This is a genomic window from Halosimplex salinum, from assembly GCF_003730195.1.
GTDB lineage: Archaea > Halobacteriota > Halobacteria > Halobacteriales > Haloarculaceae > Halosimplex > Halosimplex salinum.
In genome coordinates this window covers 56,810-113,226 of record NZ_QWGG01000011.1, presented here as the reverse complement: position 1 = coordinate 113,226, position 56,417 = coordinate 56,810, and the positions used below count along the sequence as shown (strand labels likewise).

Below are 56,417 nucleotides of genomic sequence, written 5' to 3'. Positions count from 1 at the left end.
ACAGCTGCCCCCGTTGCGAGCACAATGGGATCTACTACTACACCGATCTCGCCCTCTACGACGACGAGCGCGACCCTGGTGAGGACAGCATCCTCCCTGAGGACGCTCCCGCCGTCCCCGGCAGCGCGATTGACGCCGACGCCAACGTTATCGTCTGCCCGAACGAGTCGTGCGGACTCGTGCAGTTCCGCCATATCGCGTTCGAACTCCTTCCCCCGACGGCGGTGCGCGCACGTCGCTCGACGTCGACGGACGACGAGACAAGTGCACTCGTTGAGGCTACTCCGTAGTCGGCCTCCAGAACATCTCGCTCCGCTCGTCGAGGCATCGTCATCCGAAGAACCATCACTGATCTCCGGCATCCCCGCACGGCATTTCTCTCCCTCCACTGGAGGTGAAGGACGTTATGACGAAGGAGTCACCACCGTCAGAGTCGAACGTATCGCGTGCCGGCTCGAAGAGTCGCTCCAAGCCGAGCACCGACGCGGCAGTCTCCCAGCACGTAGAGCTCAAAACAGGGACACGCGCCTTCGATGGATCAGCCGGCGAACGCCCCTCGATCCACGATACTGTCGACTGGCTTGCCGAGAACGAGGCCACCGTCGGTGGAACCCTCGTGAACCACCGCGTGATGACTGGACGGTCAGCGCAGACTACGGATGTCCCTCTGCGCCCGGAGCTCTCCGAGGCGATCCGCAAGAAGGGCATCGATCAAGTCTACGACCATCAGGCGGAAGCGATTCGGCACGCTCGACTCCGCAAACACGTCACCCTCGCGACCCCGACCGGGTCGGGGAAATCACTCCCGTATTCGATTCTGGCGGCCGAGCGCGCCCTCGTCGACGACGCCCGTACTCTCTATATCGCACCGACGCGCGCTCTCATCAACAACCAAGCCGACGATCTCTACGACTTCTTCCAGAACGTCGACTCCAGTCTTGACGCAGGGCGCTACACGGGCGGACTCTCTCGACACCAGAAACGTCGCGTCCGCGAGCGGCAACCGCACGTTCTCGCGACGACGCCTGATATGATCAACTACTCCATCCTCCCGTTCGCCCACAAACTCTGGGGCTGGTTCCTCTCCAACTTGGACCTGATCGTCATCGACGAACAGCATCAGTACCGTGGCGTCTTTGGTAGTCACGTCGGCGTCGTCCTTCGACGACTCCGCCGGCTTGCGAAAACCTTCGACGCTGACCCGACAATCGTCGCCTGCTCAGCCACCATCGACAACCCCCGACAGCACACTGTCCAGCTGACTGGCGTCGACCCGGCCGACGTTCACGTCGTCGACCAGGACACAAGTGCCGGCGGCTCAACGCACTGGCTCTTCTGGCAACCACCCCGCGGCCAGCAGGGGCAAGCTCGATCGACACACCGGACGACCGCACGTCTCGCAGCGGCGCTCGTCGAACGCGGTCTCCAGACCATCGTCTTCACCCGAAGTCGACAAGCGGCCGAACAGTACGCTCAGGCCACCGCTCGCCGCCTCCAGCGTGACGGTTATCCCAGCCTCGCCGCCGACGTGGCCGCATATCAGGGCGCACTCTCGGACGAGCGGCGAGAAGAACTTGAAGCCGGGCTGCATTCCGGCGACATCCGCGTCGTCTGGAGTACGAACGCCCTTGAGGTCGGGGTCAACATCGGGAACCTCGACGCTGTCCTCGTCGACGGCTATCCGGGAACACGGATGGAACTCTTCCAGCAAGCCGGCCGCGCCGGCCGGGGGACCGACCCGAGCATTGTCGGCCTCGTGGGCGGCGCAGATCCCCTCGACCAATACGCACTCGACCATCCGGACGATCTCCTTGACGGCAGCGTCGAATCCGTCGAATGCAACCCCCAGAACCCACGTGTCCTTACCGAACACCTCCCGGCAGCCGCCGCCGAAGCCCCCCTCTCCACCGACGACAACACTTGGTTTGGCGACGACCTCCCGAAGTACGTCTCAGCACTCACCGATGCCGGCGTCCTCGACCGCTCGCTCACATCGACAGATCTCACGTGGACGTACGTCCCCGACGGGGGACCGCCGCCGAGCCAGCACGTTTCCCTCCGGTCGATCAACTCGCGCTCGCTCCGTATCGTTGTGACACCGGACGACCAGTCCTCTCCGGATATCCCCGCGAGTAACGAGCTCGACGTTCTCGGTGAACTTCCACTCGCCTCCGGTCTTCGTGATGCCCACCCCGGCGCGATCTACTTCCATCAAGGCCAGCGATACCGCGTCATCGACGTCGATCTCGATCCGGAAACCTCGCCGGGAGCATCCGGTTCTGCCTCGCCAATCGCGTGGGTCGAGCCTACAAACGCGACCTACACGACTAGCGCAGTCACAGACCGCACGCTCACGCTCCAAGACGCCGACGAGTCACGCGGCCTTCCCGGCACAGCCGACCCTGAGGTTGCGACTGACGGCGGTGACGCAAGCGCCGACACAGCACCTCCCGCCGTTCAGCTCACCGAGTTGACCGTCAGCGAAACCGTCGTTAGCTACTACACCCACCAGTCCGGGAGTTCGAATGGACCTGTTCCCATTGAGACCGACCTTCCGGAAACCGAACTCGCCTCGGATGGTCTCGTCATCAGCATCCCGCCCACCATTCGGGATGCCTTCACCGAGGAGCATCCCAACGCCGATGACACTGACGCGCCATCGCCGTCCTTCGAGGGGAGCCTCTACGCCCTCACGAACGCACTGCTGGGCGTCCTTCCAGCAACCGTCCTCTGCGACCGCAGTGATATGCGCGGGCTCGCAATCTCGCGTCTCGACACAACCGGCCACCCTACGATTGTCCTCTACGACGACCATCCTGGTGGCGTCGGCCTCGCTCGTAGCGTCTTCCAGCATCTCGAGGATGCCCTCGAATTCGCACGGACTCGCGTTGCCGACTGCGAATGTGATGAGGGGTGCCCGGCCTGTATCCACCACCCTCACGACGCCTCGAGCAACCAGACGCTCGACAAGGTCGGCGCGCGCCTCCTTGCGGAACTCCTCCTCGACGATACGCAGGCAGCCTGACCATTACATCATCCTTTTCGCGATACCCTCCCATGGACTAAAGTCAGAGAACTGCATATATTCTGGTGAGTTGACTGCTCATGGCGAGCGATCTCCCCGCCCCACCGACCGAGTCAGGCGTCTATCCCGAGGACCGTATGGAAGTCTCACGGTGGCTGACTTGGAAACAAGCCGACGACGGCCGCAAGATTCCCCGCGCACCCTATCACAACTCGAATCAGCCAGATCGGTACGTCTCCGCGCAGGACCCAACCATCTGGGCGGACTTCGAGACCGCAGCAGAGTGGGCGGATAAACTCCCCCATCACCAACCTGCGTACGTCATTCCCGACCGCAACGACTTCGAGACCGACCTCGTCGTCATCGACTACGACGACGTCCGCGATCCCGACACGGGTGAAATCCACCCCCTCGTCCACGATCATCTTGCTGACGCCGAATCCTACGCCGATGTCTCTCCGTCTGGAACCGGCGTTCACATCCTCTGCCGCGGTCAGCTCCCCGAGCGCGTCAAGACCATCTCTGACGACCTCTCCGAACACCAGGCCTTTCCCGAGGCGTCGATCGAGGTCTATGAATCCGCGCGTTTCATCACGATGACCGGCAGACACATCGCCGGTACACCCACCGAGACGCGCGACTGCCGGACCTTCCTTGATGGGCTCGTCGAGGACTATGCGACTGTCTCCGCAGCGACCCCCGATGAAGTCGCCTTTGAACCGGATACCACTCGCGAGGACATCGAAGACGTCGAGACCACGAGCGACATTCAGGATGTCTTCGACGCCATCCAGCACGTCCGACCGAGAGACATCAGCCTCCGCTCGACTGTCACTGAGGAGCGCGCTGACGGTACGCAGTCACTGGATCCATCTTGGGCGAACTCTTCGTCTGGCACGCGCCTCGCTCAGCTCGATGAAGGCTGGGTGTACCGCGATGGTCTCATCGGCCTCGACGCTCTCCAAGTCGTCGCCCTCGAGGAAGGCATCATTACCGACGAACGAGATTATCCCTCTGGGGAGGACTTCTGGGAGGCCGTCGACGAGCTTCGTGCTCGCGGCGCGCACATCCCCGAGTACGAGGAGGACAAGTCGGAGGCCGCCCCATCGGCAAGCGACTGGTCGCCTGCTCCCGACTCTGCCCCCGACTACACCCCTGACCGCGACGCCGACGTCCAGGCGACGGGCAGTTCATCACCGTCCGACCCGGGGTCATCCCACAGCAGCGGTCGGACGCGTGGCCGCGATTCTCCCCGACGCGGCGAGGGCGCAGAATCACTCTACAAGGCAGAAATCGACCGCCTTGAAGCCGAACTCGAAGCTCGACAGGAGCGGATAGACGAACTCGAAGCCGAACTCGATGAGCGAACAAAGAAACTTCGGCGTATCCACGTCCGTAACTCCCAACTCGAAGACGCCCTCAAGAACGACGCCGAAGTCCAAGTTCGTGCCCTCGACACTGACACGCTCGTCGACCTCCTGGATGAACAAACGCTCGTCGCGATCGTTGAATATGTCGCCGACACCCACGCTGACGACGATGGCAATCTCGAGCACTCCACAGCCGACGACTCAGGTGGACGTCTCGCTCGTCTCAAGTCCTTCCTTCGCTCGGACTCCTCGTCCTCAACTTCCCGCTGAGCACCTGGTGATTTTCACTCGGTACCAGGGGTGTACACCCTATCCTAAAGCCATATCCACCGTCTTACCTCTCGGTTCCTGTTTTTCGCCCCCGACGTGAGGTGGCGGGAGTCATCACCGATCCCTCTCCGTCCCTCACTATGACCGAGAACGATTCATCTACTCCCGATAGCAACCGGATTCGGACTCGCAAGATACCCGACTCGGAGCGTACGACTGGACCATCCGAGACCACTGACGCCGCCGTCGCTGCTAGGACCGCTACGTGTCCCGAGTGCGACGGAGATCTTCACGTCGACCACGTTCATGGAGAAACCCGGTGTGCTGACTGTGGACTCGTCGTCACGGAGAATGCTATCGACCGCGGCCCCGACTGGCAGGCCTTCTCTGCGGACGAACGCGAACAGAAGTCCCACACAGGGAGCCCACTCACGCCAACCCAGCACGACTTTGGCCTCAGCACCGAGATCGACTGGCGCAACAAGGATGCCCACGGGAACACCATCTCCTCACAACGGCGAGCGCAGCTGACCCGACTTCGCACGTGGCAACAACGGTCCCGGACCGGGAACTCGAAGGAACGCGGCCTCAAGGCGATGCTTTCAGAAATTCAGCGTATGGCCGCCGCTCTCGATCTCCCCGACGATGACTACGACATCGCCGCCGTCATCTGCCGCCGGGCCAGTAATCAGGACCTCCTCCCCGGTCGGAGTTACGAAGGCGTCGCGACTGCAGCCGTCTACGCCGCTATCCGGCAGGCCGGTCTCCCACAGGATCTCGAAGCCCTCACGCAGGTCAGTCGAATCGACGATACAATCCGCATCAAGCGCACCTACCGGTATCTCGTCCGTGAACTCGAACTCGAAGTCCCGCCACCCGATCCACGGGACTATCTCTCCCGTCTCTGTTCGGAACTCGATCTCAGCCAGGAGACCAAGCGGTTTACGACAGAACTCCTCAAGGACGTTATGGAGGCAGGCATCCATTCCGGGAAACATCCCGTCGGGATCGCCGCCGCTGCCCTCTACGTCGCCACGCACCACTCAGATTCGCCTTCCAGTGACTCGTGTACGCAATCCGAGCTTGCGGAGGCCGCGAACGTGAGTGTGGTCACGATTCGCAACCGCTACCACGACATCCAGGATACGTGTTTCCCGATGGTCGAAGCCTGACCTCTCGAACGTGAGCGACCACATTTTGACGACTGGTAAGCTCAACCAAGGAACATTGCATTACGCACCAATCTTTATGAAGGCTGTTTCTGAATTTCAGCTATGCCGACAGTTGAGGTGTGGTCACTGTGGTTGTACATTGCTGCAGGCATAGTCGCTCTGTTCGCTGGCCTCGGTGCACTCGTGACCAAAAAGGGAGGATGGAGACATCGACAAGTCGGGAAGGTCTTTCTCGTATCGATGGGCGTTGTCGTTGCGACAGTCTTCGTTCTAGTAGCTATCGACCCTGTGGCGTTCCGCATCATCCTCACGCTCGTCGCGATCTTTAGTGGATACCTTGCGTTCTCGGGATACCGTGCACTCTCTCGGAAACGGCCGACCAGCACTGCCCATATGGTCGACTGGGGAGCTGCTGGGAGCGTCGTTCTTGCGTGTGTGGGACTTGGTCTGTGGGGCATCAACTGGTTTCTTGATGGGAATTCTTTCGGGGTCGTAATGATCGTCTTCGGTGGAATCGGAATTGCGTTCGGAACACTGGATATTCGTTCCTTCTATGGTGAGAACTCCGGAGAATGGATGGTCAACCACCTCCAACGGATGATTGGCGCGTTTATTGCTACGGTTAGTGCCGTTTCAGCTGTCAACCTCACGTCCGAACTGGGGATTATCGCGTGGTTATGGCCAACCCTCCTCGGCGTTCCCCTCATCGCATACTGGTCAAATAAGTTCAGTTCTCCCTGAATATGGATGCTTCTGAATCTAATTTCAAGCCGACCACATCGACTCCGAACAATCAAGAGATTTGATCATTTCAAAATATACAGCCGTAGGCTAATCCACACGACTGTCGACGTATTGATTTTCTCCTCTAAGCCACCGCGTTAGGGGGTCCGACGGCGACCTCTGAATTGTTACCCCTGTACCCTCGTCGATTCCTCTACTAATTTCTCCCGCGCGACCGGAATAGACGCGCAGATAACATCGTCACCTCCCCTCGTCATATCCCACTATGCCATTCACGAGTCCCCCAACCCCCGCGTTTGAGACGGCCACTTATCCAGCAGACTGTCGTGACCACGACCAGTGGTTGACCTGGAAGCCAACCGACAACGCCAGAAAGATCCCACGAGCGCCCTACGCCTATCCGGACTGGCCCAAGCGGTACGTCAATGCTCAGAACCCGGCGGTTTGGACGGACTTCGACACCGCCCAAGACTGGGTCGAGAAACTCTCCGCCGGCTTCGCGCTTGCGTACGTCATCCGCAACCGTGACAAGTACCCCGACGAAAACCTCGTCGTCGTCGACTACGACGATGCTCGTGATCCGGGAACTGGCGCTATCCACCCCGTCGTCCACGAACATTTGCATACTGCAGATTCGTACGCCGATGTCTCCCCCTCTGGAACCGGCGTTCACATCCTCTGCCGTGGTCAGCTCCCCGATGACGTCACGACTGTTACCGACGATCTTCCCACCTATGACACCTTTCCGAACCCCTCTATCGAAGTCTACGACTCCGCCCGTTTCGTCGCGATGTCCGGCCAACATCTCGTCGGGACGCCTACCGAAACGCAGCCAGCGCAGGCATTCATCGACGACGTTGTCGATGCGTTCACGGCCCCGCAGCCACAGGCAGATACCTCATCTGAGGTCTCAGAGCCGCCCACGGACGCGTTGTCTGAGGCCCCCTCGCCGTCTCCATCTCAACGGTCACCGCCAACATTCACGACCAATATCGAAGATGTCTACCGGGCGGTCGAGACGACGCGACCGTCCGAAATCCGCCTTGCCTCGCCAATTACGGAAACTCGTAGTGACGGCACGAAATCACGGAACCCCTGTTGGACGAATTCGGACTCCGGGACCCGCCTCGCCGAGATGGATGACGGCTGGATCTATCGGGACGGACTCATCGTTCTCGACGCCCTCCAGGTCGTCGCTCTCGAGGAAGACATCATCACGACCGCCGGCGAGTATCCATCCGGGAAGGATTTCTGGGAGGCCGTCGACGAACTCCGCGCTCGTGGCGCGGACATCCCCGAGTACGAAGCCGACTCCGACCACGAGGAGGTGTCCGACCAACCTGCCCCCTCCCCATCCCCGACATCCGGCCGGTCGCTGCGGGACCTCCACCGCGAACTCAGAGAGAAAACCATCGAGCGAAACCAGCACAGAGACGAACTCGTCACTCTTCGTCGAGAACTTGCCGCTCGAATCCGTGACGTCCGTTCGTGACTCGGCGGGCCCCGTGTGTGGCTCCGAGAGCGAACCCGACGACAAGAATTTTCCATCATTCCGTCGGATTTCTCTCCGGCCATTACAGGTGACCCGCGAGATAACTCAGTATGACCAACACCAGACCACGGGCCTTCACAGTACTGACAGAGCACCCGCTCCCACTCGACGAAAACGAGGTCGCGGCGTTCGCCGAAAACCATCCCCAGCTTGACCCGGACATCCACGCCGATGCACTCCACGAGGACTACATCACTCTGCTCGCGAAAACTTCCGAATGGCGTGTCTTCACCATCGATCTCTACGGCTTTGATGGTCGCATCTACCTCTGGCACGGTTCTCTCGGCGAAGGCCTCGCCGTCCCAACGGACGAGTGGAGAGCAGGGAACCTCGCTGAAGCCTTCACTCTCTACCGGCAGGCCATCGCCGACAACGTCAGTCGTGACGACCTTCCCAGCACGCCCGATGACGACGCTGAGTGCCCCTACTGCGGGGGTGAAATCTCATCCTCGTCGAGGCCAGCAGGTTCGGTTGCCCAACGCTGTACGAGCTGCGGCGAGCATCGAAGCATCGGGTGACTGGCTTGCCATCTTGACTACAAAACACCGAACCGCCTACTGACTAATCTCGACGCTTCCCTCCGGTTTTCTTTCCCCCCACGAGAGGTGAGGCGTATTCAAAAATGTACTATAGAGTCCGATTTTCCGACGTCGGCGCAGGCGCGACGCGGCTTGCGTGCTTTATCGAAGGCGAGAGCGAAGCCGCGGTCCGCGAGCTGGCAGCCGACCACCCGCACTTCCGAGGCTGGGACGCTTCAAAGGGAGGTGTCCGGAAGACGAACCTCGCGAACCGGAAGTCACTCGAGAACCGAATTATGGACGTCACCAACCCGAACGCGGCCGTCCTCGAAGACGGCACCGTGCTTCGTCGGTCTCTGGAGCGCGACGAGGTCGTCGAGCACCACCCCGAACGGACGTAGGCGCTCCACGACCGACCGAACCCCCACCGCCCCGCCCCCTGCACAGCACCGCACGACGTAGGCAGTTTTCTTCCCCCCGATCGGGTGGCAGAGGGCGGTGCAAACGCCCGTCCACACACAGGCGGGCAGCCACCACCCCACGCAGACCCTAATCCAGGAGGTCATCCATGATGTCAGCTGAAACTCACCCCAGCTCAGAGCACCGCGAGACGCCACGGAGCGACCGTGACTTCGCAGTCGACGAGAGCATCGACGTCCGATCACTCATCGCGAAGGAGCAGACACTACCCTTCCTCGGGCTCACCCCCGCGGACGCGACAACAGCCGACTATCCGGACGGTATCGAGCCCACTGGTCGCCGCTTTCTCAACACGGACGCAAGCGAGTCCCGCTCCCTGAAGGTCGTCATCAAGGCGCTCCCGCAGGCCAGCAGCGGAGAACTCCACGCGGTCAACGAATTCGTTGATCCAGCGGACGAGACGGTCGACCCCGAAGAGATTCGTGATGTCGACGGACTCAACGCTGACCTCCTCGAAGCTGCGACCGGCCAGTCCATCGAGGAGCTCGCCGCGAACGCGCCAAGTGACCGTCTCCTTGACGTCACCGATCACCAGGACATTATCGACCGCCGTCGCCTCGCCCTCGCAGCACTCGGCTACCCCGTCAAGTTCCGCTGGCAGATCGCGACCTCCACGTACTCGATCGTCAACCCCGAGGAGGCCTACCTCCCACTGATGGGGGCGCTCCAGAAACACGGCGCTGACGAGGCGTTCGGATGGGCGGATATGCGGGACTGGGGTGGCGTCGCGAAACTCACCGTCATCGTCCCGGGCTTCCGCCGCGAACTCGATATGAGCCAGTCGGATGGCTCGACGAAGGCCGCTATTCGCGAACACGATGCGCTTGCCGATGTCGACCCCGCGATGAGCGATGGTAGCGACGAGGACGACGAGACGGCGACCGTGACGGTCTACGGCGGCATCCAGACCGGATACGACTTCCGTGGCTCCCAGACGATGTGGGCGAAGCCCCTCCTCTTCTTCCCGGGGTCGGGCACGGTTATGTACGGTGTCGGCCAGCGGTACTCGCGGAGACACGTCGGCGATGTCACGAACGCTGCGCACGAACGCGCTCATGACCGCGTCCCCATTATGGAGTGGTGGGGAAACATCTACGACGATCTCGACGAGCGAACGACCACCGTCGACGATGTCCTCGTTCGTGCCCGCTCGGTTGCGATCGACTTCGAGGAACTCCCCTTCGATGTCGACGACTTCTACGTCTACCTCGGAATCCCCAGCACGTACGCTGAGAGTGCGAGTACTCGAGCTACGCGCATCGCGATGCCTGACTCCTGTCCCACACTCTGGAATCTCCAGTTGTCGCTCCTCGTTGCCCTCGGTGAATTCGAGGGCGCCCGAGCCTCCGACACCTTCCAGGCTTACAATGAGGTTGCCCGCGACATTCTCTTTTCACCCGGCAAATCCATCCAGCTTGCCGCCCGCGAGCACGACCTGCAGGCCGATGACGACGAACCGAGCATCGCGCCTGACCAGCAGACGCTCAGTGATGCTCTCGGTGAGGCATTCGCTATTCCCGGCGTCGAAGTCGCCTCTGAGCGCGACCTCTCAGATACTGACGCCCAGCGCGTCCAGAACACCATCCAAGAATCCCTGAACCAGTAGTCTGAGAGATGCGTTCCCGTCACCCTCCATCACCTCTCAAGACTGACCGCGTCGCCTACTACAGAGATTATCCCCCACGAGATCCTATCTCCCACTTCGACTAACCAGCGCGCCAACTGCGACCACCATCCTGTTACGGTCTCACAGTCGAACATTTTTCCCGCACTTCGCTCCGTGAACGCGATTGACCAGTTATGTCACAAGTAGCCCCACAGTCCATGAGTACCGACGACCAGCAACGGTTCCTCAGCCACCTCGCTGCCGGCCTCATCAAAGAAACCGGCGGAGATCTCCCAATCGAGACACTTCACCTCCGCGCCAGCGATTATCTCGACCTCGATGGCGACACCGTCACCCGGCTCGTCGAGGACGGGGCTAGCAACGGAATCTACACGCTCGACCGTGACAGCGACGGCGGTCAGCGCATCACGAGCGTTACCCCAGAAGGCGACTGCCCGACTGAACTCGCCGCACACGTCGACGCTCTCACTGCCTCTGCCGACAGTATTGATTTCACCATCCTGGACGGCGTCGGCGACAGCGTCGAGCAGAACCTCATCGACGCGGGGTACACCACGTTCGGCGAACTCCACCGTGCAGACCCTGAGAACCTCACAGATATCCCAACCCTCACAGGGAGCAAAGCCCAGCTCATCGTTCAACAGGCCGGTCAGCACGTCCAGGTCGAGACAAAGATCGCCGAAGACGCCCTCACTCGGTACCGTGAACGCCTCGGCGATGACACCTCCGGTTCGGCGACCGTCTACTCCATCACTGACGTCGATCAGGACGTCGGCGACCCGCTCGCAGTTGTCGACTCCTCGATGCCGGTCGAAGAGGCAACCTTCTACGGACTCCCCATTCTCGAGGACAACGACCACCCACACATCGTCCGGAAGCGCGATATGCCTACGCGGGCCGATGAGGTAATCGTACCGAAGACGACGACGATGGAGGATGTCCAGCTCGACACGCTTGAAGCGACTGCGATGAAGCTCGCCCGCGGCAACCGCGGCCTCCGACTGGTCGGCCCTCACGGCGCCGGGAAGAACTACCTCCTCAAATACCTCCACTACAAGACAAATCGCGTCCTCGTCAGCGTCGACGCCGACGCCTCGATGCTCGCCCAGGACCTCCTCGGAATCTCTACGGTCAACGAGGACCGCATCGTCGTCTTCCGCGACGGCATTCTCACGAAAGCGATGAAGCACGGCTACACGATCGTCATCAACGAGGTGAACGCCGCGCCGGCGGGTGTGATGATGGCGCTCCAGAAGGTTCTCAATCAGAACGTCCTGACGGTCAAGGAATCCGGCGAGGAGATCATCCCGCACCCGGCCGCTCGGATTGTCGTCACGATGAACCCACCAACGCGCGAATACCGAGGGAGCGAACCGATGAACGCCGCGACTCGTGACCGCTTCCAAACCATCTTCTTCGACTATATGGACCCCCAGGACGAGATCGACTTTCTCGATCAGAAGTACAACACAAGTCGCCAGCGCATCGACCGAGACAGCCTCCGTCGGATGGTCGAGTTCGCGAACGCCACCCGCGACAACGAAACGTGGCCGACGCTCTCCACCCGGAAGCTCGAAGATGCCATCGACTGGTACGATATGGGGGCGAGCGTTCGCGGTGCCCTCAAGCACGTCGTGAAGGCGAGCGCCGAACCCCACCAGAACCCCGACGATACCTACGACAAACTCGAAGACACCTGACTCCCCGGCCTGCCGTCGCCAGCAAGGGGTTTCTCTCGCGCGACGGCACGTAGCCGCGTCCAACCGTCTTCATCAGAGGTGATTCCAGTTATGCCATCACTCACAGCCGCGTCGAGCGGCGCCGACACCGCACGGTCCGTTCTCCCCGACCGTCCAGCGCAAGCCCGCCGCTCCCAACAGCGAACCCGACGGTTGACCGAGTACATCCAGGCTCACACCGGCGAAAACATCGAAGTCGTCCTCACATCACACGTCCAGACTGCGTGCGTTCTCCCGACAGACGCCGATCGCCTAATCGACGCCGATGCGACCGACTTCGACCAGCAGGCCGCCCAGCAGCTCGTCGATGCCGTCGACGGCGACTACCTCGTCCTCATCTCCACGAATCCGGCGAATCTCGATAACCTCCCGCTCGACGACCAGCTCACGGCCGACCGCGCCCAGCAGTTCGGTCTCTCACTACACGAACTCGGCCACATCCGTTACACGAACATCTCGGTCGTCGCCGACCATCTCAACGAGCGCGTCGACGAGGAGTACCAGGAGTTCGTTCATGGCCTCATCAACTACGCCGAGGACGCCGCAATCGAACACCAACTCCGAGCGGCACAAAGTCAGCTCGCCGCCGACCGCCTCGAGCTCGTCAACCGGAGTCTCACTCAGATGGCGAGCGATCTCCCCGACACCGCTACTATCACCTTCACCTACCGGGACGCGATCCAGTCCTACCTCTACGACCACGGCATCTACGACTCTGGGAAGAGTGACGTCCTCCTTGACCCGGCCGACCTCCGGATCACCTTCCAGTCCCAGGATGACGCGGCGGCCTTCGCGCAGACACAGGACGCGCTCGATGACCTCCTCGCGACCGTCCTCAGAGAACCCGACTCCGTGAAGCGTGGGGATGCCGTGCTCGACTGCTGGGAACAGACTATCAAGCCGCTCCTCAACCAGATGGACGAGGACAACCACCAGCAGGGTCAAGAAGACGAAAACACCGCCGCAACGGGTGGCAGTAGTCCGAACACGCCCCCGTCGCCCTCTCAGTCCGACTCCTCGACGCCAGACGAGTGCGAACAGGGCGAGTCGATCGAACCGTCCGCTGACCCCGACACGGACGCAGAGGCAATCGATGAGTCGCCGGAGGATGCACCCAGTGGGGACGGCGCCGCAGACGCCGACCCGAGTGACGTCTCGGAGTCGCCAACCGGCGGCAGTCCGGAGACGTCCGGAGATACTCCTAACGGCGAGCAGGGTGAGTCGCCCGCTGACCGCGACCCCTCGGAGGCATCGGGTGATGACGCTTCCGCGGAGCCGCCGGCGGACTTCGACCCAGAGAACGTCTCCCTCGAGCAAACTCAGGATGGCCCCTCCGCAGACGTCCTCGCCTACCCGGATATCGGGACGGCAGACACCGCTGACGAGCTCGCGCCCGACGACGCCGGGGCCTCTGCACACGACGACGGAGCCTCGTCCGAGTCCGATGTGGAGTCCGATGCCGAGCCTAACCCCCAGGCCGAGTCGATGGACACCTCCCCGGACGAGGGCGAGAGCGACGATCCGTCGGACGAGTCGGGGACGGATGCTAGCGGTGCAGACTCCGTGGACGGAGAACGTGACAGTGGTGTTGGAGCGTCCAGCGCCAAAGATCTTGAATCCACGTCCGACGAGATCGGAGGGTCGGCGGCCGAAGAGAGCGGCATTGAGGAGCAGGGAGACGGAGGGCCCACCGAGGGCGCCGCAGACAGTAGCGGAGCGTCCGATGCGTCGAGTGGCCCGTCGAACGGGCAGGCGTCGATTTCGGACTTCCTCGGCGGTGACAGCGCCGGGCGCGACAGCGGTGAGGCCGCGAGTACCGACGAGGAGGCGACCTCAGACGGCTCAGATACCTCAGATACGTCCGACACGACCGGTGGAAACACGGATGGCGCAGGAGCGCCCGACGATCGCGCTGACGGCGTTCCATCTGAAGACGATGGCGAGGCCAGAGACGCGACTGGCGGCACGGACGGGGGCGACACGGACGACACGGGGGACGGAAGCACCGGCACGGCAGGTAAGGATGGAGAGGACGCCGACTCAAACACGCTCGACGACCCCGCCGCTGACGGCACTACAGAAGACGGCGAGACGGACAACACCGGCAAGCCGGCCGAGGAAGCCGCAGCGCCGCTCGCCGAGCCAGCGTACGATGATTCCCTTGACGAACGAGCCGACGCGCTCAGCGCGGACCACGCCGCCGCTCACGAGGAAGCCGACCGCGCCACTCCCGAGCAGGACGCGCTCGAACGCGACCTCGAAGAAACCCTAGCCGCCCTCGAAGATCTCGCGAGCGACGGCGACACCGACGAGAGCGGCGAGAGTCCCGACACGTCGACCGCACGGCGACGTGGCGGCACCGGCGCAGGAAAGGGAAGTCTCGACTCGCTCTCGGTCCTCCCGCAGATCGGTGAGCAGGCACCTCCCGCGAGGTGGCAAGCTGCGACCGCGGGTGCAGACGCCGTCGGTGGCACTCTCCGGATGGCGCTCCGAGAGAGTCGCCGTGACCAGACCCGCAGCGGTGTCACCAGCGGGAGCTTCGACCGACGCCGCGCTGGCACTCTCGCCCGCGGCGACGTCGACGCCTTCAGCGTCCGCCAGCAGGGCGACGAGAAACAGTACGACCTCGTCCTCGTCCTTGACCGCTCCAGCTCGATGAGCAATCTCATCGACACCGCCGAAGACGCCGTTGCACGGTTCGCTCTGGCCTGCGAGGACCTCGGCATCAACGTCGCCATTATGGACTTCGTCCATGGGGACGCCCGCCTCATCAAACCATTCAGCGTCGAGACCGAACACGTCCAAGCGAGTCTGCTGAGCGGCAAGACGGGCGGCGGTACGCCTCTCACTGATGCTCTCGGACTCGCCCGCCGCCTCCTCGAGCAGCGCCGCGACTCCCCCCTTGTCCTCATCATCACCGACGGCAAGCCCGGCTCTCCTGGTGACTACCAAGAGGAACTCCAACAGACGTACGCGCCTGTATGCGGGCTCACGCTCGCTCTCGATTTACCCCGCGGGCAGGCTCCAGAGCGCGCGAAGGACGTCGAGCAGTTCTACGATCGCCACCTCTACGTCCACGACGCCATCGACCTCGACCGCCGCCTCGACCAGTTCGCCGTGATGTTTGACGGGCTGTGAGCTACCCCTGCTACTTACTCGCTGACGCTCGCTCTTTGGGGCAGGGACTTCCTGTTTCAAGGACGCGCTTTGCAGGCACAACCGCAGTGTCCGCAGGAAGCGCAGTCTTCACAGGCGTTAATTCGGAGTATTCAACTCCTAGGTTGTCTTCCACGACGCAATCGAGTATGGTCAGGACGACGTGACTGTGAGAGTTGGCCGTACAAGAGACGGCTTCTGCGTTGAGGACACTGGACCTGGTATTCCTGAAAATGAACGTGACGATGTATTAGATAGCGGGTACACGACGAAACGAGAGGGAACCGGATTTGGACTCGCGATTGTCAAGCGGATCGTTGAGGCCCACGGCTGGGAGATCTATGTGACCGAAGGCAGTGACGGCGGTGCACGGTTCGAAATTATCGGTGTCGCCCAATCCTAAGCGCCACCAACGCCTTCATCGTCATCATCTCGCGAGAGAAGGAAGCCGACCCCACCACCTATTACCGCACCTATCGGTCCGCCAGCAGCGAACCCCATTGCAGCGCCACCACCAGTCCCAATGGCCTGGCGCTGGCCCTGTGTCATTTTTTCGTGCATCCCCAGGCTGACTGTCCCCGTGCCGTCGCACTTCGGACAGTCCCCAAAGCCTGTTTGCGGATCGGTCGTTGCGCCACTCCCGTTACAGGAGGGGCACTTCTTCGTCTCGCCCATGCACCATAATGGCCGTCAGAACGGCAAAGTTGTTCCGGTTACTCAACCCGCTCAAAATACATGTGCCCGTTGTTCTCACGGCCTGGGCCGGTGTAGTAGAGGCCTTCGAGTGTCTCTGTGTCTCCCTCGTCGCGGTACTCGAGAGAGGCGGTGCCGAAGTGCATGTCCAGGCCCTCGACCAGCGTGGAGCCCTCGTTCTCGTACTGGTAACTGATGCTCGGCCACTTTCCCTCCTCGGTCAGCATGGTCGCACCGTTACTGTCCGAGCGCGACTGTGTGGTTCTGAAGTGGACGTTGATCTTACGCCACGTCTGGTCGATGTCGAGCCACGCCTTCAGTTTCTGGCCGTCCTCGCTGGGATTGTCGTCGGAATGGAGCGCCTCATCGTCGATGTCTCCCTCATACGACGTGACGATCCAGCCCTCCCACTCCCCGTTGAGGTTCGGAACACGAGTGATGCCCAGCGCTCGCGCAGGCCAGGTCTTCCAGAACCACCCGACATGGGCTTTCCAGACGACGGCGAAGGCGAGACCCCACGAGACAACGAATCCAGCCGCAAACGGAAGAACAGTCGAAAGCTCCGAGGTCATAAGCTCAACGAGGATCGTGAGCCCGTATGCGAGCAGTGCCAGGACGCCGTAGACCTTCGGGCGGAGGTCGTTGTCCGTGGAGTACGTGTGCATGGCTTACCAATTGTCCCAAAGGTTGATCATCGCGTCGACGTACTGGTCCGCGTACCGGGTGTTCCACTCGGCAGGTCCCGAGCCGAATATGTCGGTGATGCCGTTCTGGCAGGTCCAGTCGCTGTAGTCGGTCTCGTTCAGGTAGCGGATAATCTTCAACACCCGGTCCTGCTTGTCGTACGTGTAGCGCCCATCCGGGACGTTGTACAGCAGATTCTCAATGAAGTACGACGGGACGTTCTCCTTGTCCAGCGTGTTGTTGTCGACGAGGTAGTTTCGGGCTCGCTTGAAGATCCGGACGGTCTCCTTGAAGCGGTTGTTCGTGCTCGACTGCTTGGTGCCCCCCTTGTCGATGTGCTGCTTCGGGTAGTTGACGATCTTCGTATTGCTGAGGTCGAAGAACGCGATCCCCGAGTGGTAGCCGTTCGGGTAGTGATAGTAGTCCCGGTGGTTCGCGCAGACGAGCACGTCGGCGTTGAAATTGCTCGTGTCGACCTCGATGGCCTTCCCGACCGGGTCGATAGCCGCGGAGCCGAATCGGGACTCCAGCACGTCGACGACATCGGTGCGGAACTCGTTCCAGCTGTAGTCCGGGTCGCCGGAGGTTCGTCGCCATCTGTCTCGCTCGTCTGGACTGAGCGCAGATACATCGGCATAGTACATGTCCGTGAGCTGGACAACGATGTCCACGTCGCTGCTCGCCCGCACGATGGTGTAGTTCGCGTAGGAGCCCTGCAGATACGTGTCAAAATCCGGGTCGGCGAGCGTATCACTCGACTGTAGCTCGTTCTGAATTCGGTTCTGAGTGCGTTTCGCCGATTCGATGGGGCCGTTATCGTATTGGGACCACGATTCGAGCGTCCCTGGGTCGATAGCCATAAGTCGGGTATGGGTATCTTCCCCGTGGACGGGCAAAGACTTCCCGGTATCACTTTCACCCCGCTGTGCGAACCATTAAAAGCCGGTAAGCATTACCTACGTCTATGAACGACACGCTTTCTCTCGGAGGCTCCCATGGCCATTGATGAGGACACCCTCGAAAGCTGGACGGATCCGAAACGAGCCGCCCTCCAGTCCGCGCAGGATACCCACACGAAGATCCGGAACGCGCTCAACGACAGCGATACGTTAGACGACATCGACTTCCACGACTTCCTCCAGGGCTCGTATGCGAACAACACGATCATCCGCGACTCAAGCGACGTCGATATCGTCGTTCGCCTCGACGAGTTCGAGTACTTCAATCTCCACGACCTTGACCCGGAAGACCAGGAGGACGTGGACGTCGAGGATTTCGACTACGGCTACGACGAGTTCCGCACCGACGTGCTGAGCGTTCTACAGGACACATATCCTGAGGGGACGTTCGACCCGTCCGGGAATGCGATCGAGATCTCCGCACCGGGGCTCCCACTTGACGCCGACGTCGTGGTCTGCGTCCAGTACAAGCACTACTACAACTATCCGCAGGGTTACTACGAGGGGATCGTCTTCTGGCCGACCGACTCGATATCCTCGGTCGTGAACTACCCGACGCGCCACCGAGACCACGGGTCGGACAAGCAGGACGACACCGACGACCGGTTCAAGGAGACGGTGCGGATGTTCAAGAACGCCCGCAAGGAGATCGTCGCGGACGGCTACATCACTAACGATATCGTTGCGTCCTATTTCATCGAGTGTCTCCTCTACAGAGTGCCACCGGGCCGGTACGTCGACGACCTCCAAGAACGGTATCTCAAGATCATCTCCTACCTGCAGGAGACCGACTACTCCGACTGGCGGTGCCAGAACGGCGTGACCGATCTCTTCGGCAACGGGTCGACGAAGTGGGACACCTGGCACGCCAAGCTGTTCATCGACGCTCTGGAAACGTACTGGGAGAACGCCGAGTCCAATAGCATGAATGCACGTCTATTCCAGCGATAACGAGTTCCGGTCGACGTTCCTGGCGATCCTGGGCGTGATCGCGTTCGTCATCGTGTTTGTATTGAACGCCTATGTCTTCCCGTGGCTCTACCAGCAGGTTCCGTTCGAGATCCCGCCGCTGATCGTTCCGGGGCTGGCCTTCGGAGTCGTACTTGGGCTGATCCATCGAGTGTTCGACCGGCGGTTATGGAACAAGCCCTGGATGCCCGATCTCATCGTCGCCGTTCCCGATCTGACCGGTCACTGGGAGGGCGAGATCAAATCCAGCTACGATGGCGAGATTCCGGACGACTACCTCGCTGACGGCGGGCACCAGCCGATGTCGGCAACCCTGGATATCGAGCAGACATGGAGCAAGATCATTGTTCACTTCGAAACCGAGCGGTCACCCTCGGTCAGCACGGGTGCCAGTTTCCAGACCGACGGAACGCTACACACAAAACTCGCCTATCTATTCGAAAACGAAGGTGCAGACGTCGATGAGCAGGCGGAAGATGAAGGGCCATATGACGGAACGGCGCGACTCACATACCAGGAGTCAGAGGACCGGTTGGCGGGTTACTACTACACTGGCCCTGCCCGTGCTTCTGAGCAGGGTGGTAGCCAGAAAACGACGTATGGCACGATGGTGTTCACTCGCGAGAGCGACGAACCCCAGAAGTGAAACCGATTATCCGGACTATCGGTCAGCCGCCGACGCGACAGTTCCGTCTTCGATCAGCGTTGCTCGACCGTTACCGACGACTCATCACAACAGAACAGGTGGCTCAGGTCAAGCTAACTGGCGATGCCTTGTGAGGTACTGAGTTTCTTTCCCACAGCTGTCTTAATGACTAGGCCAAGAACCGCCCTATCCTCGCATTTCTCCTCCCCCACACTGAGTCGAACGGTTCGATCGAACTATGTCCACACACCTCCCGACGAAGATCCTCTGCCACTGGTCGACGATGGTCGACACTACGACCAACGTCACCATCGACTCGAACGACCAGTCCCATCGCGTCGTCATCCGCGAATGGCCCGACCGCCTCCAAACCGACGTCGTCCACGAGCAGCGCGTTGGCGCAGGCGACGACTGGCAGGCCGCGGATCTCGAGGAAGTTCACCCACTCGTTCACCGAGGTGAAACCACGCTCTGTACGTGGACAAAAACGCGCTACGACCGAGGGATCGCGATGGCAAGCCACCGGAACGACACCGAGCATCGCATCGTTATTCGTACTATTGAAGCCGACAACGGCTTCGAGGTTGTTCACGAACGCCGCGGCCCCGACGAGAACATCTGGATGACCGTCGACGACCACCAGATCACCGCCTAACCACCCACAGACAGATGCCACGAGACAGATTCATCGGCGACAGCCCAGAGGACGCCCTCGAAGCGTTCATCGACGGATGGTGTCGCGAGCAGGAACGAGACGGCTACAGCTATGCCTACCAGGACAAGCGAATCACCGAGGATCAAGAGAGCAAGCCGAACGCCGACGCGAAGTTCCGGTTCACGCGAAAAGAGACGCTCTACTCGCCGACCTACCGGGAGTACGTGGGCTATATTTACGAAACACACGACGGTCGCTTCGCGGTCGAGCACTGGGACAGTTATGTCGATCGTAACACTCCGTCGCCGAAGCCTCCGGGGAAGACACCGCGCCGCCTTCGCGGGCGGCGACCTCGCGACACGCGCTACTGATTGGGTACGTCGAAACACCCGTTTTTGTTGCGGTCTGACTACAACACAAGACGACGGCCCCAACCGCCACACCAACGCAGACGGGGACGCTGAACTACGGTCCCGACTGGCCCGTGCCCTCGCTACCAGCGGTTTCGAGGACGTCCTCGTCACCGCCCGAGAGACCGCCAAGAAGGTCCTCACAGAGAAGCGCCAGCAACTCATCTCCCGCATCCGTGAAGGTGACATCAAGTTCGTCCTCGCCCTCGCCGATGACCTCGATCGCGACGTCTCCGGCGTCAGTCGCGACCTCAATCTTCTCTTTGAGGCCGATATCATCGAGTTCGATACCGACGACCAACGCAAAATCTCCTACCTCAAGCACGACACTGTCGTCGCCGAACCCATCGCGTAGCGACCTACGGACTCGGGCGAACGCTGTCCGGGAGACTCGGGACACGGTCACGAAGCTCAGTGAGGCAAGTTTCGAGGATTGCCATCGGATTCGAGTCTGTGAAGGATGCAGACTCACGGTGCGGTGCTGGCCACGCTTCGTGGTCAACTTGGAAATGGCTTGGGCCGAGCTTCTCGTGGGTTTTGTCTTGATGCCAGCCACATGACCACGGGGTCCCCGGTTCATTATACTGAATGCGGAACTCATCGCGCTTGGAATGGGGGCGCCACTCGAATTCAAGTGTCGCGTCGCCAGCATCCGTGTTTTGGTCAAAAAAGACCGCGCGATCGAGGGTCGCTACGAGACGGACTGGCCGCATCGGACTTGGTTTGGCTTCTACGGTCGTCACGCCAGCTTCCCGTTGAAGTCGATTTGTAACCCGTTTGTGGACCTCGTATCGGTGGAGATGCGTGTCTCCAGAAATCGGTGGATTTCCCATTTTACTGTCACCGAGTCAGTTGGCGGAGGCAATACGACTCTCACGAGTCGCCTCAATCGTATCATAGAGCTGAATCGCCTGCTTAATGAGCATCGCTTGGTGCTCATAGTAGTCCCAATCCTCCGCGTCGTGGCGCCGCTGCTGGCGTTCGGATGCCGGAATATCATCACCGACGGTCGCCCGAAGTTCGTCAGCGGACTCCACATCGTACTCCTCTTTCCACTCGTCGATATCGTCCCGGATTGCATCTAATTCAGCCGTGAGTTCGTCTTTTCGATGGTCGTTGACGAGGTCACGGATCTGATCGAAATACTGGGTGACTGGATCTGGATAGTAGCGGGTCTCGCGGCCTCGCTGGATCGTCGCGAGTTTATCCGCTTCGACCAGTTGCGTGAGATACTTTTCAGCCGTGTTTCGGGCAACACCAGCAGCCTCAGCTATCTCTCCCGCATTCTTTGGTTCACGAACCGTCATCGCAACCTCCCGAATCCGGGCGACCTTTGCCGTGTGATCCGTGGTTCCAGAGTCGCTCATACACGTATTCGGATCTCCAGCACCATTACTGTTTTGAATCCTAGTTCAAAATATTGAATTAGTCTTGTTTTTCGCCCGCATACCGACGAACGGGCCTCGCATCCATCGCTGCGACGCCGTTCGAAGAGGAGATTCGCTATGATCGACTTCGAGTCCGCAATCCAGTCCACACTCATCCAGCTCAACAACGAGCATAGCCACACCGAGCTCGACCCCTACACCTTCCACCCGAGTCAGCTCGCGAAGTGCCCCCGCCAATGCTACAACTCAAAACTCGGTCTTCTCGACCATACCGACGCGCTTGGTACCTTCCACACGGGAACCACCATCCACGAGTTTATGGAAAACGAGGTCACCCCGGACCTTGACGTCGAAACCCAGAGCGAAGTCGCAATCGAGATGGAGATGGATGGGCTCACGATTATCGGCCATGCCGACCTGTACGAGCCCGGCACCAACACTGTCTACGACTACAAGTCGCGAGCAAACTGGTATCGGTTCAATCCACCCATCGAGCGCCATCTAGATCAGATCAATCTCTATATGAAGGCGCTTGGTGCGTCTCAGGGCCAGATCGTGTACCTCGCGAAGTCCGATCTCGAAGTTCGGACGTGGCCACCGGAGAGTGCTGGCATTGATGGCTTCGGTCCCGACCCGGGGCGCGTCCAGGACCTTCTCGAGAAAGGCAAGCACATCGCCGCCACAATTATCGACGAGGGCTACCCGACGAGCAAAGAAGAGATTCCCTTTGAGAAGTGTGACTGCTGGCTCTGCGAGAAGGAATCCCTTCGCTTCGATCATCTCCAAATGGATGCTGATTCGACCGAAGCGTGCAACGCACTCGGAGTAGAAGGCGACGATACAACGGACTTCGAATCGGTTGAGGAAGACAACAGCGGGGACGTCACAAGTAGTAGTGGCGTCTCCCAATCTCCTGCTGACATCTGAACACTATCATCTACCGCCCCCATTCTCATCTGTCTCCGGCCGACCACTTCGATGGATTCTATCGAGAAATCAGATTAGCTCAGTAATCCAAGATCGTTGAGTCGGTCTTCGATGTTTACCAGGGCTTTTTCAGCGTCATCGAGTTGTGTTCCACCAGTGATGACGAGTTTCCCACTTCCAAAGAGGAGTGCGACCACGTCCGGGTCATCGAGTCGGTAGACAAGCCCCGGGAACTGTTCAGGTTCGTATTCGACGCTTTCGAGGCCCAGACCGATCGCGATGGCGTTCAAATTGAGGGTGTGGTCGAGATCCCCACTTGAGACAATATTCTGGATTTCAATCTCTGGCGAGGCTACGACATCGACCCCCAACTTGCGGAGTTCGTCGAAGACGTGGTTAAGCGCATTCGTCACGTCGTCAACGCTGTTTGCTCCCGTACAGACGACTTTTCCCGAGCGGAATATGAGTGCTGCAGCTTTGGGATCGTGCATCCGATAGACGAGTCCCGGGAAGTTATCGGGATCGTAGTCGGTCGCTCCTAAGTCTCCAGAGAGCGTTTCGAGGTCGAGTTCTTGACCGATATCGGATGAGGCAACGACGTTCTCGACTTGAATTGACTCCGCTGTCATACTCATAGAGATATCTACCAGTCACGAGTGTCTTAAAAACAGGTGGGTGAATTCGAGCAATGGGTGTAGTACTTTCCAGCCGAGCTAGAGGTCGCGGGGCTGGACAGTTTTCCGATCGTTTTCCTCGGCACGCCGGGCTGCATCTTCGAGCACTTCAGTTACTTCGTCGTCCAGTGCTTCGTAGAAATCCGCCGAGACGTTGTGGTCATTGAGCGCTTCTTTTACAGCCGATTTGACGATCAGGTCTGTCATACGCAGCGGCACTTCTCCCGTCCTCTGTATAAACATACAGGTATCCGATTCGGCGCTTGCAGAGGTTTTACCGCCATCTGCAGGACAACAGACGTATGGGATAGCACTTCGTATCAGGGAGCGGGACGATGCACGACCTGACCGGATTCCAACGGGACCTCCTGTACGTGATTGCTGGCCTTGATGAGCCCCACGGCCTCGCCATCAAGGAGGAACTCGAAGACTACTACGAGAAAGAGATCCATCACGGCCGACTCTACCCGAACCTCGACACGCTTGTTGAGAAGGGACTCGTCGAGAAAGGCGAGAAAGACCGGCGAACGAACGTCTATACGCTCACGCGTCGTGGCCGTCGTGAAATTGAGGCTCGACGCGAGTGGGAGTACCAGTACGTCGAACCCGCAGAGTCCGCTCCTGCATAGATACGCTTAAACAGCCGATCCAACCTATCGAACGAAGGTTACTCCCCTCCACCATTATATCCATTCAGATGCACGACGAGGCGTTCTTCGAACAGCTACGGTCAATTTGTTCAGATGCTGTTGATGCGTACCGGAAGGAGTACCCGGACGCACCACCCCTAACCGATTCACTCCTACAGAGTTCCGATGGTCCTCTCGCAAGCGAGGCTGACCTTCACGAACGCTTCGATGAACTCACGCGATTTTACGACGACCTTCTCGATGTCGATTCCACACCGTACCGCGAGATGTGGCGTGAACATCTTGTGTACGACTGTTCGCGTAGGGAGCGTCTCGCACTTTTCACGAGCGATCTGCCGGCCTCATTAACGCTCGTGTTCATCGGCGGGCGATATTCCGCGCGGACGGGCAGAATCGGCGTGAGCCCAGGGCAGCTCCCCGAGACGACGGCGTACACGTATTTAGCGTCGGAGTTGTGCCACGCGTATCAGCACCAGTTCGACTCACCAACGTGGAAACACCCGTACCTGCAGGAAGGTTTCGAGCAGGCAGTGTCAGTCCGTACGCAAGCACATTTCGCCACTGAGCTACAGTACGACTTCTTGACTCATCTCGCGGAGAGACAGCATACGAAGATACTCTTGGAGGGCGTCCTTGCTCACGGAACGCGTCGAGGCGGGATCACACCGACGGCCGTTCGTGAACTCGGTGTTACCGACGAGGAGCTGGCTGCGCTTCGATCTCACCGTTTGTGGCGGCCTCTCGGATATCTTCGCCCTCGATACTGGTGGAGCGACGTTGCGTTCCTCCCTGAATACGCTCTCTTCGGCTCATTGCTCCTTGTAAGTGAGACAGCGGACGTTTCGGCTCCCTATGCCCGGGCGTTCCACGGCAACCACCCGTGGACGTCAGTTATCGACGAAATCACTGCGTCAACACCTGGCTGGCTCTGGCGGCTCTATCATCAGTAACTCGGTTTGAGCACGCAAGCATTCACGAAGCTGCCGGCAGTTGGATCTCGATGGCTGCACCCGGTCGATCCTCTAGTACATCGAGTTCACCATCAAGACTCGTCACGATCCAGTAGACGAGCCAGATCCCCAGTCGTTTGCCATGGACTAGGGGTGTCTCTTCACCCGAAAGAAGCACCGACCGCTCTAGGTCGGGTAGTCCAGGTCCATCGTCTATGACACGAATCACAACATCGTTGGCAGTGACACACACCTCAACCTCGATAGTCGGTGTATCGCCGGCGTGCGTAGCTGCGTTATCGACGAGCTCCCAAATCGCCGTCTCTAATCGTGGAGCGGTTTGTGCAACGGCAGTATCAGAGGCGTCGATCGTAATCGAGGCGTCAGAGTGCGCCTCATCAATCTGAGTAACAACTCGGGTGACAAGAGGCACAACATCAATCGGTTCAAGCTGCGGTGGGGAGTCGATATTCTCCTCGAGTTTCTGTACTGTCTCGCTGAGATCGATTAGCCGGTCGGCTGTATTATGAATTCGCTGGGCTAGTTCTACGTCGTCATCATCCACCGTTTCCTCCAAGAGTTCAGCATATCCTCGAATAACCCCCATATCATTCCGGAGGTTGTGCCGAAGTACCCGATGAATCACGCTGATCAGTCGATCGCGCCGCTTCCGGTCTGTCGCATCTCGCGTCATCCCCTGGACTGCAACGATATCGGCTGGCGTTTGGTTTGCCTGTGGCACATCAGCACCGTATATCGGCGTGACCCGGATGTCAGCATAGATGACCTCACCAGATTTCGTTTCGAGCGGGAGGTATGTCTCCTCGACAGTTTCACCAGCTAACACCCGTTCGAATAATCCCCACGCGGCTTCCTCTGTCTCTATATCCGGAAGGACAACCGTGAAGGGATGTCCGTTGAGCTCATCAGCAGTATACCCCAGCATCTCCTCAACTCCCGGCGAGTGGTAGGTGAATTCCCCATCGAGATCGATGCGAAACAGTAAATCGAAGCTAGCATCGATGACGGCTCGATAAATCTCTCGTCGTTCCTCGAGTGTTTGTTCCTGTTCCGCGAGATCTCTTTCGTAGTTCCGCTGCTCAATCTCATAGCCTACCATCTGGGCAATCAAATACGTGAATGACTTTTCGGCTTCTGAGAAGGCTTCTGCCCGCGGATCTCGCGATGAGAAACACACCGTCCCAAATGGTTCATCGTCGACGACGATTGGAGCCCCATGATAACAGCTGAGTTGGTGTGTTTGGAAGGCAGGGTCGTCTTCCCACCCTGCTTCGATAGCATCTGCGAACGAGACGATCTTTTCTTCTTGGACAGTCCGTCGACAGTATGACGTCGTGAGATCGAGTTCAAGACCGGGAGGAACTAGGCCATCTGAGGAGTCGGTACTGACGATCGCCGTCCACTCATTCGTTTCTTGATCGATCTGTGTGATGTACCCTTGGTCAACTCCAAAATACTCAACGCCAAGCTGAAGGACGGCTTCGAACCGTTCAAACAGAGACTGGTCACTTCGCATTATTTCATACAGCTCTGAATACGCCTCATTCTGCTGTAGCGGCCGTTCTCGTTCGCTCATACAGGGATGCTAATTCGGGATACACCTATTTGTTCCGCCAGTGGAGATATCCAATCAATTGGGATTTCCCAGTCCACCACCATTATCACACACCGTTTCCCTCAGATACATCAGATATGCCGTCATCAAAGATTTATCACGTTTGGTACATCCGTAACCTCAGATATAGCAGATATATCAGTAAGCGGAGTGAGCCACTACTGATCCAATTGGCTTATTCTCAGAACTCTCAGATACATCAGTTACCTCAGTCCCGCTACTTACGAACGAACCGTCAGTTATCTCAGATATAGAAGTGAGATGGCGAGTTTGCGGTGTAGAGGTAGATACGTCAGACATCTCAGATACACCAGATAGGAATCCCTCGAGACTCTCTCAACCCGCCTCTTCACTCAATCATCCATCTCAGATACATAAGATATAGCAGGTACGTCTGACAAACAATTATATCAGACGCCTCAGATACATAGGACACATGACGCAGATAATCGCCATCTCAAATCAAGCTGGTGGGGTCGGAAAGACCACTACCACCATCAACCTCGGTGGTGCGCTCGCGAACCAAGGCCACGATGTCCTCCTCATCGATGCCGACCCGCAGGGAACCCTCACCGAAGGCACGGGCTTCCGTGACCTCTACGATCAGAAGATACCATCACTCCACCAAGTGATGGTCGAACCAACACGCACCGAGGAGATCAATGAGATCATCGAGCATCACGACGAATTTGACGTCATTCCGTCCAATAAAGCAATGGACGGGCTCAAAGATATGCTCGTCACCCAGGTCGCAAACAGCGAAATGCGACTCAAAATTGCCGTCGACGAGCTTGACCACGACTATGACTTCATCCTCATTGACTGCCCGCCTGATCTCAGTCAAATCCTTGATAATGCCCTCCTCACTGCCGAACAAGTCCTCATCCCTGTTGAACCAACCCGACGTTCCATCCGTGCGATCGAGAAGATGAACGAGGAAATCGCCTATCTCTCAAACAGTTTCCCGGGCCAGATCGATACCATCGACATCCTTGGGATTGTCATCAACGCTGTCGAGAGCGTCCAGAACAACGATACCAAGCAGATGATCGAGTTCTTCAATGACGCTCCATACGACGTCTTCCAGGTGCCTGAGCGCGTCGCTATCCGGCGTGCTTGGAACAACGGCGTCTCTATCTTCCTTCACGAGGACGACGCGAAGACCGAGGACGCACGCGAAGCCTACACCGAGATCGCGAAAATGCTCGAACGTCACACTACGGAGGTGGAAGCATGAGCAGCAATGACGGCGACGACGAACTCGAGGAGCGGAAAAGCGACGTTTGGAGTATGGACGAAGTTCGAGGCGGCGGTACAAAGACGAAAGACACAGAAGATACCTCAGATACAGCCGACGAAGAATCGGCATCCATTACGTCCAATACTGCGGAAGACGCAGACACCCCAGATACATCAGATACCTCAGATATAGAAGATACCTCTGACGACGAATCCTCATCCACCACGTCCGATGTCGAAGATGCTGAAGATATGGCAGATACCTCAGATATACCAGACACAGCAGATGAGATCGACGACACTGCTATGCAAGCCGAGGGGGAGACTGTCCGACAGATGGCCCTTGACGCAGACGCGAAGGGTCTTGTTGTTCGCGACCTTCACAACGTGAACGTCTATCTCTACGAAAGCGTCTATCAGGAGATGCGTGTGAAGTACAAGGAGCTCGATACCGAGTATTTCGCCGCACACGGCGAGGATCTCTCGAAGAACAAGGACTTCTTCAACGCCGTCTTTCGGGCCGGACTCCAGAGCCCTCAGCTGAAAGAAGAGCTTGAGATTGACTGACTGCTCCCGTCGGATCTATTCACAAAATCGAGAGAAGGAGCTCGTATTCCTCTGTTTCAGGTCTTAGCGTATCCGAACCCTACTCACTGGACAGCGGTTTCTTTTGTGAATAAGCCCTCAAGATCCTCTCGCATCTCCTCGCGGCGATGTCGGCGCTTCTCCGCTTCTGAGAGATAGTTATCCAACACGACCTCCGCTGACTTCGACCCCTGCTCCTCAGCGACATCTGCAAACCGCTCGGCCACACGACGTACCGCCTCTCCGTATGCCGTGTACCAATATCGTCGCCCCATCTTCGGCGTCGGGACCTCCCCATCGACAGCCACTCCAGCGCGTTCTGCGAGGTTCTTGAATCGACGTCGAACCGTCGACGTCGACAGGTGCCCGCTCTCCGCCGACGAAGACGGGAACACAGCGCCCATCCAGTCGTCGCCGGCCTCCTCAACGACGGTGTCGATCCGTGCGGTTGCATCTTCAACACCTGTGAGGAGTGCGACCGTCCCGGGTCCGTTCTTCCGCTCACTCCCGAATTCGATGTACGGTCCGGCCTCCGTATCGTCTTCTGGTGGGTCGAGAACCAGCTGGTCAACGCGTAGCGACGCAACCTCGCTCGGTCGAAGCCCCCACCCGCAGACCCCAATCACGATGAGGCGGTCGACCGGATCGGTGGCTGTCTGATAGAGTGTTCGTATCTGATCAGCCTCAAGAGCCTGATTGTCCCACTCAGGCGTCGAATCCCACCCAAAGCGACGTTCCAGCTGATCGGTTGGGTTGTGACGTGCACGCTTGAACGTCACCTGATGGGTGTAGAACTGCCGAACTTCCTGGACGTACTTCCGTCGCGACGCGTGCGTTGTCAGCGTATCCTCGCGGCGACGCAGGACGTCGAACGTATCCGCGACGCGATCCATCTCGTCGGCCCGCGAAGCGTCGTCGTGAAGCGGTCCAAGCAGATCATCGGTGCCATTGACGTCCTTGTACGTCCGGACGTACAGACGGAGCGCAGAGCGGCGTGTGGCGACCGTCGACTCCGCCCGTCCCTGCCGATCGCGCAGCTCGACGAGATAGTCTTCGAGGGCGGTACGCGTCTCATCGTCGTCGACGAAGTCAAACGGCCCCTCCTCCGGCTTGGACTCAACCGGAACGTCGATCTTCTCGTAGAAGTCACCCGGTGAGAGGTCGAATCGCCGCGAGAGATGTTTGATGAATCCCGGAAAATGCGATTCGAGCCACGAATAGGTGGGGGTTTCGTGCTCAGGAGCGAGGCCCTCGGCGCGCATCTGCGGCGTAATCTCGTCGTGGTAGAAGATCTCGGCGTCCTCGAGGTCCATCGTGCTGTAGCGTGGAGTGTCGGTCGTCTCGGTCATAGTGTTCGTGTAGTCGTCTCGGTCAGTGAGAGACTCGAGTGTGAGCGCGAGTGAAATCGCCAGCAGGAGTGGACGTGCTCCGTGCAGTAGCGATTCTAAGTCTGATGGTTTCGGTGGATAGAGCGTTTCGTTCGATTTACTTATAGGTTGTCCTCTACTGTTTTCCACGTGGGAAAACGGCAAACGGACAATACCCATCAAAATAATACACCACAGGAATAAACTGTATAGCGCTATATCCAAATTCGGCTTGTGACGCTCACAGTTTCGGAGGATAGCCCAGTTTCAGATCGAATTAACATCACTTCGTGGTTCTTCTCACCGACCAGTCCTGATTTGGATCCTTACCGATCGCATCTACTGGGCGGACGTGCGAAATTGCGTAGATTCTGCCGCTCCTGATTAGGGTTGTCACTCCCAAACGGCGGACTCAGGGGGATCAGCCGGTTAGTCGTGTGGAATCAACGACGAGGCAACGAGCTCAACACACTCACCCGCAGTAATCACAGGTGCGTAGTCCATCTCACCTCCCACACTCGCTTTCAGCAGGAAGTCGGTGAGCCGCCAGATATTGTACAAGAGGACCGCGAAAACGAAGTAGAACAAACGAATGCGGTAGTCTTTCGAGGAGGTCTTCGCGAGAAAATCACCTTTGATCGATTTGTACTCACTCTCGATCTGCCACCGGCGGCTGTAGCGCTGACAGAATGTCTCGGCTTCCTCAGGACCGACTCGTAGATTCGTCGCGAAGACGGCCGTTCCCTCCCCACTCGTCGACGGCACGTACAGGAGCCGCATTGGATGCGATCCAGATTCTACATGGATAGAAGCCGACTCAACAGCCACCTCTTGGTCGTCTCCCTCCATTTGTTCGAGCACATCCCGTTCGGAGCTTGAGACTCGCTTCGGAATGAGGTAGTTCACATCGAGGTTTGAGAGTGTCTGGAACACTTGTATCGAGTCAAACTCTCGATCACACAGCACCGTCTCGATCGGAACTTGTTCTTTCGCTCGTCGAACGAGCCGTCGCACAGTACGATGGATCTGATTCGACGGGTTCTCATCCCACTCGGAACTCTCACGGACCGGCTCAACCGCCAGAACGAGCGGGATGTTCTGCCCGATGATCGAGAGGGTTGCGAATTTGAATGCTCGACCGTCTCTGTCCTTGGTCCCGCTGACCATCGGCATTCCTTCGACCTCTCCGTAATAGGGAATAGTCGTGATATCGATTGCAGCGGTGACCGGCCTTCGAAAGGATGCTTCCGAGGCGATCACGGAGAGCAAGCGATCCGTTGTCTCGTTGAATCCGTTCACGAGTTCTTCGGGATCGAACTGCTTGACGGCGCGGAGGTGGGTATCACCATGGGGGCTGTACTCTTCGCCATGGCGATATTGGAAGCGAGTCGCTCCCTGCGCAGTTCCACAGTGGACCATCCCCATGAACGTCTGTAGCTCAAAGAATTGTGTGTCCTCGTACGAGGCGTTCGACGCCCGACCAGAGTCGAAGTGACCGAAGGCGTGATCACGCGCGAGGCGCGTTGTCTGGATGATCTCCTCCTGTGAGAAGGATTTGTCTTCTACTGGATCTGCGGCTTCTTGCTCATCGTCGACGATCTCTGCCTTAGGCCGCACCTCCGGCGCTGAGATGTCGCGATCGTGGACTTCCTTGATGACGTAGTGGGCGGCTGTGGTGACGAACTCCCGGGTCGCCTCGTCGAACCGGTTACGCCAGGTCCGCGAGAGCACCGATTCGTCGGGGATTTTCTCCAAGTCGAAGACAACTGCGAGTTCGGGATACTGGGCGAGCGAACGGTAGCTTTCGCCAGTGAGTTCGCGGTAGAGTAACAAGCGTACCATCCCCTCGAACGAGTGCGGTGCTGGATGCCACTCTGGGTAGCCGTCATTGAGCGAATCGAACGGCCCCTCCAGAGTTCGAAGAGCCGTGCAGAGGGACTGATCGGCTTTGAGTGCCTCTGTGAGTGTCAACCCGACAAGGTAGGCGTCGGTCAATCGGTGCTCCTGAGAAGTCATGTGAGCTATCCCATCAGCCAGTCACACAAGCGGCGCGATCCCATCCTCTTTGCGCAGGAACCGCTGCTGTTGAATCGGTCAGCACAAACAAGTACTCTGTAAGTCTCGCAGCTACGCTTCGTTCACTCATAGCTAACACCTTCATTGATGATGACTCAATCATCCTGCTCGACGTTGAGGGTGAGAAACTGGTCGGGAGATTCTGGAATCAACTATGCTGAGATAACTCGTGTGAGGACAACCAGCTTCTCAAGAAGAGGCGCGGCGTGAGTGGGAAAACTGGCATCTATAGCCCGTTAAATCGGTTTACAGAGTGCCATCTATCCAAACTGCACCGATTTTCTGATTCCGAATACCAACCGTATGCAATCGAAAAACCCCTCCTAAAGCGATCAGGCAGAGTTTCAGTCTGCAGTTTGGGTGCTAGTGGATGGTGTCACTCCTGGAAGCTCGGGGATGGATAGATCCACCCGGCGGAGCAGTTGCGCGTTGATGGCGACGATTACTGTACTCAACGACATCAGAAGCGCACCCACAGCGGGAGACAGCAGAATCCCGATCGGTGCCAACACGCCTGCTGCGAGCGGAATCGCGAACACGTTGTAGCCGGCGGCCCAGACGATGTTCTCCTGCATCTTCCGGTAGCTCGCCTTACTGAGTTTCACGAGTCGCACTACATCCATCGGGTTGTTCTGCACGAGAATGACATCCGCCGACTGGACGGCGACGTCGGTGCCGCTCCCGATGGCGATCCCGACGTCGGCTCGCGTCAGCGCCGGCGCATCGTTTACACCGTCACCAACCATCCCCACGAGCTTCCCCTGGTCTTGGAGTTCCTGGACTTTCTCGTCTTTGTCTTCAGGGAGGACCTCGGCGAACACCGTGTCGATGCCCAGTTCGTCAGCGACAGCGTTGGCGACGTCCTGGGAGTCGCCAGTCAGCATCGCCACTTCGATTCCCAGATCGTGGAGGGCGTCGACGACGCGGAAACTCTCTTCACGGATTACGTCGGCCATCGCGAACGCGGCGATCAACTCACTGTCACGAACGAGATACACCACCGTTTGAGCGTTCTGTCCCGCCTCGTCAGCGAAGCGCTGGAGATGGGCGGGGATCTCGCTATCGAGCTGGGTCAACAGGTTCGGCCCACCGACGTACACCTCGTTTCCATCGACGTTTGCGCGAACCCCTCGCCCTTTGATCGCCTCGAAGGCGGTCGCGTCGGGAGTAGTTAGGTCTCGCTCGTCGGCGGCCTCGCGAATCGCTCGCGCGATCATGTGTTCGGAGTCACTCTCGACGGCTGCCGCCAGCCCGAGCGCGTCGTCCTCGTCGACGCCGTTGACGGTCGCCATATCCACGACGCCGTGTTCGCCCTCGGTAAGCGTCCCTGTCTTGTCGAAGATGATCGCGTCCAGATTCCGTGCGTCTTCCATCGCGATGCGGTCGCGAACGAGCATCCCGTTGCGAGCGGCGAGCGACGTGTTGATCGCGACGACCAGCGGAATGGCGAGCCCGAGGGCGTGCGGGCAGGCGATGACGAGCACCGTCACGACTCGCTCGATGACGGTCGCGTCGAACGAGACCGCGACGGTCCACGCAATCGCCGTCACGACTGCCGCCCCGAGCGCGACGTAGAACAGCCAGCCTGCCGCCCGGTCGGCCAGTACCTGCGTCTTGGACTTGCTCTGCTGGGCTTCCTCGACGAGACGCATGATGCCCGCCAGCGTCGTCTCCTCGCCCGTCGCGCCAACACGGACGCGGAGACTACCATCGCCGTTGATGGTGCCGCCGATGACCTCGTCGCCAGGCTCCTTCGAGACGGGCTTGGACTCGCCAGTGATCATCGACTCGTTGACGTCCGAATCACCTTCCTCGACGGTGCCGTCAGCAGGGACACTTGCGCCCGGCCGGACGAGCACGAGATCGCCTTCCGAGAGCTCCCTGACGGGAACCTCCTCGGTTTCTCCGTCGTCGGTAATACGCTCGGCGGTGTCTGGCATCAGTTTCGCCAGTTCGTCGACCGCGCTGGAGGCCCGCCGGACCGACCGCATCTCGATCCAGTGGCCCAGCAGCATGATGTCGATCAGCGTGACGAGTTCCCAGAAAAACGCAGACTGCGTCGGGAAGACCACGCTCGCGAGACTGTAGACGAACGCGACGGTGATCGCCATCGAGATCAACGTCATCATCCCCGGCGACCGGTCTTTCAGCTCCGGCACCGCCATCTGGAGGAACGGCATCCCACCGTACGCGAAGACGATGACCGCGAAGACGGGGTTGATCCACTCGCTGCCCGGGAACGCGGGGACGGAGAACCCGAGCCACTCCTGCAGCATTTCGCTGTATAGCAGGACTGGGATCGACAGGAGCGTCGAGACGAAGAAGCGCCGGCGGAACATCTGCTCGTGGCCCTCGTGCATCCCGCCATGCCCCTCACCGTGGCCCTCATGGGAACCGTGGTCGTGTCCTTCGCCCTCGTGTCCAGCGTGCTCGTGCTGCTCGTCGAGCACCGTCTCACTCTCCGCAGCAGGGTGTGCCTCTTCTTCCAGTAGCTCCTGTTCTACCCGCTGCTCGTCCGACTCGGCGTCCGATTCATCCTGCTCGCCGTGTTCGTGCTGGTGACTGCTGTCGTCCTGCTGGTGTTCCCCTCCAGGGGGATTCTCATTTGTATCTTTGTGGTCGTCCATAGCCCATATTCTCTGTAGAGGTGGATCCGCTGGCCCCCTGAATCTTCCCCACTGAAACTGTACAGCAGGACCAGCGTAGCGAAGCTTCAAAGACAACGGTTGGCCGTTGTCTCGGAGTGGTCCGCGCGATTCTCAGGCGTAAGCGGTGTACCCGGCGTCTTCGACGGCCTCCACGAGAGCTGTGACATTTGCCTCACCATCGACGCTCGCCTGTTCGCTCTCCCTGTCGACGGTCACGTCAGTCACGCCGGATACCTCTTCGAGGGCCTCTTCGACCGTCTGCTCACAGTGACCGCACGTCATGCCTTCCACGATGATCGTCGTCGTCATACAGGGATACACACGGCCTCCTCTCTTTAGCGGATTTCCCCTTCGAACATACTGATATCGTGGGACTCAAACTTTAGATTCAAAGTGATACCTGCGGCCGTAACGAACTAGACATCGGATGCGCCAGGTGTCAATAGCGAGAAGGCTCAAGTATCGTTGTGACGCTCCCTGTACGTCTTCGCCGCTAAAAAGACATAGAGTGCGCCGATAGCCCGAATGCCCAAGCGGAATCGCTCGTTCCATTCTATCGACTCTGGACGCTCGTACAGGAACGCGGTGGCAAATCTCTGATACAGGTCGGGGAATAAGAGGACTATCGCACCGAACACGCCGGTAAGATTCATCAGCAATGCGTATGCTCGCCCGTTAAAGAGTGAAAGCGCAGCTATCAGAACACCCTCCGACCGGACTGCTGGACGTATCCACCCTCTCACTGTTCCCTCGTCTGGATTCGAAATGGCGAGTTTCTCGAAGAGCTCGACGATTTCGTCCGGGAACAGCGCTGAGATAGCGCCGAGGACACCGACGAGTGTTCGAATCATACGATATGGTACGACCGATATGGATATAACTCCCACTGCGACGCTACACTATCGAGAACGAGGGGAGTCCGAACAGTAGCGGCTTCGAACCGGGCACGACGCGCAGAGGCCGCTTGTCGAATGGGCGTCCTGAATCCTTATGGATTCGGGGCATACAGGGCGTAGAGGATAGACAGCATCCCGGCTGCGGTGACGAGTGCTGCGACGAATCCTGCTTCGAAGATCGACACCTGGAGGAGTTCGAAGAGGACGCCTTCAAGGAGGCCGCCAAGCCCGACCAATGCGAAGCCGGCGGCGACGTACAGGAGTAACTGCGTGTGATGTCGTTGGTACCCGCGATAGGCCTGATATGCGATGACCAGTGCTAACGCGGTCGTGAACAGTTTGCCGATGACGAATAGCGTGTGGTCCATGATTCAGTCTCCCCGCATTTCCTCGAAGATGGTCGTAATCCGGTCGGCGGGGTCAGGCTGGATGTCGATGTTGACGTCGAAGCCCTCCGCCTGCAGGAGGATTTCGATGCGTTCGAGGCGCGCCTCATACTCGCTGTAGTGCCGTCCCCCGGGGTCGACGTGCGTATACTCCTCGAGGAGGCCCTGCTCGACGAGGCGGGTGACACGGCGCGAGACGGTCGGGCGTGACATGTCACATTCCTCGCTGAGCTCCTTCGCAGACAGGCGGTCGGTCTTCGTCGCCACGAGGATGTCGCGGGCGTACTCGTCGTCGAGTGTCGCGAAGATTTCCGACGGGTCGGCCTCCTCAGTCACACGTCTCTACTCGCGACAGGAGCGTAATATAGCCCGCCGATTTTCTGACCCAGAACGCCGGCTCGCCGTTATATCGTCTCTGCCTCCGTACTGATAGTTGAAGGTGCAATAACTATGTCCACACTCGACTCCGGCATGAATCAGCTCGAGAGCAGAGTCGGCGGTCTGACCGTCGGCGGGAAAGTTCACAGTCTCAGTGCGTGGTTCGTGCTCGCGCTCCGTCTCATGATGGGCTACGCGTTCGCGTACTCCGGGTTCACGAAGATCACCGGCGAGTTCGCCGCGGGCGGTTACCTCACGAACGTCGCGGCGACGAACGGCAACCCGCTCGCGGGGATGTTCGCGTGGATGGGGAGTACGCCGTGGTTCGTCGAGTTCGCGAACGTGGCCGTCCCGTGGGGCGAGCTGTTCATCGGCCTCGGCCTGCTCGTCGGCGCGTTCGTCCGCCTCGCGGCGTTCTTCGGCGCGCTCATGATGCTCATGTTCTACTTCGGGAACTGGGACATGAGCCACGGGTTCATCAACGGGGACTTCGCGTACATGCTCGTGTTCCTCGCGGTCGCCGCGTTCGCCGCGGGCCGCATCCTGGGCCTCGACCAGTACATCGAGAACTACGACGTCGGTGGCGAGACGCTCGTTGAGCGCTACCCCGCCCTCGAATACATCCTCGGCTAACCACGCCGAACTCTCTTCAGGAGTACAATAATGCAAAATCCAATTCAAGCACGCGGGATTCGTTCTCTGGGACTCATCGTCATCGGAGCACTGACGCTAGCCGTCATCATTGGAATGACTCTGACGCACGCTGCTGTTCCAGATACAGTGATGTGGGACTGGCATGACGGGATGTGGAATGATGGTCACATGGCCGGGTGGGGAATATGGAGCTGGGGGATGATGTTGATCGGTTTGCTGTGGATGGCACTTCTGATCGCCCTTCCCGTCTACATCGTCTACTGGCTGACAACGCGGTCGCCATCGGACGGCCCCACCGAGGATAGCGCACTCGCTGTCCTCCAGGAACGGTACGCTCGCGGCGAAATCGACGACGAGGAGTTCGAACGCCGGCGCGCCCGACTCACGCCTGACGGCGGCCGTTACTGACTGTTCTTCCCCTATTCGTCGACTTCCGTCTTCACGACGGTCGCTGGGCGGGTCGTCAATCGAAGGACGCGGTCGGTCACGCTTCCGAGCAAGGCCCGGTATTCTTCCGGCCGGTGTTTCGTTCCAAGTACAAGTAGATCCATATCTTCGGCATCAGCATACCGTACAATCGTCTCAGCCGGTCGGCCGTGCTCAATTGCTTTGACAACATTGACACCGACCTCCTTCGCTTTATATTGGATGTCTGCGATTGTTTCCGTTCCAAGTTCTTCGAGGCCATGTTCTGGGCCTTCGGCTTCATCAACGTACTCGTCACCGCTGTATGCTGTTACGACGTCCTCATCGACTACATACAGAACATGGAGATCGGCATTATGGGCCTCTGCTAGCGCGATAGCATGGGATTCAGCTTCCTCAGAAGCAACTGTCCCGTCAGTCGAGAGCAAAACCGTATCGTACATTTCTCTTTACTTATTGAGACTAGATTATAAAAGCCAGCGCTCTTGGATAGTGGCGTAGCTGGTAACACTTTTTGTAACTTCACAAAGTTTGGAGATTGTCGTCTCTCACGGTTGAAGAGTGGAGGATTTCTATGACGACCAGCTGATGCTAAGCTATTTCCTGTTATGAGTCGTACTGATTAGCATGGGTACCAGACCAACTGACCTCCGGATGGATATTGGTCGTATTGCTGATGAGTCGGTCGCCCGTGTCACGCCTGACGCCACGGTTGCCGAGATCGCTCACACGATGATCTCCCAATCGCGGTGTGCCAGGTACGTGGTCGTCGAAGAATCCGATCAGATCTCTGGTATCATCACCGATCGAGACCTGATTGCTAACCTGCTCACCGAGGAAAGCGAGTTAAGTGTGCTCACAGCCGAGACGAGTGGAGACGACGTACGAGCTGCTGACGTGATGACGCGTGACCCACTTACTGTGCCAGCAGATGCTGAGATTCCAAAAGTCCTGAGACAAATGAACGAAGCGGGTGCTCGACACGTCCCGGTTGTTGAAGACGGGAGCGTTATCGGGATGATCACTCTGGACGATTTAATTACGCATGTTGCTGGTGAGAGCGCACACGTTTCAGCTCAGATGGATAACGTAGCGGGCATCATCCGAACAGAGTCTACGCACGATTGAAACGCTAATTTGGACTCAAAGTTTTTCGTGTTGCTTGTGCTTCCAGAAATAGAGTCAGTTGAGAGAGATTATCGCATGAGGAGCCGTCTAAGGACGTAGTGGAGGATGCCGCCGTGTTCGATATAGGTCACGGCGGCCGGCGTGCCGACCTGTGCTGTGACCGGGAACTCGACAGTCGACCCGTCCGCGCGCTCGGCGATAACGGTCAGTTCGTCCATCACATCGAGCCCCTCATCGAGACCGTAGATCGTGAAGACTTCCGACCCATCCAGACCGAGAGATTCCCACGAGTCGCCATCATCGAACTGTAGGGGGAGCACACCCATGCCAACGAGGTTGTCGCGATAGATGCGCTCATAACTCCCGGCGATGGTTGCGCGAACACCGAGCAGGTCCGTTCCTTTCGCCGCCCAGTCCCGGCTAGACCCAGTTCCGAACTCCTCGCCAGCCATCACGACGAGCGGTATCCCCTCGTCCCGATAGCGTCGACTAGCTTCGAACACCGTGGCTTGTTCGTCGGTCGGGTGGTGGATCGTGTAGCCACCCTCGACGTCGTCGAGCATCTCGTTCTCGATTCGGACGTTGGCGAACGTCCCCCGCATCATCACCTCGTGATTGCCCCGACGTGCGCCGTAGGTGTTGAACTCGTGTGGCTCGACACCGTGATCGAGCAGCCACTGACCTGCGGGGAGGTCGGGACCGAACGGGCCGGCTGGACTGATGTGGTCGGTCGTAACAGTATCGCCGAGCCTCAGTAGACAGCGTGCGTCCTCGATATCGGCGACGCCGGGTTTCTCTACCGGGAAGTCCTTGAAGAACGGCGGTTCACGGATGTACGTCGAGTCCTCATCCCACTCGTAGACGTCACCCGTGGGCGCGTCGAGAGCAGCCCATCGCTCATCGCCCTCGAACACGGAGGCGTACTTCTCCTCGAACATCTCCGGAGAGACGTTCTCGTGGATTGTGGCCTGTACGTCCGCTGCGTCCGGCCAGATGTCCGCCAGATAGACTGGGTTACCCTCAGCGTCGGTGCCCAGCGGCTCGTGTTCGAGATCGATATCCATCCGTCCTGCGAGTCCGTAGGCGACGACGAGCGGCGGACTTGCGAGGTAGTTTGCGCGGATCTTCGGGTGGATACGCGCCTCGAAGTTCCGGTTCCCGGAGAGAACGCTCGTCGTCCAGAGGTCGTGGTCGTCGATGGCCTGTTCGATCGGGTCGGGAAGTGGTCCGGCGTTGCCGATACAGGTGGTACAGCCGTAACCGACGACGGCGTACCCGAGCTCTTCGAGATACGGAAGCAGCCCCGATTCTTCGAGATACTGCGTGACGACACGGCTACCCGGTGCGAGACTCGTCTTGACGTACGGCGGGATGTCCAGGCCTTTCTCGACGGCGTTCTGGGCGAGCAGTCCAGCAGCGATCATCACCGACGGGTTCGACGTGTTCGTACAGCTCGTGATGGCGCTGACGAGGACATCTCCGTGTCCAATTTCGACCGTCTCACCGTCGAGGTCGACCTCGACGCGTTTGGTTAACGGGTGCAGTTCCGATTCGGGTTCAACCTGAACGCCGCCATCGGTCTCCGCACCAGCTGTACCACCCTCACCGAGCCACCGCTGCAATGCGTCCTCGTCGACATCATCGAGGTCGTCCTCGAACTCCCCGTGGAGAAGTCCCCGGAAGCTCTGTTTAACGTCCCCCATCGGAATCCGGTCCTGTGGCCGCTTGTGTCCGGCTAGACTCGGTTCGACTGTCGAGAGGTCGAACTCGATGACCTCAGTATATTCTGGTTCCTGTTCCCCGAATAGACCTTGAGATTCGAGGTACTCGCGAACGAGGTCGACGTGGTCGGGATCACGCCCGGTGAGTTCGAGATACTCGAGCGTCTGCTCGTCGACCGGGAACATACTGATCGTCGAGCCCTGTTCGGGCGCCATATTGGCGATCGTGGCCCGGTCGGGGACTGTGAGGTTCTCCACACCAGGACCGAAGAATTCCACGAACCGGTCGACGACGCCGACCTCGCGGAGCCGTTCGGTAATGTGGAGCACGAGATCCGTCGCCGTCGCACCCTCGGGTAATTCGCCTTCGAGACGGACGCCGACGACCTCGGGGAGTTTCATCGTGACCGGCTGACCGAGCATCGCCGCTTCCGCTTCGATGCCGCCGACGCCCCACCCGACCACACCGATGCCACCGATCATCGGGGTGTGGCTGTCCGTGCCGACGAGCGTGTCCGGCAGGAGCCAGTTCTCGCCGTTTTGCTCGCGGGCGTGGACGACCCGACCCAGATGCTCGAGATTCACCTGGTGGACGATACCGGTTCCCGGCGGGACGACGTTGAAGTTCTCGAAGGCGTTCTGCGCCCACTTGATCGCGCGATACCGTTCGGCGTTTCGCTCGTACTCCAGTTCGACGTTCTTTTCGTAGGCGTCCTCGGAGTCGAAGTAGTCGACCTGGACGCTGTGGTCGATCACGAGATCAATAGGAATCTCCGGTTCGACCAGGGTAGGATCCCGGTCTTTGCGGTCGACTTCGGATCGAAGGGCCGCCAGGTCGACGACCGCGGGCACGCCGGTGAGATCCTGTAGGACGACTCGTGATGGAGAGAACGGAACCTCTGCGTCCGGTACGTCTGGCTCCCAGCCAGCAGCATTCCTGACATCCGCCGCAGTAACGGTTTCGCCGTTGGCGTTTCGGAGCACCGACTCGAGGAGGATACGGATGCTCACCGGGAGCGTGTCGAGGTCACAGAGGCCCTGTTCTTCGAGTGCTCGAAGATCGGCTATCTTGTACGTCGTCCCGTCGACGTCGAGTTCGCGGACAGCATCGAATGGGAGCGGATCAGTCACAGTAGTTGAATATGTGATAGGCAACGATATCAATCTCCCCCCGAATCCGATTCGATGGGAATCAGGATTCAGTTTTCTGTGAGGATGTCCCTGGACTCACCGAATAAAAGACCAGAGGAGGACAGTGAATCCACATACCAACGCGACGGATTCAGCGATATGAACCTGTGTGAGTGTTAATGCTGAAAATTGATAGAGAAACCCCTCTATGAGGACGCCGAGTGTAATGAATCCGAAGCCGATCGTTGCATCACGTAAGTATCGAGTCTGTTCCTGACGATAGGCGCGAAAACTGATTGTTGTCGTCGCAACGCCCAATAAGAGGAGAAAGACACGGACTCCAATTAGCGTAACTTCCCACCCACTAGTCATGAGTCACCCCCTCCATCTGTCGGTTGAGACATTCGTCCGTATAACGAGTAGAGGATGATAAGCATGCCCACCGCGACAATAGCAGTCTGAATCGTCCCGGCCACGAAGATGGACAGCCCGACGACGTCGAAGAGGATGCCTTCGATTACGGACCCGACACTGATGAAAAGGAACCCGATAGCGACGTACAGCATCGGTTCGCTACCGTGGACTCTGTACCCACGAAACGCTTGGTACGTTATTAGCAGTCCCAGTCCGACTGTGACGAGCTTTGCGATGACGAGTTCGATGTGCATGATTAGGTGTCCCGGATGTCGCTCCAGATCCGCGAGAACCGCTGTGCGGCGTCCTCACGAACGTGCATCTTCACGGCGATGGTTCCATCTTCGACGTCGACGTTGAGGTGGTCGACGTTCGCTTCATAGACGCTATGATGGCTCCCGTCGGCCTCCATCTGTGTCCGTTCGACGAGCAGGTCGTGGGCAACCATATCCTCGACTCGGCGATAAATCGTCGAAAGAGCAACGTCGCACTCTTCACTCAATTCCTTCGCCGAGAGTGGTTCACGGCTCGTCGCGGCCAGAATCTGACGAACCCGCTCCTCTCCGAGGAGCTCCAACAGTTCGTCAGCGCTGTCGTCCGTGGACACAGCTATTCCTCGCAATACCAGATGCTTTCCCGCCGAGACGTAAGTAACAGCCAGATTTGCGTGGCGTGCAAAACAGGTCTTCCACCTTTTTCCACAGCTCTCATACGTCCATCTGTGAGGTGACCCACGCTATGACAACTAATTCAGGACTAACGCGTCGGCGGATGCTCCAATTGACCGGCGGTGCAGCTGTCGTTGGGCTCGCGGGATGTACCGGGACGCAAACAGACGATAGTGGCGGCGGGGCAGACAGTACCTCCACAAGTACTGAAGAGGGAAGCCACACCGAGGACGGCGGTGAATCGGGGCACAACGATGAAGGTGGCCACGATGAAGCTGTCGGTGCACCGAGCGATTCGGTTGATGTCTCCATGATCACCGAGGACGGGGGGTATCACTTCGAACCGCACGTCGTCCGCGTTAATGTCGGCGGGACGGTCACGTGGACCAATGAGAGCGGCAGCCACTCGACGACGGCCTACCATCCAGACAACGACCAACCCCAGCTCGTTCCTGATGGGGCTGCATCATGGGATAGTGGCCTTCGCTCGGAGGAAGGCGCGACGTTCGAGCACACCTTCGAGACCGAAGGTGTCTACCACTACTACTGTACGCCCCACGAGTCGCTCGGCATGCTCGGGAGCGTTATTGTCGGTGATCCGGACCCGCACGAACAGGTCGCGCTCGAAGACCCGCCCGCTGATAAACCGGAGACCGTCCGCGAGAAACTCACCGAGCTGAATGAGATAGTTCGGACGGCGCTCGGCGACGACCACTAATTACCACTTCGACTACGTTCTTTATTAGATGAGGAGATTGAACACGACGTGAGCCAGCCCAAGGACGAGATAGCCCCCCAGAAGTAAACCGAGAGTTCTCCGGGATAGAGACGGTAACCCAACGGTATCGGTTCCGTGGATTCGCTCGCCGAGTGTGTAAACGAAGCGTCCTGCCAGCAGCGCGAACGGAAGATGAACGAATAGTAGGGGGAGGAGTATGGAATCGAACTGGGCGGTCCTTTCGAGACGGGACAGATACTCGAGTTTGAGGACCAGTTCTAACCCACCAACGGTGAGTCCAGATGCGACAGTTGCAAGGAGTCCCTCAGTTTTTGAGAGCAATCGATCTCGGGCGTAGCTCCAGACGTAAAAGACGAGTATCAAAGGGAGCAATCTGACGAACGCTTCCTCGATGAAGCCAGCGAGCCACATCCAGAGTCGAGAAGTTGTCGCTGATAGTAGTACGAGTTCAACCCGATAGGCGATTAAAACACCGAGGGCTGTCACTAGAGCACTGAAAGTCGCGAGCCCGAAGAGCGACCGGTACCGAGCGGACACGCTCGACCAATAGCGGTCCAACAAGATAGTCATGGGGACTTTCTCGCAGTGACAGTTGTTTTGCCTCGGCACCCTGACGACACCACTCTTATACCCATACGCGTGTTACCTGTTACCACAGGATCTGTCATCTGCCACAATAAGCTATTCCAGCATGGGCTCCTCAGAACAAGGCGACACATGCGATTCCGCATCTGGGCCTAGTGGCGACATCGTTGATCGTATTGAGCGGGAGGTCCTCTCCCGACGGGCGTTTCTTGCTGGAGTTGGTCTTGGATCGATAAGCGGTGTCGGGGCAACAGTCACCCTTACTCGAATGGATACAGGCTTCCAGTCGCTGGCGACACTGGCAGGTGGGGCGACGACCCCGTTGGATACTCGGTACTATCTTCCAGCGGTGGACGCAGATGGCGCTGGCCTTGTCGTCGAGACCACCTTCAAATTCGCTGCTGGCGATGGTGAGTTGTTCGTCAATCTGAACGGGATTGAACTTCGACACGACCTCCAGCGCGCACTTGACGAAGCAAAGCAAACTGCGACTCGTCTCACCGGACGATCGTTGGCAGATATAGCCATACACGTATCGTTCGTGTCACCCGAGTCCGACACCCTTGCACTCCAGGGGAAAAGTTGGGAGGCTGGCCTCACAGTCGCACTTATCGCTGGTCTCCGTCAGCAGCCGTTGTCGTCTGAGACACTCATTACTGGAATCGTTGACGACAATGGACACCTGCTTCCAGTTGGCGGAATCGAAGCAAAAGCCCGGAGTGCTCGGGCGTTCGGAGCGACCGAATTAGTCGTTCCGAGCGGTGCCGATTCAGGCGGAACTATCGAGGGGGTTCGTCTGACACCGGTTGAATCGGTCTCAGACGTACTCGATCGACTGTTCTAACGGTATATTCCGCTGTGACAGAGTGTCGCTGCCCTTCAGTTGTGGCGTGGTCGGATTACGCAGACGCGTCGTATCCAGCGTCCTTGACGGAGCTGACGAGTGTATCTGAATCAGCGGACCCCTCGATCGTCGCAGACTCGGCGTTTCGATCAGCAGTCGCCGCGGAAACGCCCTTGACATCTTCAAGTGCGTCTTCGACGGTCTGTTCGCAGTGTTCACAGGTCATCCCTTCGACGGTGATGGTCTGGCTCATAGCCATCTACAGATAGAGGATGTGCTTCTATGTGGTTTTCCACTTAGAAGCAAATGTATTCTCCACCCCTAATCCCAACCTTCCAAAGTTTATAGTGCGTAACAATAATGTATCCAGCGTAATGAGGCAGTAGTATGCGCAATCTGGACGAAACCGATCTGGAGATACTCTCGTTACTGGCCGAAAACGCCCGCCGTCCATTCAGTGCGATCGGGGAAGAAGTTGATTTATCAGGCCCAGCTGTTTCCGACCGGGTCAAACGATTACAGGAAGCAGATATTATCAACAATTTCACAATCGACGTAAACCGGGCGCACCTTCGGGCCGGGGTTCCTGTGTTCATTCAAGCCGAAATCGAACCGGGATCACTCGAGGAGGCCCGCACGCGAGTTCGCGGATCGGATGGCATCGAACACGTCTTTGCGACAGCCGAAGGCGATCTCTGGTTCTATGCCCGTGTTGAGGCACAGAACGTCCGCCAGTGGGTAGACAGCCTTTTTGATGGTCTTGAGATATCGGGATATTCAGTCACCTTGATCGACGAAACTGAATGGACACCTTCAATTGACGGCGTCGAATTTGCCCTCACCTGTACCGAATGCAACAATACCGTCGACAATGAAGGTGAGACGACGCGCATCGATGGGGAGATCTATCACTTCTGTTGTCCGTCTTGTCTCGCACGATTTGAAGACCGCTATCAGCGGCTCGAAGAGGGAGTATAGTACGCTCTTTGGATTCCAAATTTCATTGGGGTCGATAACCACCATCTCGCAACAGTAAACCGCCTAAACATAGACCCCGTATAGTAGAACGAGCATGACAAGCCGAACAACTCATCTCGACATCACGGGGATGTCCTGCGCCAACTGCTCGGCGACAATCCAGGACACTCTCGAATCCCTTGACGGAGTATCGGAGGCGGATGCGAACTTCGCCACCGATGAGGGGTCTGTTACCTACGATCCCGAGACAGTATCGCTTCACGAAATCTACGACGCAATCGACGGGGCGGGCTACGGTGCAGTCTCGGAGACGGTAACGATTGCCATCTCCGATATGACGTGTGCCAACTGCGCCGAAACTAACGAAACTGCTCTCGAAAGTACACTCGGAGTCATTACCGCGGAGGTAAACTACGCGACTGACGAGGCGCAGGTGACCTACAATCCGGCAGAGGTGTCTCTCGATGCGCTGTACGATGCCATCGAAGACGCCGGCTATTCGCCAGTTCGCGAAGACAGTGGCGATGAGGGCTCGGGGCAGGATGCGCGTGATGCCGCCCGCCAGGCTGAGATACGGAAACAGCTCAGGCTAACCCTCTTTGGGGCAGTATTATCAGTTCCACTGCTCTTCTTCCTCATCGACAGCTATCTTCTCGGTGGCGTGTTCGTCCCTGAAACCGTTTTCGGCGTGGAACTCGGCTGGGTCGAGTTCCTGCTCGCCACGCCGGTACAGGCGATCCTCGGCTGGCCGTTCTATAAGAACTCGTACAAGGCGATCGTGAAGAATGGCCGCGCCAACATGGACGTGCTGATCGCGATCGGGTCGACAACGGCCTATCTATACTCTGTGGCAGTCCTTGCTGAACTCATCGCGGGTGGGCTCTACTTCGACACGGCAGCCCTCATCCTCGTGTTCATTACGCTCGGTAACTATCTCGAAGCTCGTTCAAAGGGTCAAGCGGGCGAGGCCCTCCGGAAGCTCCTCGAAATGGAAGCCGAAACGGCGACCATTGTCCGTGAGGATGGTAGTGAGGAAGAGATTCCACTTGAAGAGGTCACAACGGGTGACCAGATGAAAGTCCGCCCCGGTGAGAAGATCCCAACCGACGGGGTCGTCGTTGACGGGCAGTCCGCCGTCGACGAGTCGATGGTTACCGGTGAGTCTGTCCCTGTAGAAAAAGAGGAGGGAGATGAGGTCGTCGGCTCGACGATTAACGAGAACGGCGTTCTTCTCGTGGAGGCCACTAACGTCGGCGAAGATACTGCCCTCCAGCAAATCGTTCAGACCGTCAAGGAAGCACAATCGCGCCAGCCAGATATCCAGAATCTAGCAGACCGCATCTCGGCGTATTTCGTGCCGGCAGTTATCGCGAACGCTATCCTCTGGAGCGTTATTTGGTTCCTGTTCCCGGAGGTGCTGGCTGGCTTCGTTGACTGGCTCCCGCTATGGGGGCAGGTGGCGGGCGGCCCGGCAGCGGCGGGCGGCACGGTCACCGTCTTCGAGTTCGCAATCATCGTCTTCGCGTCCTCGATCCTCATTGCCTGCCCCTGTGCGCTGGGGCTGGCGACGCCCGCGGCGACGATGGTCGGGACGACCATTGGGGCCCAGAACGGCGTCCTGTTCAAGGGCGGTGACATCCTCGAACGCGCCAAGGACGTCGATACAGTCGTCTTCGACAAAACGGGTACGCTCACCGAGGGTGAGATGGAACTCACCGACGTGGTCGTCTTCGATAGCGATGGAAATGCGGTGACTGATGGAGGTGAGCCGGCACCAGATGGTGGACAGCTCAGCACTCGTGAGCGCCTCTCTGAGGATGATGTGCTTCGGCTGGCGGCGATAGCCGAAAGCGGCAGCGAACACCCGCTTGCCCAAGCAATCGTCGAAGGGGCTGAAGAACGCGGACTAGACGTGACTGAGCCCGACGACTTCGAGAACGTCCCCGGTCACGGCATCAAAGCAGTCGTTGGTGACAGCGAGGTACTAGTCGGCAACCGCAAGTTGCTGCGAGACAACGACATCGACCCGTCTCCCGCCGAAGAGACGATGGAACGCCTCGAAAACGAGGGGAAGACGGCGATGCTCGTCGCTTTCGAGGGCGAACTGGTTGGTGTAGTGGCTGACGCCGACACAATCAAAGAGAGCTCCAAGCAGGCCGTTACGGCCCTACAACAACGGGGCGTTGACGTGATGATGATTACGGGCGACAACGAACGAACTGCTCGTGCGGTCGCCAAACAGGTCGGTATCGATCCGGAGAATGTCCGAGCAGAGGTCCTTCCCGAGGACAAGTCCAACGCCGTCGACAGTATTCAGGACGAGGGTCGGCAGGCGATGATGGTCGGTGACGGCGTCAACGACGCGCCGGCGCTCGCGGTCGCACACGTCGGGACAGCCATCGGCTCCGGCACGGACGTCGCCATTGAGGCTGCGGACCTTACGCTGATGCGCGATGATCCGCTCGACGTGGTGAAGGCGATCCGGATCTCGGACGCGACACTCAAGAAGATCAAGCAGAACCTCGTGTGGGCGTTCGGCTACAACACGGCGATGATCCCGTTAGCATCGCTCGGCCTGCTCCAGCCCGTACTCGCTGCAGCAGCAATGGCGTTCTCCAGCGTGTCGGTGCTGACGAACAGCCTGTTGTTCCGGCGGTACACCCCCGATCACGACTACAAGCTCTTCGGTCGCCTCCGCTGAACGTCACCTCTATATCAATGTCAAATATTTCCCGCCAAACGGTTCGGAGGTACCTCGTCGAGACAGCCAGTAGCGAACCGACATACCTCCGGGCTCGCGAGATCGCCGGCGACCTTGACGGATCGCCGAAGGCCGTTGCACAGTACCTCAGCCAACTTCAGGACGACCTCTCAAACGTCTCACTCGAACAGTGGGGGCGCTCGAAGAGTACGACGTGGCGATTGGAGGTGAACGAGTCGTGAGTACTGTCACCCGACGCGTCGAAACCGTCCTTCCGGAGACCGGCTCACGCGAGTGGTGGGCGCTGTACCTGCTCGCCCCGCTCGTCCTCGTCGGTGCGGGCCTCCTTGTGTTCCCGACGCTGGTCTACGACCGGTTCATCTGGCAGTACCTCTGGGGGCCAGTCGTCGCCGACGCCGTTAGTCAGCCAGTCACGCACGAGGGGATTCGTGCTGTCCAGGGCTACAACGCGGTGAACACGGTAATCTACCTCGCGGCAGTCGTATACAGCCTCCCCGGACTACGTGCGTATCTCGACCAACTCGACGTCACGTTCGACGCACGACTGGCCTACGGGTTCGCTCCGATCATCATCGCAGGTGGGGCGATGCGCGCCCTCGAGGATCTCGGGCTGCTCGGGGACTACGCGGTGTGGTTCATCACGCCATCGATTTACATCGTCGTCACCGCTGTCACCATCCTCGCGCTCGGTGTCGGTGCACTCTTGCGTGACCAAAATATCGGATCTATCCCGCTAACAGTCGGGCTCGTCGGGTCGGTGTGGGCTGTCGGGGCCGTCTGGTGGGCTGTTTGGCACGGCCTCTCGACATCGACCCCACTCCGCCTATGGGTTCCTGTCGCGACGACGGGGATAGCGCTCGGCGTAACCGCACTCTACTACTGGGGCACGAGTTTCGCCAATATCACCCACCTTCGACACCCGCTAATTCTGCTGGCCGTTTTCGGCCAGTTGTGGGACGCTGCGCAGAATCTCATCGGTGTGACGTTCCTCGGCTACTCCCCAAAGCTGGTCGTGACGAATCTCGTGTACCAGGCGACTGGATTCTCCGGATCGACGTTCGTGCTGAAACTCGTCGTGACTGTCGGCATCGTGTGGTATCTCGCCGATGCGAAAGAGGAGATGAATCACACGTGGTGGTGGCTTATGACGTTCTTCATCGGAGCGATCGGACTCCCGATGGGCGTTCGTGGGTCACTTCGGATGCTGTTGGGAGCTTAACGATGGCCTCAAAGATTGGCAAAAACCGATGACTCGAACGTCCAAAATTGCGGTAATAGGTGGAGGGATGGCCGGGCTTGCAGCAGCTGCTGGATTCGACGACGCTGGATTCGTCGTCGAACTATATGAGCGGCAGTCCTACGATAGCAAAGGCGTTAATTGCGGAGAAGCGATGACAGCGGTATCGAAGATCCCACTCGAACCGACTGTAGAGAACGGCTTTCTCAACCCGCTGCCAGCGATGGAAGTGGAGGTGTATGACGGAATCGACGCCGATCGCCACCGCACTGGAGCCGGCACCTTTCCTGCTGCGGATACATATATAACGGACCGAAATGTCGTTGAGCAGTCCTGGGCAGAACAACTCTCAGAGAAGGGTGTTGACATCCACGAAAACCAGTCTATCACACGGACAGATTTCCACGAGTTCACCGATGAGTATGATCTCGTCGTTGATGCAACCGGTCAGCCATCACTCTCTAGTAAAGCGCTCGGAACAACCAACGAGTATTCAGGATATATGGTAGCGCTTAACAGTGATGTCGAAGGGGACTTCACCGAGTTGTACCCGAACAGCCGGATAATTCTGGAGAACTATACAGGGTACTCGTGGGCATTCCCGAAGACATCGCAACGAGCCAACGTTGGTATCGGCTGGACGGTCAGTGACCGGCCTAATGATTATATGAAGGCATTGAGGGAAGCCTGTGAGCGGAATGGGTGGCCAGTCCCGTCGCAGGAACGGACGAACGTCGCAATCATTCCCGAGGGACCAAGCCTTGATCCCGACAGAACCCATCTACCGGAGCATTCAGTCGTACGAGTGGGTGATGCTGCAGGTATAGCAAACCGACTCACCGGAAAGGGGATCTCACAGGCCGTTGAATCGGGATTCTTGGCCGCAGAGCTGGCTAACAGAAGCCAATTACACAATTATCCTGATAGATTATATCAGAGGATGAAAACGGAGTACATTTTCGCCACAGTTGTGAGATACTTTCTTGAAACTCGTAATCCCAAGGTTCTGGGAGCAGCAATTCGTGCCGCTGCCGGGATCGATATTGAAGACGTTGACCGGTCTCCGAGTGCAGTTCTACTGCGTCTCCTCCGCCACCCTGTTTTATTTGCCCGTATTTTCTCGAGACGACGAGTTTTAAACCGTGTCTATGGAGGAATGACTAACCAGTGGGAGTTAATTGATTGATATCCACTCGAGTTAAATTCTCAGAATCTGTTAGCTACTGAGAGGATCGGTAAGTACAAAGGATTAGATCAGTAGATGAATTCAGTCCCTCAAACAGAATTTTCCGAAATCCAGAAATCGGTGGGCTCAGCTTCATCGGTGCTCCTGCTTACATGCCCCAGCACACAATCAGTGCGTTGAGGGTGACCGAATTCCTTCTTGAGGATCATCCAACTCACCTCTGACACCCGCGTTCCTGCAATGAGCCCCGACTCTTAGAGATCACGAACCACCACCAATCTTTTTACCACTTCTGATAAACTCAGTCGTGAGGTGAAGTATGCCATGTCAACACAATCCATTCGAACGAGATTTCTCGGAACTGAGACGTCGTTCTCGGTCTCAGGAGCCTGGTTGTCGTATTGGATCCTGCTGCTTCGGCTGACCGCCGGGTGGTGGATGCTCCACGCCGGCCTTGACAAGATCTGGGCGTGGCCCTTCGACGCCAGCTGGTTCGTCGGCGGAGCCGCTCAGGGCACGATTCTCGCCCCCTTCGTCACGCCGTTCAGCGACGGCATCCTGTTGGCGTTCGTCAACGTGGCGGTACCGCTTGGGCAAACCGCCATCGGTTTCGGGCTGATACTCGGTGTCCTCACGAGGACCGCCGCCTTCTTTGGTGCCTTCATGATGCTGTTCTTCTACTTCATCAACGGCTACGGTGGCGGCTGGGCCAACGGTATGGTCACGGGTGAACTACTTGGGATCATGGTCTTCGGAACCATTGTGGCACTCGGAGCGGGCGGCGTCCTGGCAGTCGATAACCGCCTGCGTGAGATGGAACTGTTCGAGAACACGCGATTACGGAAACTCCTCGGGTGACTACCAATGAGTGACTTATCAACGGCAGACCAAATCGCCATGTACGTCGGCGGTGGCTTGGTTGTCTTGGGCGTCGTCGTGATCGGCCTGCTCGACATGCTACTGGGAGCCGGGCACCCAGTCGATAGCGAGGGAGCAATCGAACACGCTGCAGTGGTCCCCATCGACATTAGGGCGGGCATCATCCTGCTCGGCTTGGTGATTTGGGGACTCGTCGCCGTTTACAAGTTTGCCGCAGGGTCGGCACCGTCGGGATCGACTACGGGCCAAACCCCATCCGGCATGGACGACTAGTTCAACAACTCAGTCCGTGGAGCCATTTGCCAGTTAACTTTTCGCGTTGCTCGCACTAACGTCCATCTGATGCACCTAAACGTGAAGACAAACACGATTTTCAGGAGTAGCCTTATCGTTTCTTGGTTTTCCTTCTGGTCAGTACGCGCGCTTTATTCAGCAGAACGAACTTAACACTCTTTGGTTTGGTAGAAGAAACTGAAATCAATACGCAATAGAAATTTCTGGATTTAAGACTGAAATTAGTATATTGAAAATAATATTTCAATATAGCCCTGACTTCCGATTCTGGTTTGTCTTTCGAAGAAAGGTGTACGGGTGTTTTTTCAATTCAGCTGTCCTTCGGTTAACCGTTAGAACGGGGTAATCTGCTTCCTCGATCACTTGAGCTGCGACGCTTCCCTGTAATAGCCGACGAATGCCAGTCAATCCTCGTGTCCCCATTGTAACAAGGTCGATGTCAGTCACCTCAGTGTATTTGAGAATCTCCTGCTGAGGTTGACCAAAGCTCAACGTAGTTCGGACAGGAACGTCCAAGGTCGCTGCCTTCTCCGTAATGTCCTCCAAGAGCCGAGTTCCCCGCTGTTCCCAAGAGTCAGTGACCTCTTCCCACGTGAATCCAGGCCGACTCGAATAGGACTGTTCGGAAATGACAAAAAGTCCATGTAGGGTTGCATCATACCGTTTAGCAATTTGTAGCCCATGTTTGAAGGCCACAGATGCCTCGTCGTATCCATCCGTAGGCACGAGAATATCTGTGAACTGACTAGTAGATAACTCTCCTACCGGATCAGAGGGATCCATATCAGGTATCGTCAAGACAGGAAGAGAGATATTTTGAATGATGTGGCTGGAGACGTCTCTCCGGAGAATTCGTGCTAATCTAGTCTGTGTAGGTTTCTGGTGGACAAGCAAATCGATATCATTCTCCTCAGCGTATTCCCGAATAACACCTGAAGAGTGCCCACTATCCACTGCTGGTATCACATTGAGTCCGAGCGAGTGGGCCTGATCCACCACGGGTTCAATTACCGCTGCTGCGTCCCATTCCTCTTGTTTAGTGACTTGGTCGGATTCCACCTCCGTGCGTTCCTCATCTTGAATAGATAATACGTGGAGAGCCGCATCATACGTTTCTGCAAGTGATAGACCATATTGGACCACTGAGTCCCTTATATCAGCTCCGTAGAGTGGAATGAGGATCTGGTTGTACAGGTTGATGTCCGCACCTTCTCGAACTTCTAGATGGCTGGGGGAGTTCATACATATCTATACGTAACGACGATTTACCGTGCTTTCTGTTAAGAATCGAAACCGGGAGAACAGTCTCTGGGGTGGTGACTTGAGGCTTTTATCGCAAGTAACTCGCTATAGCACGCCTATTTCGAAAAGAGTGGAGACGTCGTTTGGAGTCGCATCAGTTCGACGAGAGCGTATTTCCCACAGTTTCGAGGAGTGAAGTGTCGAAGTCGGTGCGACGAGTCATGCTCTGGGTCATGTTGGGCGCAATTTAAGGCCGATATGCTCGTTGACGGAAAACCGTCACGGCAGCACCCTCGACCGATGAGGGTCGCCACATGGAGACGAATACGGGACTCTGACCTTTGGGGTTTCCTACTCAGAACTGAAAGTCGCCTTCCCCGTCGTGCTTGAATCCGTTCTCAATACACAGGAAAGGTCGACGTACAATTGAATACCCCCGAACCAAGTGACGAACATATGGAACGGACCGTAACTCGTCGCGGACTACTACGGGTCGGTGCGACGACAGTCACACTCGGAATTGCCGGCTGTTTAGGATCATCGAGTGAGGACGAGTGGGACATCGAGGGGACGCTGGCAGTGACGAACGCTCAGCAATACAGTTCACCTGGCTGTAGCTGTTGTGGACGATATGCGTCGTATCTTCGGGACCATCTCGACACGACGCTCGGGGAAACCGAAACCGAGGACGTGGCGGATCTCAAGCGCCAACACGGTATCCCATCGGATTTACAGAGCTGTCACACACTCGTCCTCGACGAGTACGTCGTCGAAGGACACGTCCCTGTCGAGATTATCGCGACGATGCTCGATGAAGAGCCGGCAATCGACGGCATCGCGTTGCCCGGGATGCCGGCCGGTTCACCGGGGATGGGCGGGACGAAGTCCGACACATTCACCGTCTACAAACTCGGCGGCGGAAAGACAGGTAACGTGTACACCGAGATCTGAACAGAGAACACCTGGTCAAGATACTTTGGGACGGCAGTCGACAGCCTGAACGATGATTCGACGACTCCTCCATGGCCTCGGGTATGTGCTCGCGTACGTACTTTTCCTTGGCGCGAATACGCCGGACTCGGTCGTCACCCGTCTTCGCATCGCGTATCGTCTTGTCGGTGTCCGGATCGTCGAGACGCCACAGATCGATTCGGTCGAACGGACGATCTTCCTGTGTCCGTACCGAAATCTGGGCGCCACTTGGTTCGGGGAGAAGTGGATCTGTCACGACATCCTAGACCGCGTGGACGACGGCTACGTGACGTATCTCCGGCGGCACAAGGGAATCGACTACCAGCGTCCTCGCGGGTGTGCCGACCTCGCGTACTGCGACGAATCCGAGTACTGCTATTCGGAGGTTTCCGAACTCGAGTAGGTGACCGATGGATCAAAGTACTCTACGCAACCGGATCACCGACCAGTTCTCCTACCGCGGCGAGCGAGCCGATATCTGGCGGGCGTTCGACCTCCATTTCGATACTGACGAGTTCCTCAATCTCGGCTACTCGGAGTGGTACCAGCCACATATAGCCGGTTCGAGTCAACGTCGCCTCGTCACGGAAGTCGGCTCGAGGGTCGCGTCGCATCTACCCACAACCGACGGAGTGCGCCTCCTCGATGTCGGCTGCGGTCGGGGGGGTCCAGCCCTCCACCTCGCCTATCAGTTCGGCTTCAACGTCACTGGTGTCGACCTCGTTCCGTACAACATCCAGATGGCAACCGAGAACGCACGGGGTAAGCACCTCGATTCCGAGTTCATCATCGGTGACGCGACACAACTCCCGTTTACCAGGGACTCGTTTACCGCGTGTACAGCCATCGACGCGCTCGTATACCTCCCCGAGCGGAATCGCGTTTTCGCTACAGTCGCAGATACCCTCGAACCCGAGGCGGTTCTCGTAGTCTCCGATCTCGTGATGCAGTCAGACGTGACTGAAACGGAACGGAGATTGGTCGATTCATTTGCGGATGCGTGGGATATGCCGTCCTTGGGTACTGTTGAAGGATACAAAGCTGCTCTCGACGAGACAAGCTTTGAGCTCAAAGCGGTCGAAGATATCACGAAACACAGCGTCGGACGCTTCCGAAAGTGGACGACGCTGTACCTCCAGCTACTCACGAGCCCGCTCCGGGCTCTCATTGAACGACTGTTAGGAGCGTATGATCTCGATCCCCTAGCGATTACTGAGCAGGTACGGAAGGCTCACCACGCGCTGCCGTTCCTGCGACACGTTATCTTCGTTGCGGAACTAGAGACTACTTGACTGCTACTTGCACGGCGCAAGAAAGAATCGGATCGTCACGTCGACGCTTGAGCATCCACGAATTTGGATGGACCTGTGGGGTCTTCACTCCTCGTGATTGTCGTGTGGTGGATCGTGACCCATAGGTTTAGAATTGGTTCAGACTCCAGTATTTATATAGGACACAGATAGGAATCCGTTGGTATACTCGAACGATAGTTCGGGATTGTGAGGTACTAACCGTTGATTGTGGAGTCAGAAAAGCCAAACCGTGCAGCACGGCTCAAATCGCTATGTATCCCGACTTTGGATTGCTAAGAACAAATTGCTTGGTTCAGGCCCTCGTACCATTGATGTGGGGTGAAACCGAATGGCAACTGATCCAGTCTGTGGAATGGACGTCGATGAAAGTGATCCGGCGGCCACAACTGAGTACGACGGTCAGACGTACTACTTCTGTGCCGAGGGCTGCAAGGAGACGTTCACCTCGACACCGGAGGATTACGTCTAACCGTCACACCCCACACCTGCGTCGTAGCTCCCCCACACCCACCCCCATTCACCCGATCCCCTCACCCCCATTCCGCCTTTCGATGACCCAACCAGAACTTGACGACACGGATCGCGAAATCCTCCGTCTTTTAGCGGAGAACGCGAGACGACCCTACAGCACTATTGCTGAGGCTGTAAATCTTTCACCCCCGTCCGTTTCAGCACGCGTCCGTCAGTTGGAGCAAGATGATGTCATTCGTCGATTCACCGTTGATCTCGACCTCACACAGTACGAAAACCGGATACACGTCATGGTACGCCTCCAGCCTGAGCTCGGAAAGACAGATTCACTTCGAGAATCGATC

General features: G+C 58.2%; 59 protein-coding genes (2 of these 59 running past the window's edge). 38 read left to right on the top strand and 21 right to left on the bottom strand.

The features are described 5' to 3' along the window. The 11 genes from D1409_RS21145 to D1409_RS21085 form a co-directional block, all read left to right on the top strand. Positions 1 to 290 carry the 3' portion of a hypothetical protein gene (locus tag D1409_RS21145; RefSeq protein ID WP_164471834.1) on the top strand. It extends 49 nt beyond the left edge of the window, so the window shows 290 of its 339 coding nt (coding positions 50-339); the start codon falls outside the window, past its left edge; its stop codon occupies positions 288 to 290. Between the two features lie 116 nt (positions 291 to 406). Beyond that, on the top strand, positions 407 to 3,025 hold the full coding sequence (locus D1409_RS21140) for a DEAD/DEAH box helicase (RefSeq protein ID WP_123538955.1): 2,619 nt from the start codon (positions 407 to 409) through the stop codon (positions 3,023 to 3,025). Positions 3,026 to 3,162: 137 nt separating this feature from the next. Continuing rightward, positions 3,163 to 4,665, top strand: a complete 1,503-nt coding sequence (locus tag D1409_RS21135) for a hypothetical protein (RefSeq protein WP_164471833.1) — start codon at positions 3,163 to 3,165, stop codon at positions 4,663 to 4,665. Between the two features lie 140 nt (positions 4,666 to 4,805). Continuing rightward, complete coding sequence (locus D1409_RS21130; protein WP_123538953.1) at positions 4,806 to 5,837, top strand: transcription initiation factor IIB; 1,032 nt, start codon at positions 4,806 to 4,808, stop codon at positions 5,835 to 5,837. A 102-nt stretch (positions 5,838 to 5,939) separates the two neighbouring features. Next, positions 5,940 to 6,578 (top strand): hypothetical protein, encoded by a 639-nt coding sequence (locus tag D1409_RS21125; RefSeq protein ID WP_123538952.1) that lies wholly within the window; start codon positions 5,940 to 5,942, stop codon positions 6,576 to 6,578. A gap of 268 nt (positions 6,579 to 6,846) precedes the next feature. Continuing rightward, positions 6,847 to 8,073: a hypothetical protein gene (locus D1409_RS24900; protein ID WP_164471832.1), complete on the top strand. Its 1,227-nt coding sequence runs from the start codon at positions 6,847 to 6,849 to the stop codon at positions 8,071 to 8,073. Between the two features lie 110 nt (positions 8,074 to 8,183). Then, the gene (locus D1409_RS21115) at positions 8,184 to 8,651 is read left to right on the top strand and encodes a hypothetical protein (protein ID WP_123538950.1); all 468 of its coding nucleotides are present in this window, start codon (positions 8,184 to 8,186) and stop codon (positions 8,649 to 8,651) included. Between the two features lie 571 nt (positions 8,652 to 9,222). Beyond that, a complete protein-coding gene (locus tag D1409_RS21105) occupies positions 9,223 to 10,737 on the top strand; it encodes a hypothetical protein (RefSeq protein WP_235853661.1) in 1,515 nt (504 codons plus the stop codon). 218 nt (positions 10,738 to 10,955) lie between these two features. Continuing rightward, a complete protein-coding gene (locus tag D1409_RS21100; RefSeq protein WP_235853660.1) occupies positions 10,956 to 12,458 on the top strand; it encodes an AAA family ATPase in 1,503 nt (500 codons plus the stop codon). Positions 12,459 to 12,548: 90 nt separating this feature from the next. Further along, the gene (locus D1409_RS21095; RefSeq protein ID WP_164471831.1) at positions 12,549 to 15,635 is read left to right on the top strand and encodes a VWA domain-containing protein; all 3,087 of its coding nucleotides are present in this window, start codon (positions 12,549 to 12,551) and stop codon (positions 15,633 to 15,635) included. A gap of 160 nt (positions 15,636 to 15,795) precedes the next feature. Then, positions 15,796 to 16,056, top strand: a complete 261-nt coding sequence (locus D1409_RS21085) for an ATP-binding protein (protein ID WP_123538946.1) — start codon at positions 15,796 to 15,798, stop codon at positions 16,054 to 16,056. Between the two features lie 310 nt (positions 16,057 to 16,366). Here the strand turns inward: D1409_RS21085 and D1409_RS21080 are convergent, their stop codons facing one another. Further along, positions 16,367 to 17,011 carry a Cap15 family cyclic dinucleotide receptor domain-containing protein gene (locus D1409_RS21080; RefSeq protein WP_123538945.1) on the bottom strand — a complete coding sequence of 215 codons (645 nt, stop codon included), beginning with the start codon at positions 17,009 to 17,011 and terminating at the stop codon, positions 16,367 to 16,369. A gap of 3 nt (positions 17,012 to 17,014) precedes the next feature. Continuing rightward, positions 17,015 to 17,890, bottom strand: coding sequence for a nucleotidyltransferase domain-containing protein (locus D1409_RS21075; protein ID WP_123538944.1), 876 nt, complete (start codon positions 17,888 to 17,890; stop codon positions 17,015 to 17,017). 135 nt (positions 17,891 to 18,025) lie between these two features. Here D1409_RS21075 and D1409_RS21070 point away from each other — a divergent pair, with 135 nt between their 5' ends. The 5 genes from D1409_RS21070 (at position 18,026) to D1409_RS25855 (ending at position 21,024) form a co-directional block, all read left to right on the top strand. Next, a complete protein-coding gene (locus D1409_RS21070) occupies positions 18,026 to 18,940 on the top strand; it encodes a nucleotidyltransferase domain-containing protein (RefSeq protein WP_123538943.1) in 915 nt (304 codons plus the stop codon). Then, complete coding sequence (locus D1409_RS21065) at positions 18,918 to 19,604, top strand: Cap15 family cyclic dinucleotide receptor domain-containing protein (protein ID WP_123538942.1); 687 nt, start codon at positions 18,918 to 18,920, stop codon at positions 19,602 to 19,604. The genes D1409_RS21070 and D1409_RS21065 overlap by 23 nt, the downstream gene beginning before the upstream one ends. 238 nt (positions 19,605 to 19,842) lie before the next feature. Then, positions 19,843 to 20,259 (top strand): hypothetical protein, encoded by a 417-nt coding sequence (locus tag D1409_RS21060; protein ID WP_123538941.1) that lies wholly within the window; start codon positions 19,843 to 19,845, stop codon positions 20,257 to 20,259. Between the two features lie 14 nt (positions 20,260 to 20,273). Next, positions 20,274 to 20,630 (top strand): hypothetical protein, encoded by a 357-nt coding sequence (locus D1409_RS21055; protein ID WP_123538940.1) that lies wholly within the window; start codon positions 20,274 to 20,276, stop codon positions 20,628 to 20,630. Next, entirely contained in the window at positions 20,542 to 21,024 is a 483-nt protein-coding gene (locus D1409_RS25855; protein WP_449404909.1) for an HVO_A0114 family putative DNA-binding protein, read from the top strand. Before D1409_RS21055 ends, D1409_RS25855 begins: the two co-directional genes overlap by 89 nt. 493 nt (positions 21,025 to 21,517) lie before the next feature. Here D1409_RS25855 and D1409_RS21040 read toward each other — a convergent pair whose 3' ends face one another. Then, a complete protein-coding gene (locus tag D1409_RS21040) occupies positions 21,518 to 22,036 on the bottom strand; it encodes an ArsR/SmtB family transcription factor (RefSeq protein ID WP_123538938.1) in 519 nt (172 codons plus the stop codon). 138 nt (positions 22,037 to 22,174) lie between these two features. Here D1409_RS21040 and D1409_RS21035 point away from each other — a divergent pair, with 138 nt between their 5' ends. Beyond that, complete coding sequence (locus tag D1409_RS21035) at positions 22,175 to 22,984, top strand: PD-(D/E)XK nuclease family protein (protein WP_206425149.1); 810 nt, start codon at positions 22,175 to 22,177, stop codon at positions 22,982 to 22,984. Between the two features lie 74 nt (positions 22,985 to 23,058). Here D1409_RS21035 and D1409_RS21030 read toward each other — a convergent pair whose 3' ends face one another. Then, positions 23,059 to 23,619, bottom strand: coding sequence for a TATA-box-binding protein (locus D1409_RS21030; RefSeq protein ID WP_123538937.1), 561 nt, complete (start codon positions 23,617 to 23,619; stop codon positions 23,059 to 23,061). A 78-nt stretch (positions 23,620 to 23,697) separates the two neighbouring features. Continuing rightward, positions 23,698 to 23,865 (bottom strand): DUF1931 domain-containing protein, encoded by a 168-nt coding sequence (locus D1409_RS21025; protein ID WP_123538936.1) that lies wholly within the window; start codon positions 23,863 to 23,865, stop codon positions 23,698 to 23,700. A 128-nt stretch (positions 23,866 to 23,993) separates the two neighbouring features. Here D1409_RS21025 and D1409_RS21020 point away from each other — a divergent pair, with 128 nt between their 5' ends. Then, positions 23,994 to 24,287 carry a PadR family transcriptional regulator gene (locus D1409_RS21020; RefSeq protein ID WP_089768627.1) on the top strand — a complete coding sequence of 98 codons (294 nt, stop codon included), beginning with the start codon at positions 23,994 to 23,996 and terminating at the stop codon, positions 24,285 to 24,287. Positions 24,288 to 24,355: 68 nt separating this feature from the next. After that, positions 24,356 to 25,258 (top strand): hypothetical protein, encoded by a 903-nt coding sequence (locus D1409_RS21015; protein ID WP_123538935.1) that lies wholly within the window; start codon positions 24,356 to 24,358, stop codon positions 25,256 to 25,258. 22 nt (positions 25,259 to 25,280) lie between these two features. On the opposite strand, the gene D1409_RS21010 is transcribed toward D1409_RS21015, so the two are convergent. Continuing rightward, positions 25,281 to 26,855: a PAS domain S-box protein gene (locus tag D1409_RS21010; RefSeq protein ID WP_123538934.1), complete on the bottom strand. Its 1,575-nt coding sequence runs from the start codon at positions 26,853 to 26,855 to the stop codon at positions 25,281 to 25,283. A 475-nt stretch (positions 26,856 to 27,330) separates the two neighbouring features. On the opposite strand from D1409_RS21010, the gene D1409_RS21005 reads away from it, so the two are divergent. Together D1409_RS21005 and D1409_RS24895 are read left to right on the top strand one after the other, a co-directional pair. Further along, positions 27,331 to 28,131, top strand: a complete 801-nt coding sequence (locus D1409_RS21005) for a ParA family protein (protein ID WP_123538933.1) — start codon at positions 27,331 to 27,333, stop codon at positions 28,129 to 28,131. Then, positions 28,128 to 28,700, top strand: coding sequence for a hypothetical protein (locus tag D1409_RS24895; RefSeq protein WP_164471830.1), 573 nt, complete (start codon positions 28,128 to 28,130; stop codon positions 28,698 to 28,700). Before D1409_RS21005 ends, D1409_RS24895 begins: the two co-directional genes overlap by 4 nt. Before the next feature lie 83 nt (positions 28,701 to 28,783). On the opposite strand, the gene D1409_RS20995 is transcribed toward D1409_RS24895, so the two are convergent. The 7 genes from D1409_RS20995 to D1409_RS20965 form a co-directional block, all read right to left on the bottom strand. Continuing rightward, a complete protein-coding gene (locus D1409_RS20995) occupies positions 28,784 to 30,067 on the bottom strand; it encodes a tyrosine-type recombinase/integrase (RefSeq protein WP_123538931.1) in 1,284 nt (427 codons plus the stop codon). Between the two features lie 447 nt (positions 30,068 to 30,514). Continuing rightward, positions 30,515 to 32,101 (bottom strand): transposase, encoded by a 1,587-nt coding sequence (locus tag D1409_RS20990; protein WP_095638025.1) that lies wholly within the window; start codon positions 32,099 to 32,101, stop codon positions 30,515 to 30,517. A 404-nt stretch (positions 32,102 to 32,505) separates the two neighbouring features. Continuing rightward, on the bottom strand, positions 32,506 to 34,788 hold the full coding sequence (locus tag D1409_RS20985; protein ID WP_095638026.1) for a copper-translocating P-type ATPase: 2,283 nt from the start codon (positions 34,786 to 34,788) through the stop codon (positions 32,506 to 32,508). 132 nt (positions 34,789 to 34,920) lie between these two features. Further along, on the bottom strand, positions 34,921 to 35,118 hold the full coding sequence (locus D1409_RS20980) for a heavy-metal-associated domain-containing protein (RefSeq protein ID WP_004594582.1): 198 nt from the start codon (positions 35,116 to 35,118) through the stop codon (positions 34,921 to 34,923). A 146-nt stretch (positions 35,119 to 35,264) separates the two neighbouring features. Next, positions 35,265 to 35,660 carry a hypothetical protein gene (locus D1409_RS20975; RefSeq protein ID WP_004594583.1) on the bottom strand — a complete coding sequence of 132 codons (396 nt, stop codon included), beginning with the start codon at positions 35,658 to 35,660 and terminating at the stop codon, positions 35,265 to 35,267. 137 nt (positions 35,661 to 35,797) lie between these two features. Next, complete coding sequence (locus D1409_RS20970) at positions 35,798 to 36,073, bottom strand: DUF7521 family protein (RefSeq protein ID WP_004594584.1); 276 nt, start codon at positions 36,071 to 36,073, stop codon at positions 35,798 to 35,800. Between the two features lie 3 nt (positions 36,074 to 36,076). Further along, on the bottom strand, positions 36,077 to 36,427 hold the full coding sequence (locus D1409_RS20965) for an ArsR/SmtB family transcription factor (RefSeq protein WP_092817278.1): 351 nt from the start codon (positions 36,425 to 36,427) through the stop codon (positions 36,077 to 36,079). Positions 36,428 to 36,541: 114 nt separating this feature from the next. Here D1409_RS20965 and D1409_RS20960 point away from each other — a divergent pair, with 114 nt between their 5' ends. Both D1409_RS20960 and D1409_RS20955 read left to right on the top strand, forming a co-directional pair. Further along, positions 36,542 to 37,102 (top strand): DoxX family protein, encoded by a 561-nt coding sequence (locus tag D1409_RS20960; RefSeq protein ID WP_092817279.1) that lies wholly within the window; start codon positions 36,542 to 36,544, stop codon positions 37,100 to 37,102. A 30-nt stretch (positions 37,103 to 37,132) separates the two neighbouring features. Further along, on the top strand, positions 37,133 to 37,531 hold the full coding sequence (locus D1409_RS20955; RefSeq protein WP_049986209.1) for an SHOCT domain-containing protein: 399 nt from the start codon (positions 37,133 to 37,135) through the stop codon (positions 37,529 to 37,531). An 11-nt stretch (positions 37,532 to 37,542) separates the two neighbouring features. On the opposite strand, the gene D1409_RS20950 is transcribed toward D1409_RS20955, so the two are convergent. Continuing rightward, a complete protein-coding gene (locus tag D1409_RS20950; protein WP_092817280.1) occupies positions 37,543 to 37,992 on the bottom strand; it encodes a universal stress protein in 450 nt (149 codons plus the stop codon). Positions 37,993 to 38,176: 184 nt separating this feature from the next. Between D1409_RS20950 and D1409_RS20945 the strand changes: the two genes are divergently transcribed. Beyond that, complete coding sequence (locus D1409_RS20945) at positions 38,177 to 38,677, top strand: CBS domain-containing protein (RefSeq protein ID WP_004594590.1); 501 nt, start codon at positions 38,177 to 38,179, stop codon at positions 38,675 to 38,677. Positions 38,678 to 38,745: 68 nt separating this feature from the next. Here the strand turns inward: D1409_RS20945 and acnA are convergent, their stop codons facing one another. The 4 genes from acnA to D1409_RS20925 all read right to left on the bottom strand — a co-directional run bounded on the left by acnA (position 38,746) and on the right by D1409_RS20925 (position 42,550). Continuing rightward, the gene (acnA, locus tag D1409_RS20940; protein ID WP_123538930.1) at positions 38,746 to 41,529 is read right to left on the bottom strand and encodes an aconitate hydratase AcnA; all 2,784 of its coding nucleotides are present in this window, start codon (positions 41,527 to 41,529) and stop codon (positions 38,746 to 38,748) included. Between the two features lie 96 nt (positions 41,530 to 41,625). Then, complete coding sequence (locus tag D1409_RS25850) at positions 41,626 to 41,901, bottom strand: DUF7521 family protein (protein WP_123538929.1); 276 nt, start codon at positions 41,899 to 41,901, stop codon at positions 41,626 to 41,628. Continuing rightward, entirely contained in the window at positions 41,898 to 42,197 is a 300-nt protein-coding gene (locus D1409_RS20930; RefSeq protein ID WP_123538928.1) for a DUF7521 family protein, read from the bottom strand. The genes D1409_RS25850 and D1409_RS20930 overlap by 4 nt, the downstream gene beginning before the upstream one ends. Before the next feature lie 2 nt (positions 42,198 to 42,199). Continuing rightward, on the bottom strand, positions 42,200 to 42,550 hold the full coding sequence (locus D1409_RS20925) for a winged helix-turn-helix domain-containing protein (RefSeq protein WP_123538927.1): 351 nt from the start codon (positions 42,548 to 42,550) through the stop codon (positions 42,200 to 42,202). Positions 42,551 to 42,714: 164 nt separating this feature from the next. Between D1409_RS20925 and D1409_RS20920 the strand changes: the two genes are divergently transcribed. Then, positions 42,715 to 43,329 carry a cupredoxin domain-containing protein gene (locus D1409_RS20920; protein ID WP_123538926.1) on the top strand — a complete coding sequence of 205 codons (615 nt, stop codon included), beginning with the start codon at positions 42,715 to 42,717 and terminating at the stop codon, positions 43,327 to 43,329. A gap of 24 nt (positions 43,330 to 43,353) precedes the next feature. On the opposite strand, the gene D1409_RS20915 is transcribed toward D1409_RS20920, so the two are convergent. Beyond that, positions 43,354 to 43,836 carry a hypothetical protein gene (locus D1409_RS20915; RefSeq protein WP_206425147.1) on the bottom strand — a complete coding sequence of 161 codons (483 nt, stop codon included), beginning with the start codon at positions 43,834 to 43,836 and terminating at the stop codon, positions 43,354 to 43,356. 205 nt (positions 43,837 to 44,041) lie between these two features. Here D1409_RS20915 and D1409_RS20910 point away from each other — a divergent pair, with 205 nt between their 5' ends. Beyond that, positions 44,042 to 44,779 carry a S16 family serine protease gene (locus D1409_RS20910; protein WP_123538925.1) on the top strand — a complete coding sequence of 246 codons (738 nt, stop codon included), beginning with the start codon at positions 44,042 to 44,044 and terminating at the stop codon, positions 44,777 to 44,779. A gap of 55 nt (positions 44,780 to 44,834) precedes the next feature. Here the strand turns inward: D1409_RS20910 and D1409_RS20905 are convergent, their stop codons facing one another. Next, positions 44,835 to 45,032, bottom strand: coding sequence for a heavy-metal-associated domain-containing protein (locus D1409_RS20905; RefSeq protein WP_123538924.1), 198 nt, complete (start codon positions 45,030 to 45,032; stop codon positions 44,835 to 44,837). A 134-nt stretch (positions 45,033 to 45,166) separates the two neighbouring features. On the opposite strand from D1409_RS20905, the gene D1409_RS20900 reads away from it, so the two are divergent. The 7 genes from D1409_RS20900 to D1409_RS20870 all read left to right on the top strand — a co-directional run bounded on the left by D1409_RS20900 (position 45,167) and on the right by D1409_RS20870 (position 52,054). Further along, positions 45,167 to 45,757 (top strand): AsnC family transcriptional regulator, encoded by a 591-nt coding sequence (locus tag D1409_RS20900; RefSeq protein ID WP_123538923.1) that lies wholly within the window; start codon positions 45,167 to 45,169, stop codon positions 45,755 to 45,757. A 94-nt stretch (positions 45,758 to 45,851) separates the two neighbouring features. After that, the gene (locus D1409_RS20895) at positions 45,852 to 48,458 is read left to right on the top strand and encodes a heavy metal translocating P-type ATPase (protein WP_123538922.1); all 2,607 of its coding nucleotides are present in this window, start codon (positions 45,852 to 45,854) and stop codon (positions 48,456 to 48,458) included. A gap of 17 nt (positions 48,459 to 48,475) precedes the next feature. Further along, entirely contained in the window at positions 48,476 to 48,700 is a 225-nt protein-coding gene (locus D1409_RS25845) for a DUF7123 family protein (RefSeq protein ID WP_080508364.1), read from the top strand. Next, positions 48,697 to 49,698 (top strand): DUF63 family protein, encoded by a 1,002-nt coding sequence (locus tag D1409_RS20885; RefSeq protein ID WP_123538921.1) that lies wholly within the window; start codon positions 48,697 to 48,699, stop codon positions 49,696 to 49,698. The genes D1409_RS25845 and D1409_RS20885 overlap by 4 nt, the downstream gene beginning before the upstream one ends. Before the next feature lie 67 nt (positions 49,699 to 49,765). Further along, complete coding sequence (locus D1409_RS20880) at positions 49,766 to 50,902, top strand: NAD(P)/FAD-dependent oxidoreductase (RefSeq protein WP_231741202.1); 1,137 nt, start codon at positions 49,766 to 49,768, stop codon at positions 50,900 to 50,902. Between the two features lie 312 nt (positions 50,903 to 51,214). Next, positions 51,215 to 51,760, top strand: a complete 546-nt coding sequence (locus tag D1409_RS20875) for a DoxX family protein (RefSeq protein WP_231554252.1) — start codon at positions 51,215 to 51,217, stop codon at positions 51,758 to 51,760. A gap of 6 nt (positions 51,761 to 51,766) precedes the next feature. After that, entirely contained in the window at positions 51,767 to 52,054 is a 288-nt protein-coding gene (locus D1409_RS20870) for a hypothetical protein (protein WP_004594603.1), read from the top strand. Between the two features lie 264 nt (positions 52,055 to 52,318). Here D1409_RS20870 and D1409_RS20865 read toward each other — a convergent pair whose 3' ends face one another. After that, the gene (locus D1409_RS20865) at positions 52,319 to 53,317 is read right to left on the bottom strand and encodes a universal stress protein (RefSeq protein WP_123538919.1); all 999 of its coding nucleotides are present in this window, start codon (positions 53,315 to 53,317) and stop codon (positions 52,319 to 52,321) included. 456 nt (positions 53,318 to 53,773) lie between these two features. On the opposite strand from D1409_RS20865, the gene D1409_RS20860 reads away from it, so the two are divergent. The 5 genes from D1409_RS20860 to D1409_RS20840 form a co-directional block, all read left to right on the top strand. Continuing rightward, entirely contained in the window at positions 53,774 to 54,268 is a 495-nt protein-coding gene (locus tag D1409_RS20860) for a DUF411 domain-containing protein (RefSeq protein WP_123538918.1), read from the top strand. 52 nt (positions 54,269 to 54,320) lie between these two features. Further along, the gene (locus D1409_RS20855) at positions 54,321 to 54,692 is read left to right on the top strand and encodes a hypothetical protein (protein ID WP_123538917.1); all 372 of its coding nucleotides are present in this window, start codon (positions 54,321 to 54,323) and stop codon (positions 54,690 to 54,692) included. A gap of 7 nt (positions 54,693 to 54,699) precedes the next feature. Continuing rightward, entirely contained in the window at positions 54,700 to 55,581 is an 882-nt protein-coding gene (locus D1409_RS20850; protein WP_123538916.1) for a class I SAM-dependent methyltransferase, read from the top strand. A gap of 349 nt (positions 55,582 to 55,930) precedes the next feature. After that, positions 55,931 to 56,071 (top strand): YHS domain-containing protein, encoded by a 141-nt coding sequence (locus D1409_RS20845; RefSeq protein ID WP_123538915.1) that lies wholly within the window; start codon positions 55,931 to 55,933, stop codon positions 56,069 to 56,071. 82 nt (positions 56,072 to 56,153) lie between these two features. After that, a protein-coding gene (locus D1409_RS20840) for an AsnC family transcriptional regulator (RefSeq protein WP_123538914.1) crosses the window boundary here: on the top strand, positions 56,154 to 56,417 show its 5' end (the start). The gene runs 330 nt beyond the window's last position; the window shows 264 of its 594 coding nt (coding positions 1-264); it begins with the start codon at positions 56,154 to 56,156; its stop codon lies off the right edge, out of view.

Excerpts from the sequence above, each read along its gene's own strand:
- D1409_RS20975 (WP_004594583.1), bottom strand. The coding sequence starts at position 35,660 with ATGATTCGAACACTCGTCGGTGTCCTCGGCGCTATCTCAGCGCTGTTC.
- D1409_RS24895 (WP_164471830.1), top strand. The coding sequence starts at position 28,128 with ATGAGCAGCAATGACGGCGACGACGAACTCGAGGAGCGGAAAAGCGAC.
- D1409_RS21135 (WP_164471833.1), top strand. The coding sequence starts at position 3,163 with ATGGAAGTCTCACGGTGGCTGACTTGGAAACAAGCCGACGACGGCCGC.
- D1409_RS21020 (WP_089768627.1), top strand. The coding sequence starts at position 23,994 with ATGCACGACCTGACCGGATTCCAACGGGACCTCCTGTACGTGATTGCT.
- D1409_RS20895 (WP_123538922.1), top strand. The coding sequence starts at position 45,852 with ATGACAAGCCGAACAACTCATCTCGACATCACGGGGATGTCCTGCGCC.
- D1409_RS25850 (WP_123538929.1), bottom strand. The coding sequence starts at position 41,901 with ATGACTAGTGGGTGGGAAGTTACGCTAATTGGAGTCCGTGTCTTTCTC.
- D1409_RS21105 (WP_235853661.1), top strand. The coding sequence starts at position 9,223 with ATGTCAGCTGAAACTCACCCCAGCTCAGAGCACCGCGAGACGCCACGG.
- D1409_RS21125 (WP_123538952.1), top strand. The coding sequence starts at position 5,940 with ATGCCGACAGTTGAGGTGTGGTCACTGTGGTTGTACATTGCTGCAGGC.
- D1409_RS21130 (WP_123538953.1), top strand. The coding sequence starts at position 4,806 with ATGACCGAGAACGATTCATCTACTCCCGATAGCAACCGGATTCGGACT.
- D1409_RS20955 (WP_049986209.1), top strand. The coding sequence starts at position 37,133 with ATGCAAAATCCAATTCAAGCACGCGGGATTCGTTCTCTGGGACTCATC.
- D1409_RS20985 (WP_095638026.1), bottom strand. The coding sequence starts at position 34,788 with ATGGACGACCACAAAGATACAAATGAGAATCCCCCTGGAGGGGAACAC.
- D1409_RS21080 (WP_123538945.1), bottom strand. The coding sequence starts at position 17,011 with ATGCACACGTACTCCACGGACAACGACCTCCGCCCGAAGGTCTACGGC.
- D1409_RS21025 (WP_123538936.1), bottom strand. The coding sequence starts at position 23,865 with ATGACAGACCTGATCGTCAAATCGGCTGTAAAAGAAGCGCTCAATGAC.
- D1409_RS25855 (WP_449404909.1), top strand. The coding sequence starts at position 20,542 with ATGTCGATCGTAACACTCCGTCGCCGAAGCCTCCGGGGAAGACACCGC.
- D1409_RS21035 (WP_206425149.1), top strand. The coding sequence starts at position 22,175 with ATGATCGACTTCGAGTCCGCAATCCAGTCCACACTCATCCAGCTCAAC.
- D1409_RS20980 (WP_004594582.1), bottom strand. The coding sequence starts at position 35,118 with ATGACGACGACGATCATCGTGGAAGGCATGACGTGCGGTCACTGTGAG.
- D1409_RS20995 (WP_123538931.1), bottom strand. The coding sequence starts at position 30,067 with ATGACCGAGACGACCGACACTCCACGCTACAGCACGATGGACCTCGAG.
- D1409_RS20970 (WP_004594584.1), bottom strand. The coding sequence starts at position 36,073 with ATGGACCACACGCTATTCGTCATCGGCAAACTGTTCACGACCGCGTTA.
- D1409_RS20870 (WP_004594603.1), top strand. The coding sequence starts at position 51,767 with ATGAGTGACTTATCAACGGCAGACCAAATCGCCATGTACGTCGGCGGT.
- D1409_RS25845 (WP_080508364.1), top strand. The coding sequence starts at position 48,476 with ATGTCAAATATTTCCCGCCAAACGGTTCGGAGGTACCTCGTCGAGACA.
- D1409_RS21095 (WP_164471831.1), top strand. The coding sequence starts at position 12,549 with ATGCCATCACTCACAGCCGCGTCGAGCGGCGCCGACACCGCACGGTCC.
- D1409_RS21060 (WP_123538941.1), top strand. The coding sequence starts at position 19,843 with ATGTCCACACACCTCCCGACGAAGATCCTCTGCCACTGGTCGACGATG.
- D1409_RS21055 (WP_123538940.1), top strand. The coding sequence starts at position 20,274 with ATGCCACGAGACAGATTCATCGGCGACAGCCCAGAGGACGCCCTCGAA.
- D1409_RS20930 (WP_123538928.1), bottom strand. The coding sequence starts at position 42,197 with ATGCACATCGAACTCGTCATCGCAAAGCTCGTCACAGTCGGACTGGGA.
- D1409_RS21075 (WP_123538944.1), bottom strand. The coding sequence starts at position 17,890 with ATGGCTATCGACCCAGGGACGCTCGAATCGTGGTCCCAATACGATAAC.
- D1409_RS21030 (WP_123538937.1), bottom strand. The coding sequence starts at position 23,619 with ATGAGTATGACAGCGGAGTCAATTCAAGTCGAGAACGTCGTTGCCTCA.
- D1409_RS21140 (WP_123538955.1), top strand. The coding sequence starts at position 407 with ATGACGAAGGAGTCACCACCGTCAGAGTCGAACGTATCGCGTGCCGGC.
- D1409_RS21040 (WP_123538938.1), bottom strand. The coding sequence starts at position 22,036 with ATGAGCGACTCTGGAACCACGGATCACACGGCAAAGGTCGCCCGGATT.
- D1409_RS21005 (WP_123538933.1), top strand. The coding sequence starts at position 27,331 with ATGACGCAGATAATCGCCATCTCAAATCAAGCTGGTGGGGTCGGAAAG.
- D1409_RS20905 (WP_123538924.1), bottom strand. The coding sequence starts at position 45,032 with ATGAGCCAGACCATCACCGTCGAAGGGATGACCTGTGAACACTGCGAA.
- D1409_RS21100 (WP_235853660.1), top strand. The coding sequence starts at position 10,956 with ATGAGTACCGACGACCAGCAACGGTTCCTCAGCCACCTCGCTGCCGGC.
- D1409_RS20990 (WP_095638025.1), bottom strand. The coding sequence starts at position 32,101 with ATGACTTCTCAGGAGCACCGATTGACCGACGCCTACCTTGTCGGGTTG.
- D1409_RS24900 (WP_164471832.1), top strand. The coding sequence starts at position 6,847 with ATGCCATTCACGAGTCCCCCAACCCCCGCGTTTGAGACGGCCACTTAT.
- D1409_RS20910 (WP_123538925.1), top strand. The coding sequence starts at position 44,042 with ATGGGCTCCTCAGAACAAGGCGACACATGCGATTCCGCATCTGGGCCT.
- D1409_RS20845 (WP_123538915.1), top strand. The coding sequence starts at position 55,931 with ATGGCAACTGATCCAGTCTGTGGAATGGACGTCGATGAAAGTGATCCG.
- D1409_RS20920 (WP_123538926.1), top strand. The coding sequence starts at position 42,715 with ATGCTCCAATTGACCGGCGGTGCAGCTGTCGTTGGGCTCGCGGGATGT.
- D1409_RS21070 (WP_123538943.1), top strand. The coding sequence starts at position 18,026 with ATGGCCATTGATGAGGACACCCTCGAAAGCTGGACGGATCCGAAACGA.
- D1409_RS20850 (WP_123538916.1), top strand. The coding sequence starts at position 54,700 with ATGGATCAAAGTACTCTACGCAACCGGATCACCGACCAGTTCTCCTAC.
- D1409_RS21010 (WP_123538934.1), bottom strand. The coding sequence starts at position 26,855 with ATGAGCGAACGAGAACGGCCGCTACAGCAGAATGAGGCGTATTCAGAG.
- D1409_RS21115 (WP_123538950.1), top strand. The coding sequence starts at position 8,184 with ATGACCAACACCAGACCACGGGCCTTCACAGTACTGACAGAGCACCCG.
- D1409_RS20865 (WP_123538919.1), bottom strand. The coding sequence starts at position 53,317 with ATGAACTCCCCCAGCCATCTAGAAGTTCGAGAAGGTGCGGACATCAAC.
- D1409_RS21065 (WP_123538942.1), top strand. The coding sequence starts at position 18,918 with ATGCACGTCTATTCCAGCGATAACGAGTTCCGGTCGACGTTCCTGGCG.
- D1409_RS20945 (WP_004594590.1), top strand. The coding sequence starts at position 38,177 with ATGGGTACCAGACCAACTGACCTCCGGATGGATATTGGTCGTATTGCT.
- D1409_RS20855 (WP_123538917.1), top strand. The coding sequence starts at position 54,321 with ATGATTCGACGACTCCTCCATGGCCTCGGGTATGTGCTCGCGTACGTA.
- D1409_RS20880 (WP_231741202.1), top strand. The coding sequence starts at position 49,766 with ATGGCCGGGCTTGCAGCAGCTGCTGGATTCGACGACGCTGGATTCGTC.
- D1409_RS20860 (WP_123538918.1), top strand. The coding sequence starts at position 53,774 with ATGGAACGGACCGTAACTCGTCGCGGACTACTACGGGTCGGTGCGACG.
- D1409_RS20950 (WP_092817280.1), bottom strand. The coding sequence starts at position 37,992 with ATGTACGATACGGTTTTGCTCTCGACTGACGGGACAGTTGCTTCTGAG.
- D1409_RS20900 (WP_123538923.1), top strand. The coding sequence starts at position 45,167 with ATGCGCAATCTGGACGAAACCGATCTGGAGATACTCTCGTTACTGGCC.
- D1409_RS21015 (WP_123538935.1), top strand. The coding sequence starts at position 24,356 with ATGCACGACGAGGCGTTCTTCGAACAGCTACGGTCAATTTGTTCAGAT.
- D1409_RS20960 (WP_092817279.1), top strand. The coding sequence starts at position 36,542 with ATGTCCACACTCGACTCCGGCATGAATCAGCTCGAGAGCAGAGTCGGC.